Origin of the sequence: Actinosynnema sp. NPDC059797 (genome assembly GCF_042732085.1) — a bacterium.
Lineage (GTDB): Bacteria > Actinomycetota > Actinomycetes > Mycobacteriales > Pseudonocardiaceae > Actinosynnema.
In genome coordinates this window covers 1-55237 of sequence record NZ_JBHWIE010000005.1, presented here as the reverse complement: position 1 = coordinate 55237, position 55237 = coordinate 1, and the positions used below count along the sequence as shown (strand labels likewise).

At 71.4% G+C, this 55237-nt stretch carries 58 protein-coding genes and 4 tRNA genes; 39 read left to right on the top strand and 23 right to left on the bottom strand.

Features of this window, described 5'->3' with window-relative positions:
* Window positions 1-95: 95 nt before the first annotated feature.
* The gene (locus tag ACFV4N_RS03220; protein WP_499670850.1) at window positions 96-632 is read right to left on the bottom strand and encodes a CGNR zinc finger domain-containing protein; all 537 of its coding nucleotides are present in this window, start codon (window positions 630-632) and stop codon (window positions 96-98) included.
* Window positions 633-784: 152 nt separating this feature from the next.
* Here ACFV4N_RS03220 and ACFV4N_RS03215 point away from each other — a divergent pair, with 152 nt between their 5' ends.
* The 8 genes from ACFV4N_RS03215 (at window position 785) to ACFV4N_RS03180 (ending at window position 10854) form a co-directional block, all read left to right on the top strand.
* Window positions 785-1309, top strand: a complete 525-nt coding sequence (locus ACFV4N_RS03215) for a PadR family transcriptional regulator (protein ID WP_499670849.1) — start codon at window positions 785-787, stop codon at window positions 1307-1309.
* Window positions 1306-1983, top strand: a complete 678-nt coding sequence (locus ACFV4N_RS03210) for an ABC transporter ATP-binding protein (RefSeq protein WP_499670848.1) — start codon at window positions 1306-1308, stop codon at window positions 1981-1983. The genes ACFV4N_RS03215 and ACFV4N_RS03210 overlap by 4 nt, the downstream gene beginning before the upstream one ends.
* Window positions 1980-4283, top strand: coding sequence for an FtsX-like permease family protein (locus tag ACFV4N_RS03205; RefSeq protein ID WP_499670847.1), 2304 nt, complete (start codon window positions 1980-1982; stop codon window positions 4281-4283). The genes ACFV4N_RS03210 and ACFV4N_RS03205 overlap by 4 nt, the downstream gene beginning before the upstream one ends.
* A gap of 145 nt (window positions 4284-4428) precedes the next feature.
* Window positions 4429-6621 (top strand): FtsX-like permease family protein, encoded by a 2193-nt coding sequence (locus tag ACFV4N_RS03200; RefSeq protein WP_499670846.1) that lies wholly within the window; start codon window positions 4429-4431, stop codon window positions 6619-6621.
* Between the two features lie 87 nt (window positions 6622-6708).
* Entirely contained in the window at window positions 6709-7254 is a 546-nt protein-coding gene (locus ACFV4N_RS03195; protein ID WP_499670845.1) for an RNA polymerase sigma factor, read from the top strand.
* A complete protein-coding gene (locus ACFV4N_RS03190) occupies window positions 7251-7847 on the top strand; it encodes a hypothetical protein (protein ID WP_499670844.1) in 597 nt (198 codons plus the stop codon). Before ACFV4N_RS03195 ends, ACFV4N_RS03190 begins: the two co-directional genes overlap by 4 nt.
* Complete coding sequence (locus tag ACFV4N_RS03185) at window positions 7844-9439, top strand: CHAT domain-containing protein (RefSeq protein ID WP_499670843.1); 1596 nt, start codon at window positions 7844-7846, stop codon at window positions 9437-9439. Before ACFV4N_RS03190 ends, ACFV4N_RS03185 begins: the two co-directional genes overlap by 4 nt.
* Before the next feature lie 407 nt (window positions 9440-9846).
* A complete protein-coding gene (locus ACFV4N_RS03180; protein ID WP_499670842.1) occupies window positions 9847-10854 on the top strand; it encodes a hypothetical protein in 1008 nt (335 codons plus the stop codon).
* Window positions 10855-11538: 684 nt separating this feature from the next.
* On the opposite strand, the gene yczR is transcribed toward ACFV4N_RS03180, so the two are convergent.
* Window positions 11539-12990: a MocR-like transcription factor YczR gene (gene yczR, locus ACFV4N_RS03175; protein ID WP_499670841.1), complete on the bottom strand. Its 1452-nt coding sequence runs from the start codon at window positions 12988-12990 to the stop codon at window positions 11539-11541.
* 61 nt (window positions 12991-13051) lie between these two features.
* Here yczR and yczE point away from each other — a divergent pair, with 61 nt between their 5' ends.
* Window positions 13052-13681 carry a membrane protein YczE gene (gene yczE / locus ACFV4N_RS03170; RefSeq protein ID WP_499670840.1) on the top strand — a complete coding sequence of 210 codons (630 nt, stop codon included), beginning with the start codon at window positions 13052-13054 and terminating at the stop codon, window positions 13679-13681.
* Here the strand turns inward: yczE and ACFV4N_RS03165 are convergent.
* Both ACFV4N_RS03165 and ACFV4N_RS03160 read right to left on the bottom strand, forming a co-directional pair.
* Entirely contained in the window at window positions 13650-14183 is a 534-nt protein-coding gene (locus ACFV4N_RS03165; RefSeq protein ID WP_499670839.1) for a Clp protease N-terminal domain-containing protein, read from the bottom strand. The genes yczE and ACFV4N_RS03165 overlap by 32 nt on opposite strands.
* Window positions 14180-14392 carry a hypothetical protein gene (locus ACFV4N_RS03160; RefSeq protein WP_033428438.1) on the bottom strand — a complete coding sequence of 71 codons (213 nt, stop codon included), beginning with the start codon at window positions 14390-14392 and terminating at the stop codon, window positions 14180-14182. Before ACFV4N_RS03160 ends, ACFV4N_RS03165 begins: the two co-directional genes overlap by 4 nt.
* Before the next feature lie 66 nt (window positions 14393-14458).
* Between ACFV4N_RS03160 and ACFV4N_RS03155 the strand changes: the two genes are divergently transcribed.
* On the top strand, window positions 14459-15199 hold the full coding sequence (locus tag ACFV4N_RS03155; RefSeq protein ID WP_499670838.1) for a protein phosphatase 2C domain-containing protein: 741 nt from the start codon (window positions 14459-14461) through the stop codon (window positions 15197-15199).
* 53 nt (window positions 15200-15252) lie between these two features.
* Here the strand turns inward: ACFV4N_RS03155 and ACFV4N_RS03150 are convergent.
* From ACFV4N_RS03150 to ACFV4N_RS03135, 4 genes are all read right to left on the bottom strand, one after another.
* A tRNA-Phe gene (locus ACFV4N_RS03150) sits at window positions 15253-15329 on the bottom strand.
* Between the two features lie 34 nt (window positions 15330-15363).
* Window positions 15364-15437, bottom strand: a tRNA-Asp gene (locus tag ACFV4N_RS03145).
* 40 nt (window positions 15438-15477) lie between these two features.
* Window positions 15478-15550, bottom strand: a tRNA-Glu gene (locus ACFV4N_RS03140).
* Window positions 15551-15777: 227 nt separating this feature from the next.
* Window positions 15778-16023 (bottom strand): hypothetical protein, encoded by a 246-nt coding sequence (locus ACFV4N_RS03135; RefSeq protein WP_499670837.1) that lies wholly within the window; start codon window positions 16021-16023, stop codon window positions 15778-15780.
* 164 nt (window positions 16024-16187) lie between these two features.
* Here ACFV4N_RS03135 and ACFV4N_RS03130 point away from each other — a divergent pair, with 164 nt between their 5' ends.
* The 4 genes from ACFV4N_RS03130 (at window position 16188) to ACFV4N_RS03115 (ending at window position 19742) form a co-directional block, all read left to right on the top strand.
* Entirely contained in the window at window positions 16188-16778 is a 591-nt protein-coding gene (locus ACFV4N_RS03130) for a hypothetical protein (protein WP_499670836.1), read from the top strand.
* A 40-nt stretch (window positions 16779-16818) separates the two neighbouring features.
* Window positions 16819-17025, top strand: a complete 207-nt coding sequence (locus ACFV4N_RS03125) for a heavy-metal-associated domain-containing protein (protein WP_499670835.1) — start codon at window positions 16819-16821, stop codon at window positions 17023-17025.
* Window positions 17022-19238 (top strand): heavy metal translocating P-type ATPase, encoded by a 2217-nt coding sequence (locus tag ACFV4N_RS03120; RefSeq protein ID WP_499670834.1) that lies wholly within the window; start codon window positions 17022-17024, stop codon window positions 19236-19238. Before ACFV4N_RS03125 ends, ACFV4N_RS03120 begins: the two co-directional genes overlap by 4 nt.
* Window positions 19239-19505: 267 nt before the next feature.
* Window positions 19506-19742 carry a hypothetical protein gene (locus ACFV4N_RS03115; RefSeq protein WP_499670833.1) on the top strand — a complete coding sequence of 79 codons (237 nt, stop codon included), beginning with the start codon at window positions 19506-19508 and terminating at the stop codon, window positions 19740-19742.
* An 89-nt stretch (window positions 19743-19831) separates the two neighbouring features.
* Here the strand turns inward: ACFV4N_RS03115 and ACFV4N_RS03110 are convergent, their stop codons facing one another.
* From ACFV4N_RS03110 to ACFV4N_RS03100, 3 genes are all read right to left on the bottom strand, one after another.
* Window positions 19832-20035: a cold-shock protein gene (locus tag ACFV4N_RS03110; protein WP_499670832.1), complete on the bottom strand. Its 204-nt coding sequence runs from the start codon at window positions 20033-20035 to the stop codon at window positions 19832-19834.
* Between the two features lie 214 nt (window positions 20036-20249).
* On the bottom strand, window positions 20250-21077 hold the full coding sequence (locus ACFV4N_RS03105) for a glutamate ABC transporter substrate-binding protein (RefSeq protein ID WP_499670831.1): 828 nt from the start codon (window positions 21075-21077) through the stop codon (window positions 20250-20252).
* A gap of 161 nt (window positions 21078-21238) precedes the next feature.
* Window positions 21239-22075 (bottom strand): oxygenase MpaB family protein, encoded by an 837-nt coding sequence (locus tag ACFV4N_RS03100; protein ID WP_499670830.1) that lies wholly within the window; start codon window positions 22073-22075, stop codon window positions 21239-21241.
* 139 nt (window positions 22076-22214) lie between these two features.
* Here ACFV4N_RS03100 and ACFV4N_RS03095 point away from each other — a divergent pair, with 139 nt between their 5' ends.
* On the top strand, window positions 22215-22703 hold the full coding sequence (locus ACFV4N_RS03095) for a hypothetical protein (RefSeq protein ID WP_499670829.1): 489 nt from the start codon (window positions 22215-22217) through the stop codon (window positions 22701-22703).
* Window positions 22704-22909: 206 nt separating this feature from the next.
* On the opposite strand, the gene ACFV4N_RS03090 is transcribed toward ACFV4N_RS03095, so the two are convergent.
* The 4 genes from ACFV4N_RS03090 to ACFV4N_RS03075 all read right to left on the bottom strand — a co-directional run bounded on the left by ACFV4N_RS03090 (window position 22910) and on the right by ACFV4N_RS03075 (window position 30967).
* On the bottom strand, window positions 22910-27742 hold the full coding sequence (locus ACFV4N_RS03090; protein WP_499670828.1) for a DNA repair ATPase: 4833 nt from the start codon (window positions 27740-27742) through the stop codon (window positions 22910-22912).
* Entirely contained in the window at window positions 27739-29736 is a 1998-nt protein-coding gene (locus tag ACFV4N_RS03085; protein ID WP_499670827.1) for a flotillin family protein, read from the bottom strand. Before ACFV4N_RS03085 ends, ACFV4N_RS03090 begins: the two co-directional genes overlap by 4 nt.
* Window positions 29736-30314: a hypothetical protein gene (locus tag ACFV4N_RS03080; RefSeq protein WP_499670826.1), complete on the bottom strand. Its 579-nt coding sequence runs from the start codon at window positions 30312-30314 to the stop codon at window positions 29736-29738. The genes ACFV4N_RS03085 and ACFV4N_RS03080 overlap by 1 nt, the downstream gene beginning before the upstream one ends.
* Before the next feature lie 83 nt (window positions 30315-30397).
* A complete protein-coding gene (locus ACFV4N_RS03075; protein WP_499670825.1) occupies window positions 30398-30967 on the bottom strand; it encodes a TetR/AcrR family transcriptional regulator in 570 nt (189 codons plus the stop codon).
* Window positions 30968-31024: 57 nt separating this feature from the next.
* Here ACFV4N_RS03075 and ACFV4N_RS03070 point away from each other — a divergent pair, with 57 nt between their 5' ends.
* Window positions 31025-32056 (top strand): FAD-dependent monooxygenase, encoded by a 1032-nt coding sequence (locus ACFV4N_RS03070; protein ID WP_499670824.1) that lies wholly within the window; start codon window positions 31025-31027, stop codon window positions 32054-32056.
* Here the strand turns inward: ACFV4N_RS03070 and ACFV4N_RS03065 are convergent.
* The 3 genes from ACFV4N_RS03065 to ACFV4N_RS03055 all read right to left on the bottom strand — a co-directional run bounded on the left by ACFV4N_RS03065 (window position 32053) and on the right by ACFV4N_RS03055 (window position 36620).
* Window positions 32053-33015, bottom strand: a complete 963-nt coding sequence (locus tag ACFV4N_RS03065; RefSeq protein ID WP_499670823.1) for an exodeoxyribonuclease III — start codon at window positions 33013-33015, stop codon at window positions 32053-32055. The genes ACFV4N_RS03070 and ACFV4N_RS03065 overlap by 4 nt on opposite strands.
* A 146-nt stretch (window positions 33016-33161) precedes the next feature.
* Window positions 33162-33323 (bottom strand): hypothetical protein, encoded by a 162-nt coding sequence (locus ACFV4N_RS03060; RefSeq protein WP_499670822.1) that lies wholly within the window; start codon window positions 33321-33323, stop codon window positions 33162-33164.
* Between the two features lie 414 nt (window positions 33324-33737).
* Window positions 33738-36620 (bottom strand): DNA methyltransferase, encoded by a 2883-nt coding sequence (locus tag ACFV4N_RS03055; protein ID WP_499670821.1) that lies wholly within the window; start codon window positions 36618-36620, stop codon window positions 33738-33740.
* A gap of 759 nt (window positions 36621-37379) precedes the next feature.
* On the opposite strand from ACFV4N_RS03055, the gene ACFV4N_RS03050 reads away from it, so the two are divergent.
* Window positions 37380-38027, top strand: a complete 648-nt coding sequence (locus ACFV4N_RS03050) for an HAD family hydrolase (protein WP_499670820.1) — start codon at window positions 37380-37382, stop codon at window positions 38025-38027.
* 24 nt (window positions 38028-38051) lie between these two features.
* Here ACFV4N_RS03050 and ACFV4N_RS03045 read toward each other — a convergent pair whose 3' ends face one another.
* The gene (locus ACFV4N_RS03045; RefSeq protein WP_499670819.1) at window positions 38052-38855 is read right to left on the bottom strand and encodes a hypothetical protein; all 804 of its coding nucleotides are present in this window, start codon (window positions 38853-38855) and stop codon (window positions 38052-38054) included.
* Window positions 38801-39361 carry a helix-turn-helix domain-containing protein gene (locus ACFV4N_RS03040; protein WP_499670818.1) on the bottom strand — a complete coding sequence of 187 codons (561 nt, stop codon included), beginning with the start codon at window positions 39359-39361 and terminating at the stop codon, window positions 38801-38803. Before ACFV4N_RS03040 ends, ACFV4N_RS03045 begins: the two co-directional genes overlap by 55 nt.
* A gap of 319 nt (window positions 39362-39680) precedes the next feature.
* Here ACFV4N_RS03040 and ACFV4N_RS03035 point away from each other — a divergent pair, with 319 nt between their 5' ends.
* Window positions 39681-39980, top strand: a complete 300-nt coding sequence (locus ACFV4N_RS03035) for a hypothetical protein (protein WP_499670817.1) — start codon at window positions 39681-39683, stop codon at window positions 39978-39980.
* On the top strand, window positions 39977-40336 hold the full coding sequence (locus ACFV4N_RS03030; RefSeq protein ID WP_499670816.1) for a hypothetical protein: 360 nt from the start codon (window positions 39977-39979) through the stop codon (window positions 40334-40336). Before ACFV4N_RS03035 ends, ACFV4N_RS03030 begins: the two co-directional genes overlap by 4 nt.
* 123 nt (window positions 40337-40459) lie before the next feature.
* Here the strand turns inward: ACFV4N_RS03030 and ACFV4N_RS03025 are convergent, their stop codons facing one another.
* Window positions 40460-40858 (bottom strand): GntR family transcriptional regulator, encoded by a 399-nt coding sequence (locus ACFV4N_RS03025; protein WP_499670815.1) that lies wholly within the window; start codon window positions 40856-40858, stop codon window positions 40460-40462.
* A gap of 132 nt (window positions 40859-40990) precedes the next feature.
* On the opposite strand from ACFV4N_RS03025, the gene ACFV4N_RS03020 reads away from it, so the two are divergent.
* The 12 genes from ACFV4N_RS03020 (at window position 40991) to ACFV4N_RS02965 (ending at window position 48231) form a co-directional block, all read left to right on the top strand.
* On the top strand, window positions 40991-41383 hold the full coding sequence (locus ACFV4N_RS03020) for a hypothetical protein (RefSeq protein WP_499670814.1): 393 nt from the start codon (window positions 40991-40993) through the stop codon (window positions 41381-41383).
* Between the two features lie 92 nt (window positions 41384-41475).
* Window positions 41476-41664, top strand: a complete 189-nt coding sequence (locus ACFV4N_RS03015; RefSeq protein WP_499670813.1) for a hypothetical protein — start codon at window positions 41476-41478, stop codon at window positions 41662-41664.
* Window positions 41661-42047, top strand: a complete 387-nt coding sequence (locus ACFV4N_RS03010; RefSeq protein ID WP_499670812.1) for a hypothetical protein — start codon at window positions 41661-41663, stop codon at window positions 42045-42047. The genes ACFV4N_RS03015 and ACFV4N_RS03010 overlap by 4 nt, the downstream gene beginning before the upstream one ends.
* A complete protein-coding gene (locus ACFV4N_RS03005; protein ID WP_499670811.1) occupies window positions 42037-42294 on the top strand; it encodes a hypothetical protein in 258 nt (85 codons plus the stop codon). Before ACFV4N_RS03010 ends, ACFV4N_RS03005 begins: the two co-directional genes overlap by 11 nt.
* Window positions 42282-42515: a hypothetical protein gene (locus ACFV4N_RS03000; RefSeq protein ID WP_499670810.1), complete on the top strand. Its 234-nt coding sequence runs from the start codon at window positions 42282-42284 to the stop codon at window positions 42513-42515. Before ACFV4N_RS03005 ends, ACFV4N_RS03000 begins: the two co-directional genes overlap by 13 nt.
* 73 nt (window positions 42516-42588) lie before the next feature.
* A complete protein-coding gene (locus ACFV4N_RS02995; RefSeq protein ID WP_499670906.1) occupies window positions 42589-43971 on the top strand; it encodes an FtsK/SpoIIIE domain-containing protein in 1383 nt (460 codons plus the stop codon).
* 45 nt (window positions 43972-44016) lie between these two features.
* Window positions 44017-44469 carry a hypothetical protein gene (locus tag ACFV4N_RS02990; protein WP_499670809.1) on the top strand — a complete coding sequence of 151 codons (453 nt, stop codon included), beginning with the start codon at window positions 44017-44019 and terminating at the stop codon, window positions 44467-44469.
* Window positions 44470-44475: 6 nt separating this feature from the next.
* Entirely contained in the window at window positions 44476-44706 is a 231-nt protein-coding gene (locus ACFV4N_RS02985; protein ID WP_499670808.1) for a transcriptional regulator, read from the top strand.
* A 12-nt stretch (window positions 44707-44718) separates the two neighbouring features.
* On the top strand, window positions 44719-45486 hold the full coding sequence (locus tag ACFV4N_RS02980) for a hypothetical protein (RefSeq protein WP_499670807.1): 768 nt from the start codon (window positions 44719-44721) through the stop codon (window positions 45484-45486).
* A 23-nt stretch (window positions 45487-45509) separates the two neighbouring features.
* Window positions 45510-46856, top strand: coding sequence for a replication initiator (locus ACFV4N_RS02975; RefSeq protein WP_499670806.1), 1347 nt, complete (start codon window positions 45510-45512; stop codon window positions 46854-46856).
* On the top strand, window positions 46853-47032 hold the full coding sequence (locus ACFV4N_RS02970; RefSeq protein WP_499670805.1) for a helix-turn-helix domain-containing protein: 180 nt from the start codon (window positions 46853-46855) through the stop codon (window positions 47030-47032). Before ACFV4N_RS02975 ends, ACFV4N_RS02970 begins: the two co-directional genes overlap by 4 nt.
* Before the next feature lie 125 nt (window positions 47033-47157).
* Window positions 47158-48231 (top strand): tyrosine-type recombinase/integrase, encoded by a 1074-nt coding sequence (locus ACFV4N_RS02965; RefSeq protein ID WP_499670804.1) that lies wholly within the window; start codon window positions 47158-47160, stop codon window positions 48229-48231.
* Between the two features lie 40 nt (window positions 48232-48271).
* Here the strand turns inward: ACFV4N_RS02965 and ACFV4N_RS02960 are convergent.
* Both ACFV4N_RS02960 and ACFV4N_RS02955 read right to left on the bottom strand, forming a co-directional pair.
* Window positions 48272-48347 (bottom strand) — tRNA-Lys (locus ACFV4N_RS02960).
* 72 nt (window positions 48348-48419) lie between these two features.
* A complete protein-coding gene (locus ACFV4N_RS02955; RefSeq protein WP_499670803.1) occupies window positions 48420-48611 on the bottom strand; it encodes a hypothetical protein in 192 nt (63 codons plus the stop codon).
* 298 nt (window positions 48612-48909) lie between these two features.
* Here ACFV4N_RS02955 and ACFV4N_RS02950 point away from each other — a divergent pair, with 298 nt between their 5' ends.
* From ACFV4N_RS02950 to ACFV4N_RS02915, 8 genes are all read left to right on the top strand, one after another.
* Window positions 48910-49380 carry a superoxide dismutase gene (locus ACFV4N_RS02950; protein ID WP_499670802.1) on the top strand — a complete coding sequence of 157 codons (471 nt, stop codon included), beginning with the start codon at window positions 48910-48912 and terminating at the stop codon, window positions 49378-49380.
* A gap of 46 nt (window positions 49381-49426) precedes the next feature.
* Window positions 49427-49912 (top strand): GNAT family N-acetyltransferase, encoded by a 486-nt coding sequence (locus ACFV4N_RS02945; protein WP_499670801.1) that lies wholly within the window; start codon window positions 49427-49429, stop codon window positions 49910-49912.
* A 255-nt stretch (window positions 49913-50167) separates the two neighbouring features.
* Window positions 50168-50770 carry an O-acetyl-ADP-ribose deacetylase gene (locus ACFV4N_RS02940; RefSeq protein ID WP_499670800.1) on the top strand — a complete coding sequence of 201 codons (603 nt, stop codon included), beginning with the start codon at window positions 50168-50170 and terminating at the stop codon, window positions 50768-50770.
* Window positions 50771-51030: 260 nt separating this feature from the next.
* The gene (locus ACFV4N_RS02935; protein WP_499670799.1) at window positions 51031-51798 is read left to right on the top strand and encodes a DUF4937 domain-containing protein; all 768 of its coding nucleotides are present in this window, start codon (window positions 51031-51033) and stop codon (window positions 51796-51798) included.
* Between the two features lie 216 nt (window positions 51799-52014).
* Window positions 52015-53163: a tRNA dihydrouridine synthase DusB gene (dusB, locus tag ACFV4N_RS02930; protein WP_499670798.1), complete on the top strand. Its 1149-nt coding sequence runs from the start codon at window positions 52015-52017 to the stop codon at window positions 53161-53163.
* Window positions 53156-53614, top strand: a complete 459-nt coding sequence (locus ACFV4N_RS02925) for a hypothetical protein (protein WP_499670797.1) — start codon at window positions 53156-53158, stop codon at window positions 53612-53614. Before dusB ends, ACFV4N_RS02925 begins: the two co-directional genes overlap by 8 nt.
* Window positions 53615-53793: 179 nt before the next feature.
* The gene (locus ACFV4N_RS02920) at window positions 53794-54657 is read left to right on the top strand and encodes a GGDEF domain-containing protein (RefSeq protein ID WP_499670796.1); all 864 of its coding nucleotides are present in this window, start codon (window positions 53794-53796) and stop codon (window positions 54655-54657) included.
* Between the two features lie 210 nt (window positions 54658-54867).
* Window positions 54868-55237 (top strand): hypothetical protein (locus ACFV4N_RS02915; protein WP_499670795.1); only part of this gene is annotated, 370 nt, incomplete at its 3' end.

Genomic DNA, 55237 nt, shown 5'->3' with positions numbered 1-55237 from the left:
CATGCGCCCGGACCCCGCGTGTCATGCGCTCGGAACCGGCGTGTCGTGCGCCCGGACCTCGCGTGTCGTGCGTTCCGAACTCCCGAACCGGACGTTCAGCTCACGCTCAGGGCGCGGCGCTCCCGCCAGTTGCGCGCCTTCTCCCGGTTGCCGCACGTCTGCATCGAGCACCAGGTGCGCGAGCGGTTGCGCGAGCGGTCGAAGAACGCCCACCGGCAGTCGTCCGCCTGGCAGATCTTGAACCGCTCCCACGAGCCCAGCACCGCCAGCCGGGCCGCCGCGCCGAGCACCGCGCCGAGGGCGTCGGTGCCGGACATGGTCGGCACGCCGTGGCTGAGGTCGACCCGGACCAGGCCCGCGGCGGGGGTGGGGTCCGGTCCGTCGTGCCGTTCACCCAGCGAGGCCCGCAGCGAGTCGCGGGCCGCTCGGACCTCCGCCGGGTCGCCCGGCCTGCCTAGGCCGCGTTCGGTGACCCACGCGCGCCAGGCGGCGACGCTGTCCAGGACGTCGGTGCCGAGTTCGAGATCTCGGGTGTTCAGGAAAGCGAGCAGCAGCTCCACATCGTGTTCCGCATCGCCGGCTCGACCCTGCGGGAAAGCCGCGTGGTCCCAGCCGGCCGCCAGACCAGTCACCCCTCCACTGTAGGCGTCGGATGGTCACGATGTGGCGAAGTAACCGTCAAATGGTTTTGAGAGGTTAGTCCATCTGCCCTTTCGGGTGACATCGGCCATTCCACCGATCGGGGTATGAACCCTGTGTATACCTCGTGTGTATAGTCGGCCGCATGTCGATCGGACACACCCTGTTGGGCCTGTTGGAAAAGGGCCCCCGGCACGGGTACGACCTGAAGAAGGCCTACGACGAGCGCTTCGGCCAAGACCGGCCGCTGCACTACGGGCAGGTCTACACGACGCTGTCGCGCCTGCTCCGCAACGGCCTGGTCGAGGAGGCGGGCGTCGAGGCGGGCGACGGCCCGGAGCGCAAGCGGTACGCGATCACCGACGCGGGCGTGACGGACGTGGAGCGGTGGCTGACGACACCGGAGAAGCCGGAGCCGTACCTCCAGAACACCCTCTACACCAAGGTCGTGCTGGCCCTGCTGTCCGGCCGCAGCGCGGACGACGTGCTCGACGTCCAGCGCTCCGCGCACCTGCGCACGATGCGCGAGCTGACCAAGCGGAAGGCCGACGGCGACCTGGCCGACCAGCTGATCTGCGACCACGCCCTGTTCCACCTCGAAGCCGACCTGCGCTGGCTGGAGCTCACCGCCGCGCGCCTCGGCCGGCTCAAGACGGCGGTGACCCGATGAACCCCCTGCTCGAAGCGATCGACCTGCGCAAGTCGTTCGGCCCGACCCCGGCGCTCGACGGCGCGGGCCTGCGCGTGCACGCCGGCGAGGTCGTGGCCGTGATGGGCCCGTCGGGCTCGGGCAAGTCGACCCTGCTGCACTGCCTGGCGGGCATCCTCCAACCCGATTCGGGCACGGTGCGCTACCGCGACGTGGAGCTGAGCGCGCTGGGTGACGGCCCGCGCAGCGAGCTGCGGCGCACGGACTTCGGGTTCGTGTTCCAGTTCGGCCAGCTCGTGCCGGAGCTGAGCTGCCTGGAGAACGTCGCGCTGCCGCTGCGCCTGGGCTCGGTGAAGCGGCGCGAGGCCGAGTCGCGCGCCCGGGAGTGGCTGGAGCGGCTGGAGGTCTCGGACGTGGCGGACAAGCGCCCCGGCGAGACCTCCGGCGGCCAGGGCCAGCGCGTCGCGGTGGCGCGGGCGCTGGTGACGGGCCCGCGGGTGGTGTTCGCCGACGAGCCGACGGGCGCGCTCGACTCGCTCAACGGCGAGCGGGTGATGCAGCTGCTGGTTACCGCCGCCAAGGAGAGCAACGCGGCCGTGGTGCTGGTGACGCACGAGGCGCGGGTGGCCGCGTACTCCGACCGCGAGGTCGTGGTGCGCGACGGCAAGTCCCGCGAGATGGAGCCGGCCCGGTGACGAGGTGGTTCTCCGACCTGGCGCTCGGCGTCCGGCTCGCCCTCGGCGGCGGGCGCACGTCGTGGGTCAGGCTCGCGCTGACCGGCGCGGGCATCGGCATCGGCGTCGCCGTGCTGCTGGCGGCGTCGTCGCTGACGACGGTGCTGTCCGAGCGCGAGGCCCGTTCGGCCGAGTCCGCGGCGATCATCGCCAAGTCGCCGCCGAGCGGCCAGGACGTGCTGTACCGGGCGTTCTGGAACACCGAGTACCGGGGCGAGACGATCAGCGGCTACTTCGGGCGGGCCACGGGGCCGGGCGCGCCGGTGCCACCGGGCGTGCCGGGGGTGCCCGGCGACGGCGAGGTCTTCCTGTCGCCCGCCCTGGCGGAGCTGCTGGCGTCGCCGGAGGGCGAGCTGCTGCGCGAGCGGTTCCCGCAGGACGTGGTCGGCACGATCGACCGGGCCGGCCTGACCGCGCCGCACGACCTCGTGTTCTTCGCGGGCGACGCGTCGGTGACCGCCGAGCGCGGTGACGCGGTCGTCAGGTTCGGCGGCGAGCTGGAGGAACGCGACCTGGACCCGATCCTGTCGCTGCTGATCGCGGTCGGCGTGGTGGCGCTGCTGTTCCCGGTGCTGGTGTTCGTGGGCATCAGCACGCGGCTCGCGGCCTCGCAGCGGGACCGCAGGCTGGCGGCGCTGCGGCTGGTCGGCGCGGGCGCGCACCGCGTGCGGCGGATCGCGGCGGGCGAGTCGCTGCTCGGCGCGTTCGCCGGGTTGGCCGTGGGCACGGCGCTGTTCCTGTTCGCCCGCCGGTTCGTGGAGGACGTCCAGCTCCTGGGCATGAGCGTGTTCATCGAGGACCTGACGCCGGCGCCGGTGCCGGCGGTGACGATCGCCGTGCTGGTGCCGGTGCTGGCCGTGGTGACCTCGATCATCGCCATGCGCCGCACGGTGATCGAGCCGCTGGGCGTGGTGCGCCAGGCGAAGCCGGTGCGGCGGGTGCTGTGGTGGCGGCTGGTGCCGGCCCTCGTCGGCGTGGGCGCGCTGGTCACCCAGTTCGGCACGGTGGGCGGCACGAGCACCGGCGCGTCCACGCCGACCCTGGTCGTCGGCATCACGATGCTGCTGCTGGCCATCCCGCTGGTGCTGCCGTGGGTGGTCGAGCGGTCGGTCGGCCGCCTGCGCGGCGGCGCGCCGTCGTGGCAGCTGGCCGTCCGCAGGCTCCAGCTGGAGAGCGGCACGGCCGCCCGCGTGGTCGGCGGCGTGGCCGTGGTGCTGGCCGGCGGCATCGCCCTCCAGTCGGTGATGGCGAGCGCGGAGACCAGCGTGGTCGACCGCCCGCTGCCCGAGGTCGACCGGAGCCGGGTCGACATCAGCATGGGCGACGCCTCGCCGGAGCTGACCGGGCAGGCCGTGGCGCTGCTGGAGCGGTCGGTGGGCGTGGAGCGGGTCCACGCGATGCGGAGCCTGTCGTTCCTCCGCGCCGAGGACGAGTACGGCTCGGTGGCCATCGGCTCCTGCGAGGTGCTGCGCGCCCACGCCCGGCTGCCGTCCTGCCGGGACGGGGACGCGTTCGTCGTGGCCTCCGAGAGGATGCCGGAGGTGGGCTTCGACACACCGCTGGAGCCGGGCCAGCGGGTGACCGTCGCGTTCGACTCGGAACGCCTCGGGCCCGGTCCCGAGTGGACGATCCCGGAGTTCACCCGGGTCGATCCGACGTCGGAGGAGCAGGGCCGCTACGGCCTGATGGTGACGCCGGCGGTGGCGCGGGACCTGCCCCTGGAGCACGCGCGCGCCAGCGTGATGGTGCTGGTCGACCCGGCGCGGCCGGACATCGTCGAGCACGTCCGCAACGCCGTCGCCCCGTTGACCTGGCGCGCCTACACCACGTACTTCGGCGACGCCGACATCCCGCAGCGGGTGAAGGAGTTCCAGAGCATCCGGCAGGCCCTGCTGGCGGGCTCGCTGATCACCCTGCTCCTGGCCGGCGCGAGCCTGCTGGTGCTGGCGCTGGAGCAGGTGCGGGAACGCCGGCGGCCCCTGGCGGTGCTGGCCGCGAGCGGTGTGCCGAAGGGCGCCCTGGCGCGGTCGCTGCTGTGGCAGAACGCCGTGCCGCTGCTGCTCGCCCTGGGTGTCGGGATCGTGGTGGGCGGCACCATGGCGATCCTGCTGCTGAAGATCGTCACGCAGCCGGTCGTGCTGGACTGGGCGGGCATCGGGGTGCTCAGCGGCACCGCGGCGCTGATGGTCGTCGTGGTGACGCTGCTGTCGCTGCCGTCGCTGCACCGGGCGACCGGCGCCCTGGGCCTGCGGTCGGAGTGAGCCCCGGACCGGCGCCGTCGTCCCCTTCGGGCAACGGCGCCCTCGGAGGCCACGCGGCGGCGTCCCGCGGCGTCTTAGAAGACGTGATCACTTTCCTCGGCGACATCGCGGGAACCGGCGGCCGGAGCACGCGGGGTGCGCTCCGATGAGGTGGGTCGCCGACCTGGTGCTGGGCGTCCGGCTGGCCGTCGGGGGCAGCCGGACGTCGTGGGCCAGGTTGGCGCTCACCGCCACCGGCGTCGGGCTCGGCGTGACCGTGCTGCTCCTGGCCGCCTCGATCGGGCCCGCCCGCGAGGCCAAGTCCGAACGGGTGCGGGCCGCCGCGGTCACCTCGGTCGAGGGCCGGGCGGCCGCGTTGAAGGTCCGCCGCGTCGAGGTCCCGTGGCAGGGGCGCGTGATCAGCGGGGTCGAGCTGGCCGCCACCGCGCCCGACGCGCCCGCCCCGCCCGGGGTCGGCCGCGTCCCGGGTCCGGGCGAGCTGGTCGTCTCGCCGGAGCTGTTCGAGCTGATGCGCACCGACGACGCGGTCCGCGCCCGCTTCCCGGAGAGCGTGATCGGCGTGATCGCCGACGCGGGCCTGCCCAGGCCGAAGTCGCTGCTCTTCTACGCCGGCCTGCCGACGGCCCACCTCGACGACGCCGACGACGCCACCGGGTTCGGCGGCGAGGTGCCGCGCACGACGCTGCTGCCCGCCTACCGCCTGCTGGTGCTCGCCGCGATCGGCGCCCTGCTGGTGCCGCTCGGCATCTTCGTCCTGGTCGCCACCCGCCTGGGCGCGACCGGCCGCGCGCGGCGCCTGGCCGCGATCCGCCTGGTCGGCGCGTCCCACCGGCAACTGCGGTGGATCGCCGGCGGCGAGACGCTGACCGGGGCGGTGCTGGGGCTGTTCGTCGGCGTGGCGCTGTTCTTCGCCGCCCGGCCGCTGGCCCGGTTCATCGAGGTCGAGGGCGTCGGCTTCTTCCCCACCGACCTGCTGCCCGACCCGCTGCTCGGGGCGCTGATCGCGCTGGGCGTGCCGGTGGTCGCGGTCGTGTCGGCCCTGCTCGCCCTGCGCGCCGAGGAACTGGGGCCGCTGGGCCTGGTCCGCGCGGTCGAGGTGCCCGCCCGGCGGGCGTGGTGGCGGTTCGCGCTGGTCGGCGCGGGCGCCGCGGTGCTCGTGGTGCTCTCGGCGGTCGGCGACTTCTGGGCGGTGATGACCGACTCGCGGCTGGCCGTGGGCATGGGCCTGGGCATCGCGCTGGTCCTCGCGGGCACCGGCGCGGTGCTGCCGTGGCTGGTCGGGCAGGTCGCCCACCGCCTGCAACCGGAGGGCGTCGCGCCCCTGCTCGCCCTGCGCGCGCTGCGGTTCGACGCCGCGACGACCCGCGTGCTGTCCGGTGTCGTGGTGGTGCTGACCGGTTCGCTGACGCTCCAGGTGCTGCTCGGCGTGGCCGCGCAGGTCACCGCCGCCCCTCCCGTGGACGACCCCGACCGCTGGGTGCTCGACCTGTCCCAGCACACGCCGGTCCGCTCGCTGGAGGAGTCGATCGCCCTGGTCGGCGGGGTGGAGCGGGTCGACGAGGTCCGCCGGTACCGGGCGCGCGAGATGCCCGCCACCTCCCTGATCAGCTCCGACTGCGCCGAGCTGGTCGAACTCCTCCGGGTCGACGACTGCGCGCCCGGCTCGGCCTACCTGGTCGGCGGCCGGGGTCCCGCGCCCGGCGCCGCGCTGACCGTCGAGGGCAGGCGGTGGGTCGTCCCGCAGCACCGGCGGATCGAGGTCGAAGACCTGCCGTGGGGCCTGTACGTCGCGGGTGCCGCCGACCCCGTGCTGGCGGCGATCCCGCCGAGCGAGCTGGTCGTGCACGGCGCGCCGGACGAGTCGTTCGGCGACCGCCTGCTGGCCGCCACCGGGCGGGTCGACCGGGCCGTCACGCTGCGCACCCCGTTCGAGGCGGGCCAGGTCGAGCTGTTCACGTCGCTGCGCGGCGGCGTGATCGGCGGGTCGGCGCTGCTCGTCCTGCTGGCCGTGGTGGGGCTCGCGGCGGCGGCCGTCGACCAGGTCCTGGAACGCGCCCGGCCGACGGCCGTGCTGGCGGCGAACGGCGTGCCGCACCGGGTGCTCGCGGTGTCCGCGCTGTGGCAGTCCGCCGTGCCGACGGCGCTCGGCGTCGGCCTGGCCGTGCCCGTCGGCGTCGGCACGGCGTGGCTGGTGGTGCCGGCCACGTCGTTCCGCGTCGAGTGGACCGAGATCGCCACGCCGATCGCCTCGGCGGCGGTCGTCGTGCTGGTGATGTCGGTGTGCGCGCTGCCCGCGCTGCGCTCGGCGATCCGCCCGACCGCCCTGCGAACCGAGTAGCGACGCACCACGACGATCACCGGTTCCGATGACCACCCCATCGAGCGGTAGGAGTATCCCCAGGTCAGAACCACCGCCTTGGCTAGCGTGCAAGATCGAACCAACACCGAACTGCTCGCTCTCGCCCACGCCGGCGACCAGACCGCCTGGCGGGAGATCGTCCGCAGGCACGTGCGCCTGGTCTGGGCGGTGCCCCGCTCGCACCGCCTGGGCCGGGAGGACGCGGCCGACGTCTGCCAGACCACGTGGCTCGCGCTGGCCGAGAACCTGACCCGCATCCGGCACCCGGAGCGGCTGGGCGCGTGGCTCGTGACCACGGCCCGGAACCAGTCGCTGGCCGTGCTGCGCCTGCGCGGCCGCGAAGCGCCCGCCGAGCTGTGGCCACCGCCCGACCGCGCGCCGACGCCCGAGGACGCCGCGCTCGCCGACGAGGACGCCGCGCGGCTCTGGCGGGCGTACGCGACGCTCGACGACCGGTGCCGGGAGATCCTGCGGCTGGCCGCGTTCGCGCCGGAGCTGTCGTTCACGCAGGTCGCGGAGGCGGTCGGGCTGCCGGTCAACAGCCTCGGCCCCACCCGCTCCCGGTGCCTGGCCGCGTTGCGCCGGCGCATCGCCGTCGAGGTGGCCCGATGACCGCCGACCGCCTGCTGCTCGACACCCTCGCCCACCTGGTCGACCACCTCGACCCCGCGCCCGGCGACCTGACCGCGCGGGCCTCCGGGGCGCTCGCCGGACGCGTCGAGGCGACCCCGCTGCGCCTGCTCACCGACTCGGCCCTCGGGACGCCGCCCGGCGCGCGCGGTCGGTGCGCCACCCGCACGCTGCGCTTCGTCGGCCTCGACCTGCAACTCGACCCCACCACCGACGGCCTGCACGCCACCGGCCTCGCCGGCGCTGTCCTCCGCACCTCCGGCCCTTCGCACACCACCCCCGCTCGACTTGGCCACCTCGCCACCGACCCTTTCGCCACCGACCCGCGCACCTCTTCCCCCGCCACCGACCCGCGCACCTCTCCCCCCGCCCTCGCCTCTCCCGCCACCTCTCCCCTCACCCTCGACCCACCCGTCACCAACGCGCTGGCCGTGGTGCGGTGGCCGGGCGGCGAGGCGAGGGCGGCGGTCGACCCGGCGGGCTGGTTCCACCTGGACGGCGTGCCGTTCGGACCGGTCAGGTTCCTGCTGCTCGGGTCGGCGGCGCGCCACGCCACCCCGTGGTTCGTCGCATGACGCCCGAGCGCGCGCACGCCCTGCTCAGCCGAGCGGAGGCGCTGCTCGGCACCGGCCTGGTGCGGGAGGCGAACGCCGTGCTCCGGGCCGCCGTGGCCGCGCGCCTGCCGGACGCCGTGCTGCTCGCGGCGCGCTGCGCGTTGCGCGAGGACGACGTGATCGCGGCACGTGCCCTGGCGGCCGAAGCGGAGGCGTTGTTCCACGCCGAAGGCCGGCCGTCCTGGGCGCCGGTCGCGCGGTCGCTGGCCCTGCGCGCCGGCGCACCGGGTCCGGCGAGCGCCGTCGCGGCGGCGTGCGACGAGCGGGGCCACCACGACGACGCCGCCGAGCTGCGGCTGGCCCTCGCGCCCGAGGAGGCCGCCGCGCGCAGGCACCGGGGCACCGCGCGGTCCAGGGCCGTCGGCTGGCTCGCCCGCGCCCGCCTGGCCACCTCGCGCCGCGACGCGGTCGCCGCGTGCCGCGCGGGCCTCGCCCTCACCGACGCCGACACCCGCGGAGACCTGGTGGACATCGCCCTCGACCACGCCCTGACCAGCCGGGACGCCCGAGCGGTGCTGCGCTGGGGTGAACGACGACGCGCCGCGCCGCCCCCGCCGACGCCCGAGGTCGGCGAGGTGCGCGCCGAGCTGCGGCTGGCGCGCGTGCAGGGCGAGCACGACCGGATCGCCTACCTGGAGCGGGAGGTGCGCAGGCTGTCGTTCGCGGCGGGCGCCACCCGCGACCCGGTCGTGCCGCTGTCGGACGTGGTCGGCGCGCTGGGCGACCGGGCGCTGCTGATGTTCATCAGCCACCGCGGCCGGCTGGTCGCCGTGTCCGTGGCGGGCGGTCGGGTCAGGCTCCACGACTGCGGCGACGCCCGAACCGCGGCTCGACACGTTCGAGCGATTTCCCTCGCCACCACATCACCCGCAGTGGCCGGTCCTCCCGGGACCGGATCCGCCGCGCCGCACGCCGTGGCCGCGCTGGACGGGCTGCTGCGGCCGGCCGGCGACCGGGGGCTGGTGATCGTGCCGAGCCCGGAGCTGGCGCGGGTGCCGTGGGCGGCGCTGCCGTCCGCCCGGGGCCGGGCGGTGTCCGTGGCGCCGTCGGCGGGCTGTTGGCTCAGGGCCGCTTCACGACCGTTGGCGCTGGGCAGGAGGTTGTGGGTGGCGGGACCCGAGCTCCGGCACGCGTGGCGCGAGGTGGAGGTTTTGCAGCAATTGCACGGTGGGTGGTTCCGCTCCACCGTCGACGACGCGCTGACGGCAATGGCGCACGTGGATGTCGCCCACATCGCCGCGCACGGGGTGCGCCAGGATGAGCTGTTTTCCTATTTGCAACTTGACGATGGACCTTTGCACGGACACGACCTGGACAGCCTGACCGAAGTTCCCCCGATAGTGGTGCTGTCCGCGTGCGAGTCCGGTTTGGCGCGGATCCTCCTCCGGCGCGGCGCGCGCGTGGTCGTGGAAAGCGTGCGCTCCGTTCCGGACGACCGGGTGGTCGATCTCATGATCGATCTGCACGCCGGCCTGAAACACCCAGCGCAAGCGCTTGCGGACGCCCAGTCGCGGCACGGCGACCTCGGTTTCGTCTGCGTGGGGGCGGGGTGAGCGACCGGATGCGAGCGACCGTCGAGTACACCGGGAGTCCCGGCATATATTCACCTGAACAGCTTAATCATTTGGTGGGTAGCGCAGACCGCTGCACGCGGTTCGCCGACCATCGGCCCCGCCGACGTCGATCGAGTTCAGGCACTGAAAAGCGCAGAACTCCGTCCACACAGGACCGGGAAACGACCCGGGCCGCCCGACCTGAGAAACCTTCACCCGATGCGGTGGGGGCGACGGACGGTGTTCACTCAGGGGTGCGACAACACGGACAGCCGCACGGCACCGCCCTTCCGAGTGGGTTCGGCCGGAGAAAGTTCGAAAATGCGGTGACCAGTGATAGACATAGCGGAACGTAGACCTCGAACGGTCCGTCCCGTTCGCCGTAACCGGAACGGTGGTGATCTCCAGTGGCAGTCCCCGACGCGGTGCGCCGCAGCGGATCGCTGCTGCTGCGGACCCTCGCCGTCGGCGGGTTGGCGACGGCGGCCTGGCTGGTGGGCGCCGGCGCGGCGTCGGCGGAGGACCACCCAGCCGACGCGGCGGACCTCTCGTTCCCGACCTCGCCCCCCGCGACCTCCCCGTCCCACGCGGACGCCGCCAGCCCGGACCTCCTGTCCACGTCGGACCTCCTGTCCACGGTGGACCTCCTGTCCACGGCGGACTTCTCGTTCCCGGCGGACCTGGCGTCCGCGGCGGGCGTCGCGTCGACGGCGGGCGCGGTGTTCGACGAGCAGCAGGCCGTTGACCTGCTCTTCGCGGCGGTGCCCGCGCGCGAGTCGGCGGAGATCTTCGCGATCCCGCCGCTCGCGTTCGGCCCGCGACCGGTCGAGGAGGTCGCGGGGGTGAACCAGGTCCTCGCGAACGAGGCGTTCTTCGCGGGCGACGCCTTCACCGACGAGGACCTGTCGTACTCGGGCGGCTCCGCCCACTCCGGCTACAGCCACTCGGGCTCGGCGACGAACACGATGCCCGCACCGCTGTACGAGGCGAAGGTGGCCGCGAAAGCAGCGGCGCGAGCGGCAGCGGCCACCCCCGCCCCACCGGTCCAGGCGCCATCCCCGGCCCCCGCCCCCAACCCGGAACCGGCCCCGGCCCCGGCCCCGGTGGCGGCGGCGGCAACCCTCCCAACCCTCACCGCCCCGGACACCCGGCCCACCACCGAGAACGCCGAGGTGACCTGGGAAGCGCCGGAGCACAACGCCCCCGCGCCGTCCCCGAAGCAGGCCCCCGCGCCCAGCGCGCCGACGGCCTCCTCCACCAGCGCCGACAACGGCGGCGGCCACCGCGGCGGCCCCGTGGCCTCCCTCACCGGCCAGTCCGACGTGGCGCGGACGACCGCCTGGTCGGTCGAACGCCGCGACGACGGGCGGTCACCAGGCAGCGTGCCGGGCCTGCCCAGCACATCACCCGACTGAGTTCCACGGGACCCGTGTGCCCAGAGCACACCCAGCCGCAGTCACCAGGCACTGAACGCAGCCGTTCCCGGGCGCCGACGCGCCCGAACACACCCAAGGCTTCCCGTTCCTGCCGACCGCGCCCCGGCAGGAACGGGTATGGATCCCGTCGTAGCGCTGCCCCCGCAGCGACGGGATCGCACGGGAGCCTGCGGTGGGGGACGCCACTCCCTGGAGCGTCTCCCACCGCAGGTCCACAACAACCACCGTCGGGTTCCGGCCCATCGAGGGGCTGCGCCGGAACCCGACGGAGGCGGTTGGATCACACGATGGAGTGATCAACGCCAAAAGATGTACGAAAACACCCCCCTCGCGCATCGGTTAGCCATGAGGAACCGCGCGACCACACCCCACACACCCCGCAACCCACACCCCGACCACCACCCGCCCCACCACATCAGCCACCCACCACCCGGCCACCGAACCAACCGGACGGCCGAGCAGGGAACAGGCAGGTGGATGAGTGGACGCAGCAACCAGCGGGCAACGGCCAGCGGCCAGCGGCCAGCGGCCAACGGGCAACGGCCAGCGAGCAACCGGCAACGGGCAACGGCCAGCGGCAGCGGCAGCGGCGGAGAGCGCTGGGGCTGAGAGCGCTGGGGCGAGAAGCCGGAGCAGGGGTCGAGAGGTGGGAACGGACCCCGGTCAGGCGACCGGGATGGCGACGTCCTCCTCGATCGACACCCCCGTGCCGTTGACCGACGCCGCCACCAGGCCGAGCCGGCGGACGGCGTCGCGCAGGACGTCCGGCGGCTGGACGTAGGGCAGTCGCAGCCAGCGCTCGAAGCCGCCGTGAGGGCCGAAGCGGGCGCCGGGGGCCAGGCGGAGGCCGTGGTTCTGGGCCACCACCGCGATGCGGGTGCTGATCGGCGCGTCGAGTTCGCACCACACGCTCAGGCCGCCCGCCGGGCGGGTGAAGCGCCAGGTCGGGCAGTGCTCGCGCAGGCCGGCCATGAGGACGTCGCGCTGGGACGCCAGTTGGGCGCGGCGCTCGCGGAGCGCCGGGTCCGGGTCGGCGAGGAGGTCGGCCAGGACCAGCTGGTCGACCACCGCGGAACCGAGGTCCAGGGCCGTCCGGGTGGAGACCAGCCGGTGGACCACCTCGGGGGACGCGCGGATCCAGCCGATGCGCAGGCCGCCCCAGTGGGACTTGCTCGCCGAGCCCAGGGTGATGACCAGGTCGTCGGCCAGGGCGGCCATCGGGGGCGGGCCGTCCAGGGGGTCGCCGTCCAGGTCCAGTTCCACGACGGTCTCGTCGACCACCAGCGGGGTCCTGGCACGGCGGGCGATGTCGGCCAGTTCGACGCGGCCGGCGGCGTCCAGGCGGTGCGCGGTGGGGTTGTGGAAGTCGACCACCACGTACGCCATCCGCGGCGCGGCCTGGCGCAGGGCCGCGGCCATGCCGGGGAGGTCCCAGCCGGTGTCGGTCATGGCGACCGGGACCGGGATGGCCGAGACCGCCTTGATCGCGTCGAGGGCGTTGGGGTAGCTCGGCTGCTCGACCAGCACGCGGTCGCCGGGGCCGGTCAGCAGGCGGAGGGTCATGGCCAGCGCGTGCTGCGCCCCGCTGGTGATCACGATCTGGTCGGGTGACGTGGGCACGCCCCGCATCTCGTAGCGGGCGGCGATGCGCGCGCGCAGGTCGGGGTGCCCGTGCTCGTAGTAGCCGTGGTCGGCGAGTTGCTCGGGGAGGCGGCGGCGGACGTTGTCGAAGGCGGTCAGCACGCCGGGCAGCGCGGGGGGTGCGGCGCGCGCGAAGTCGATCATGCTGTGCCCCACGAGCGGGGTGTCGGGGGTGATGCCCAGCGTGCCCGTCGGCAGGCTGATCCACGTCCCGGCGCCGCGGCGGCTGGCGACCAGGCCTTCCGAGCGGAGCTGGTCGAGGGCCGCGGTGATCATGGTGCGGCTGACCGGGAGGGCTTCGGCGAGTTCGCGCTCGGCGGGCAGCCGGGTGCCGGCGGGCAGCCTGCCGTCGAGCACGAGCAGGCGGATGGCGGCGGCGAGGTCGGCGGAGCCCTGGCGCGCTCCCCGGCGACGCCACTCACCCAGCAAGCGGGCCAATCGAAAACCGGAGATGCGTCCACCTGGCACGGTCATGAGGCCAATTATCGAGCATTGGCTCTGGATTACAAGGCCAATCGCAACCGAGGATGGCCACATGCTTGCCGCGCTCAACCCCGTGCCCGTCACCGTCTCGCCGCTCCGGCGCGTCCCCCAGCTCATCGTCGGGCTCTGGCTCTACGGCGCGAGCATGGCCCTCCAGCTCCGCGCGACCCTCGGCCTGGAGCCGTGGGGCGTGCTGCACGAGGGCCTGACCGAGCTGACCGGCCTGTCCTTCGGCACGATCACCAGCCTGGTGGGCGCGCTCGTCCTGCTCTGCTGGATCCCGTTGAGGCAGCGCCCGGGCGTCGGCACGGTCGCCAACGTCTTCGTCATCGGCCTCGCGGTGGACGTGACCCTGGCCTTCCTGCCGGGTCCGGCGGGCCTGGTCCCGCGCGTCCTGTTCCTTGTGGCGGGCGTGGCCCTGAACGCCCTGGCCTCGGCCACCTACATCGGCGCCCGGCTGGGCCCCGGTCCGCGCGACGGCCTGACCACCGGCTTCTGCGCGCGGACCGGGACCTCGTTGCGCCTGGTGCGCACGGTCGTCGAGGTGACCGTGCTGGCGGTGGGCTGGTTGCTGGGCGGCACGATCGGCGTCGGCACCGTCCTCTACGCCGTGGCGATCGGTCCGCTGACCCAGGCCGCCCTCCCGCTGGTCACCTGGGTGGGTTCGAGACCCGCTTCCTGAGCTCGGCGTAGCTCACCCCGTGTGTCCCGAGGACCTCGGCCACCAGCCCGCGCTGGGCCAGCAGCGCCAGCAGCACGTGCTCCTGCCGGAGCGTGCTGTGGCCGAGGTCACGGGCTTCGAGCAGGCTGCGTTCCAGCGTCTTCTTGGCGTCGGCGGTGAACGGCAGGTGGTTGCCGAAGAACCGCCGCTTGCGCTTGGGCGCCGCGGCGAGCGCGCCTTCGCCGTGCGCGCGTTCGACCGATGCCACGATCTGGTCGACGTCGATACCGAGGCGGCGCAGGGCTTCGGCGTCGGCGTCGCTGAGGCCGCCCTTGCGGCGGGCCGCGGCGAACGCGTCGACCACCTCGTCGCGGGACAGGTCGAAGTCCGCCAGCACGGGCGCGCCGAGCAGCGCCAGCGCCAGGTGTTCGGGCCCGATCCCGGGCGCGTCCAGGCGTTCGGCCTCCACGACGGCGTCGTGCACCGCCTGGCGGGCTTCCCTGGTGAACCGTTCGCCGATCATCGTCCTCCCCCGTGCTTCTTGTGGACGGCCTGCCGGGTGACCCCCAGTTCGGCCGCGATCTCCTGCCAGGACCAGCCGCGGGCGCGGGCGTTGCGGACCTGGACCGCTTCGAGCGTTTCGAGCAGTCGGCGCAGTGCGCTGACCGCGCGCAGCCCCACCCTCGGGTCTTGGTCGCCCGCTGCCGAGGCGAGTTCGGTTGCCTCCGTCATGCCGTCAACCTTGGTTGACAAGACCCGCTTTGTCAACCCAGGTTGACGAGCTAGGCTCGGTCACCGATGCCGGAGATCACCACCGCCGAACGCGCCGGGGTCGGCCTGGACGGCCTGCCCCGCCCCACCGAGGACCGGGTCGTCGTCCTCCCCGACGCCGTGGCGCTGCTCGACGGCGCCACCTCCCCGACCCCCCGCGAGCGCGACGGCGGCTGGCACTCCCGGCACCTCGCCGCGGAGCTGGCCGCCGAACTGGCCGCGCACCCGGCCGACCTGGCGGACGCCCTCGCGCGGGCGATCGAACGCCTCGCGCGCGTCCACGGCCTCACCCCCGGCGACTCGCCGTCCAGCACGGTCGCGATCCTGCGGTGGACCGACACGTCCGTGGACGCGCTGGTGCTGGCGGACAGCCCGGTCGTGGTGTTCACCGACCGCGGGTTCGACGTGCTCGCCGACACCCGGCTGCGCGACCTGCGCGGGAAGGTCGACCGGATCACCGACTGGCGCAACCGCGAGCACGGCTGGTGGGTCGCCGAGGCCGACCCGGCGGCCGCGCACCGGGCGGTGCGGCGGAGCTGGCCGCGGCACGGGGTGCGCGCCGCCCTCGTGGCGACCGACGGCGTCTCGTGCGGGGTCGACGACTACGACCTGTTCACCTGGCCGGACGTGGTGGAGATCACGCGGGAAAAAGGCGCGGAAGCCGTCCTGGACGCCATTCGCGCGGCCGAGGCGGGTGATCCGAATCGCACCGCGTGGCGGCGTCCGAAAGTGCACGACGACCAAGCCCTCGCGGTCGTCGCATTCTAGGACGACAAATGAAGAAAGCCCCTCGCGGATCTGCGAGGGGCTTTCTTCGAGCGTGGTGGCCAGGGGCGGGGTCGAACCGCCGACCTACCGCTTTTCAGGCGGTCGCTCGTACCAACTGAGCTACCTGGCCAGGTAGCGGCCCGGCCGATAGCCGAACTGCTTTGCGACCCAGACGGGACTTGAACCCGCGACCTTCGCCGTGACAGGGCGACGCGCTAACCAACTGCGCCACTGGGCCTTGCTGTACTGCGTTGTCTTGCCGGTCTTACTGTACTACGTGCCCCCAACGGGATTCGAACCCGCGCTACCGCCTTGAAAGGGCGGGGTCCTAGGCCGCTAGACGATGGGGACCAGTTCCTCCAGCAGCCCTTGGGCCACCTTCTTCCCAGGCCCTCCACGCTGTCCGGTGGAAGCATCGTAAGCATAGGGCACGGAGGTCCATACTTCCAAAACGGGGGGTCACTTCTGCGTTGACCTGCGCGAATTCACCCGCGAGGCACCGCGGAAACCCCCGCGCGCCGCGGCGGCCCGGCCGTCGCCCGCGCGATCGCGGGCTCCGACCGGGCCGACCGGGCGTCCTAGCGCTGAACGGGCGGCGGACCCCCGTCCTCACCCGGTGACAGCCCGAGCATGTCGAGCAGCAACCGGCAGTCCTCGGCACTGGTGGCACCCCGCGCGACCGACAGCCGCGCCCGGTGCACCTGGTCGTCCGAGATCCGCGACGGTTCACCGGTCCGCTGGGCGGGCACCCCACCGCCGCCCGGCCTGGACATGGTGTCGTCCTGGTTCCACAGGAACTGACGAACTTCTAGGGACCCGCTCATGACGCCTCCCCGACTTGAGGTTGGCGCGAGGCTAAGCGAGCCTCCCGAACCGCCGCAGCCCCCCGCAGAGTGATTCCACTACGACGCAGCGTCACTTTCCGTGTAGGCCACTTGGTGTCAAGCGCCGCGTGATGTGCTTGACGCGAACGAGGAGGGTGAATCCCATGACCGAACCGGTACCGGAGCGGGCGTTGGCGGATGCAGCAGCGGGGACACCGCCGGCCGCAGGCGGGCGCGCGGCGGAACAGCGGCCCGCCGAACAGCCGAGCGCCGCGCCCGTGCCCGACGCCGCCGGACCGCCGCCGGGCACGACCGGCGCCCGGCAGGCCGCGCCCGTCGAGCAGCCCCCGACGGACCTCGCGGACCCCGCGGCACCGGCGGACCCGGCCGGCGCCGACGCGGACCCGGCAGGCGCCGACGCGAACCCGGCAGGCGCGAACCCGACAGCCGCAGACCCGGCGGGCGCGAACCCGACAGGTGCAGACCCGACAGCCGCGGACCCGACAGCCGCCGACGCAACGGGTCGAGCGGGCGAAGGGGGCGACGCCCCGCCGTCCGCCCAGGCCGCCGGCGACCCCCAGGACCTGCTCGGCACCCTCTCCCTGGCCTCCATCGAGGCGGACATCGACCGCCTGATGACGGAGAAGATGAGCGAGCTGGACGGCATGCTCGCGGGCCTGGAGGAACTGGTGCAGCGCCTCGAGGGGGAGATCACGCAACTGGAGCCCCCGGGCGACGACACTCCTACCCCCTAGGGGTATCCTCACGGTACAAGCCGAGAGGAATGAGGGGCACATGTCCGTCACCAACACCTACACCGTCACCGGCATGACCTGCGGGCACTGCGTCAGCTCGGTGACCGAGGAGCTGACCGGGGTCGAGGGCGTCACCGGCGTGGACGTGCGGCTCGACAGCGGCGCGGTCACCGTGACCAGCACGCGCGAGCTGTCCCGCGACGAGGTCGAGGCCGCCGTCGCCGAGGCCGGGTACCAGCTGGCGTGACCACCACGGAGACCGGGCGCCGCGTCGAGCTGGACATCACGGGCATGACGTGCGCCTCGTGCGCGAACCGGGTCGAGCGCAAGCTCAACAAGCTGGACGGGGTCACCGCCTCGGTCAACTACGCGACCGAGAGGGCGAGCGTCGAGTACCCGGCCGGCGTGGAGGTGGAGGACCTGGTCTCCGCGGTGCGGGCCGCCGGGTACGGGGCGAGCGCGCCGCGGCCCGAGCCCGAGCCCGGGCACCGGGAGGACGACCAGGCCGCGGACCTGCGCCTGCGGGTCGGCGTGGCCGCGTCCCTCGGTGCGCCGGTCGTGGTGCTGGCGATGGTCCCGGCCTGGCAGTTCCCGGCCTGGCAGTGGTTCTCGCTGGCGCTGGCGAGCGTGGTCGTGTGGGTGTGCGGGTGGCCGTTCCACCGGGCCGCCGCGGTGAACGCCCGGCACGGCGCGAGCAGCATGGACACGCTGGTGTCGATGGGCGTGGTCGTCGCCTACCTGTGGTCGGTGTACGCGCTGGTGTTCGGCGGGGCGGGCGAGCTGGGGATGCGGCACGGGTTCAGCCTGGTGCCGCGCCCGTCCTCGACGGGTGACATCTACCTGGAGGTGGCGGTCGGCGTCACCGTGTTCCTGCTGCTCGGCCGGTGGCTGGAGGCGCGGGCCAAGCGGCGGGCGGGCGCGGCGCTCAGGGCGCTGCTGACGCTGGGCGCGAAGGACGTGGCCGTCCTGGAGGGCGGCGCGGAGCGGCGGGTGCCGGTCTCGGCGCTGCGGGTGGGGCAGCGGTTCGTGGTGCGCCCCGGCGAGCGGATCGCCACGGACGGCGCGGTGGTCGAGGGCTCGTCGGCGGTGGACCGGTCCGCGGTGACCGGCGAGTCGACGCCGGAGGAGGTCGGCCCCGGCGACCAGGTGGTCGGCGGCACGGTGAACGCGGGCGGCAGGCTGGTGGTCGAGGCCACGCGGGTCGGCCGGGACACGCAGCTGGCGCGGATGGCCGCGCTGGTGGAGCGGGCGCAGTCGGGCAAGGCCGAGGCGCAGCGGCTGGCGGACCGGGTGTCGGCGGTGTTCGTGCCGGTGGTGCTGGGCATCGCGCTGCTGACCCTGGCCGGGTGGCTGCTGGCGGGCCGGCCGGTGGAGTTCGCGGTCACCGCGGCGGTGTCGGTGCTGGTGATCGCGTGCCCGTGCGCGCTGGGCCTGGCCACGCCGACGGCGCTGCTGGTCGGCACGGGCCGGGGCGCGCAGCTGGGCATCCTGGTCAAGGGGCCGGAGGTGCTGGAGTCGACCCGCCGGGTGGACACGGTGGTGCTGGACAAGACCGGCACGGTCACCACCGGCAGGCTGGACCTGGTCGACGCGGCGCCGGCGGCGGGCGCGACCCGGGCGGAGCTGCTCCGCGTCGCGGGCGCGGTCGAGCACCCCTCGGAGCACCCGGTCGCCGCCGCCGTGGTCCGCGCGGCGGGCGCCGAGGTGGGCGAGCTGCCCGCGGTGACCGGCTTCGCCAACCACGAGGGCGTCGGTGTCACCGCCGTGCTGGACGGGCGCGTGGTGACCGCGGGCCGGCCCGAGCGCGTGGAGCTGCCCGACGACCTGGCGGCGACGGTGCGGGAGTGGCGGGGGCTGGGCCGCACGGTGGTCGCCGTCGCGGTCGACGGCCGGCCGCTGGGCCTGCTGGCGGTCACCGATCGGGTGAAGCCGACCAGTGCCGAGGCGGTGCGCGGGCTGCGCGCGCTGGGCCTGGAGCCGGTCCTGGTGACCGGCGACCACGAGGTGGTGGCCCGCGCGGTGGCCGCGGAGGTCGGCGTGGACGAGGTCGTCGCGGGCGTCCTGCCGGCGGACAAGGTGGACGTGGTCGAGCGGCTGCAGGCGTCGGGGCGCGTGGTCGCGGTGATCGGCGACGGCGTGAACGACGCGCCGGCGCTGGCTCGGGCCGACCTGGGGCTGGCGGTGGGCACCGGCACGGACGCGGCGATCGAGGCGGGCGACCTGACGCTGGTGCGCGGCGACCTGAGGGTGGCGGTGGACGCCATCCGGCTGGCCCGCCGGACCCTGCGCACCGTGAAGGGAAATCTTTTCTGGGCGTTCGCCTACAACGTTGCGGGTTTGCCGCTCGCGGCGCTCGGATTGCTCAACCCCATGCTCGCGGGCGCGGCGATGGCCTTCTCGAGCCTGTTCGTGGTCACCAACAGCCTGCGCCTGCGCGGGTTCAAGGCATCGGTCAGCTGAAATTTCGGCCCAACCCACTCCCCAGTCGCACGTGCGCGTGCAACAATCCGTTTTGCTGACACACCCCCGGTCAGCGCCTGTGGAGATCCCCTCCGGCCCCCGCGTTCCTCCCCCTGGCGCGGGGGCCTCTCCATGCACACATCTGTGACCCACGCCACAGTTCGCGCCCCTCCGCAATCCAACCGTTATCGTGGCGCCGTGCCTCTTGGATCCCTTGGACGCAAGTCGGGCCGTCACCGCCCGCCGCAGCGCGAACAGGACGAGCTCGTGCCGGACGAGGAGCTCCAGACCTACCTCGCGGCGCTGGCCCCCGAAACCGCCGACCCGGAGACCACCGCCGGGACCAGCTTCGGCAACGCGCAGGTCTACCAGCTCCGCCTCCAGCTGATGGCGAACGAGCAGCTGAAGGAACTGGCCGCCGAGCGGCAGACCTCCCCGCAGGCGCTGGCCACCGAGTGGGTCATGCAGCGGCTGGAGTGGGAAGCCCGCCAGCGCGGCTACTAGACCGCCCACCACGCGGGGACCGCACCCGCGCCACGACGACACGGGCCCCCGACCGTCACCGGTCGGGGGCCCGCGCCACGCTGGGAAGATCAGACCTTGCGCACGTTCTGGGCTTGCGGGCCCTTGGTGCCCTGGCCGATCTCGAACTCGACCCGCTGGTTCTCCTCCAGGGTCCGGAAGCCCGCGCCCTGGATCTCCGAGTAGTGGACGAAGACGTCGGGTCCGCCGTTCTCCTGGGCGATGAAGCCGAAGCCCTTCTCGGCGTTGAACCACTTGACCGTGCCCAGTGCCATGTACCTGCCTCCATCGCAGGGATGCTTGGGGCTGCACCGTGCAGCCCCGGCCGTCCCGGGCGCTTCCCCCGCTACCCGTAGCGGGGGGCGGCACGCCCGCGTGTCGTTCCGCGAGCGTGAGACACGAACACAGAAACCACGGCCTGCACCACCGAGCGTATCGGTAGGCCATGCCCCAGCACTACCACCAGGATGGCGGAGGTCAACCGAAGGGTTACTTCTCGGTCACCTGGGGTGGCTCCGGCAGCTCCAGCTCCGACTGGCCGATGTTGCGCTCCAGGGCGGCCCGCCACTCGCCGGAACCGATCATCTCCTCGATGGCCGCGTTGACCGCCGCCCGGCCCTCCAGGTCCTCCTTGGCCAGGCCGACGCCGTACCGCTCGGTGGTGAACGTGTCGCCGACGACCTTGAGCAGCTCCGGGTTCTCGGCCACGTAGCCTGCGAGGATCACCTCGTCGGTGGTGACCGCGTCCACGTTGCCGGCGAGCAGCGCGGTGACGCAGTCGGAGTACTGGCCGTACTCGACCAGCTCCACGTCCTGCGCGAACTCGTCCTTCACCTTCTGCGCCGACGTCGAGCCGGACACCGAGCACAGCTTCTTGCCGTTGAGCGTCTCCGGGCCGGTGATGTCGGTGTCGGTGAAGCGGACCAGCACGCCCTGGCCGGTCTGGAAGTACGGACCCGCGAAGGTCACCTGCTCCTTGCGCTTGTCGGTGATCGAGTAGGTGGCCACGACGAAGTCCACCTGGCCCTCGGCGAGCAGGCGCTCCCGGTCGGCCGAACGCGCCTCCCGCCAGGTGATGCCGGACTCCTCCACGCCGAGCCGGTTCGCGATGTACTTGGCGACGTCGACGTCGAAGCCGACGTACTTGCCGTCGAGGCGGCGCTGGGCCAGGCCGGGCTGGTCGAACCGGATCCCGACGGTGAGGGTGCCGTCCTCGGCCTTGCCCGCCAGGGTGTTCTCGCTCGGGCCGCCGCAGGCGGCGCCGAGGGCCAGGGCCGCCGCCAGCGCGGTCGCGGGCAGCAGTCGTCGGAACAGCATCAGCTGCGTACCTCTCGGGTGGTCGGGGACGCTCGCGCGCGGCGCGGGTCGTCGCACCGGCACGTGCCAATGCTAAGCAAACCGATTGAGACGGCTTATGCGACGAAGGTCGCAGTGGTCCGAACCACCACGTCTTTCGACGTCGGGGCCATGTGTGATCCCTATGACGGCAGCAGCGCGCGACTCGGCGCGGCGGCGCGGCCGAGGCGGCGGACGGCCGCGTTCACGTGGCCCTCGGGCACGCTCCACCGGATCGGGGCGGGCACCAGCAGGGCGGTGGCGCGGATCGCGCGCAGCAGCGAGGTCGCGACCTGCTCGGGGTACGGGCGGTGGCCGTGCAGCGCGACGGCCCACGGCGGCAGCAACGAGTACGCGAGCCGGCCCAGCAGCGGCTCGTAGGCGCCGAGGCCGAGGCGCAGCGGGCCGGTGAGCGGCGGGCGCAGCAGGAACCGGTGCACGACCTCGGAGTCCTCGGTGCGCCGCAACCGGGGCAGCACGTCCGCGAAGTAGTCGGCCATCGCGCGGGCGCTGCCGGGCACCTCGTCCTCGTGCAGGCCGACCAGGGCGGCGGCGCGGCGCTGCTCGTCGTAGTAGCGGTCGACCTGGGCGTCGGTGAGCCGGTAGCCGGCGCGGCGCACGACCGTGGCGAAGGAGTGCACCTCCGCGCAGTGCACCCACAGCAGCAGTTCCGGGTCGTCCACGCGGAACGCGCGGCCCGAGGCGTCGGTGGCGCGCAGGGCGCGGTGCACCCCGCGGACCCGGGCCGCCGCCGCGCGGACCTGCTCGGTCGAGCCGTAGCTGACCGTGCCGACGAAGCTCGCGGTGCGGCGCAGGCGGCCGAGCGGGTCGCGCCGGAAGTCGGAGTTCTGCACCACGCCGGCGACCGCCCGGGGGTGCAGGGACTGGAGGTGGAGGCTCGCGATGCCGGCCACCCACATCGCGGGGTCGGCGTGGAGCTGCCAGGTCACGGTGCCGGGGCCCAGGAGTCCGACGTCCATGCGCCCGATCGTGGCACGGACGGTGGTCGCGGGTCCACGTCCGGGTCATCTTCACGTGCCCGAACGGGCTGCGGCGTAACGACTTCGGGCGCGCGGGCGATTCCACGTGACACCGTGGAGCGTGGGGTCGGGTGCTGGGATGAGCAGTGGCAGACGGGTCGCCTTCGCCGGCGCCGCGCTCGTGCTGGCGACCGGTGCGGTGACGGTCATGGTGCTGTCGCTCGAACCCCGACCGGTGGACGTGCGGCGGGTCGACCTCAGCCCGGTCCACCCCGAGGTGCTCAGCGCCACCTACACCACGACCGTGGCGGCGCAGCGCACCTCCACCGCCGTCGAGGTGATCGCGCCGCCCGCCCCGCGCCCGGCGCCCCCGATCCAGGCGACCACCACCACCACCACCACCACCACCCCGTCACCACCCCCGTCACACCCACCGGCCCCACCGCGCGGCCGCCCCGACTGCGGCCACCGGCCCTCCCCGAACCGGGCCTGCGCCCCCGCCCCGGCCCCGGACCACCTCCGGCGCTACTGCGAGTGGCTGCGCGACCGCGGCCTCCTCGACGTCGCGGCCCCCGGCCACCACCACCCCCCGAACCACGACCCCCACCTCTGCCGCCCCCACCCCTGACCCCGCGAGTCGTACGCCCAGACCCCGCGAGTCGTACCCCCGTGACCGGCGAGTCGTACGCCCAGCACGCGCGAGTCGTACGCCCGGAACCCGCGAGTCGTACGCCCAAGACCCCCGAGTGGCACGTTCGCGTCCGTCACGAGCGCTGAACTCGGGGGTCCCGGACGTACGACACGGTGGGCCTGGACGTACGACTCGCGCCGGGGTCAGGGGGTTCGGTGGGACAGGGCCTCGGTCAGGCGGTCGGTGAGGTGGGCGATCGCGTTCACGGTGCGCGTGGTCGGGTCGTCCTCGGCGGTGCCCAGGGACAGGGTGCGCCGGTAGGCGGCCTTGACCTCCGCCCAGCGGGCGGCCCGCTCCGGGGTCAGGGCGCCGCGCAGCTCGGCCAGCTTCAGCAGGTTGGCCTCCGCCGCGCCGGCCAGGGTCTGGGCCTCGGCCAGGTAGTGGTCGTCGATCAGCGCCGACAGCTCGGCGTCGTTCATCACCGGCACGATCTTCTCGGCCAGCTTGTTCATGTCCCGGTAGGAGCCCTGGAGCAGGAACGGCGGCTCGGTGCGCGAGTCGTCGGACCGCGCCGCCGACGCGATGTACGCCCGGTTGACCGCCAGCACGACCTCCTGCGCCCGCACCAGCTTCCGCAGCACCGACAGCACCTGCTCCAGCTCCACCGGCCGGTACGGGTGCGCCAGCCGGTCGGCCCGCACGTCCTCGCCCCGCGCCAGGCGGACCAGCAGCTCCACGTCGCCCCGGTCGCGCGTCGACAGCGGCGCCAGCACCGGGTTCGACGTGAGCGCGTTCTCCACGTAGCTCAGCGCGAACAGGTCCTCGCGGCCCGACAGCACGTCGCCCAAGTTCCACGCGTCCGCCCGGTTGGCCAGCATGTCCGGCACCCGGAACCGCTGCCCCGACCCGGTGTACGGGTTGCCCGCCATGCACACCGCGAACCGCTTGCCCCGCAGGTCGTACGTCCGCGTGCGCCCCTCCCACACGCCCTCCATCCGCCGCTGCGCGTCGCACAGCGAGATGAACTTCTGCAGCAGCTCCGGCGACGTGTGCTGGATGTCGTCCAGGTACAGCAGCACGTTGTTGCCCGCCTCCAGCGCGAAGGAGATCTTCTCGACCTCCTGCCGCGCGGTGGCGTTCGGCGCGTCCGCCGGGTCGACCGACGTCACCCCGTGCCCCAGCGCCGGGCCGTTGACCTTGACGAACAGCAGCCCCAGCCGGTTGGCCACGTACTCCATCAGCGTCGTCTTGCCGTAGCCGGGCGGTGAGGTCAGCAGCAGCAGGCCCATCTGGTCGACGCGCTTGCCCCCGCCCGACGCGCCGAGCTGCTTGGCCAGGTTGTCGCCGATCAGCGGCAGGTACACCTCGTCGATCAGCCGGTTGCGCACGAACGCGCCCATGACCCGCGGCCGGTACTCGTCCAGCCGCAGCCGGTCCCGCTCGGCGGCCACCACCGAGTCGCGCAGCCGCTGGTACTCCCGGAACGCGGGCACGCGCCGCTCCCGGAACTCGCGCGTCCGGGCCAGCAGCTCGTCCAACCGGAACTCCAGCGACCGGTCCACGACCCGCGGGTGCGTGCCGAGCAGCCCCTCCACGGTGGTGGTGAGCTGGGCGGACGACGGGTGGCGCGGCAGGTCCCGGCACAGCTCCAGCGCCACCGCCTCGGGCAGGTCCGGGTCCTCCCGGCCGCCGAGGAACGCCTCGTACCAGCCCTCCACCAGCCGCCGCCGCACCGCGGGGTCCGGCAGCGCGCGCAGGTCCTCGTCGAAGTCGGCCTCGCGGCCGGCCAGCGCCCGGTGGAACGCCTCCACCAGCGCCCGCGCGCCCGCGCTCGCGGCGAACCCGGGCTGCGAGCCGCACAGCTCCTCGAACAGGTACTCGCCCGCCACCGGGTGGCCCGCCGCCGCGGACAGCTCCGCGCACAGCTCGTCGATGGCCGCGGTGTGCCCGAACACCGCCCGCGCCCGGCCCAGCGACGCGGCCCGCCGCCGCACCTGCGCCCGGCGCCCCTCGTCCGCCGCGGCCCAGAACAGCTGCGCCGCCGCCCGCGCGGCCGACGGGTACCGCAGCACGCCCGCACCGGCGTGCAGGCGCAGCACCGCGTCCAGCACCAGCGCGGCGTCGTGGTCGTGCACGCCCCGCTCGTACCCCTCGTCCAGCCGCGACTCGGCGACCCGCCGCACCAGGTCGGCCAGCCGGCCGCCGGCCGCCGCCGCGCGCAGCTCGTCCAGCGGGTGCCCGGCCAGGACCGACGCCGCCAGGTGCTCCGCCCGGTACACCTCGTCGGTCTCGGACACCAGCGGCTGGTCCCAGAACGGCCGCGTCGCGGCGAACGCCGGGTCGCGCACGGGGGCGCGGTAGTCCGTGCCGGTGATCGCGAACACCGGTTCGCCGTCCCGGGGCACCAGCGTGAGGTCCAGGGGGCGCGGGTTCACCGCGAACCGGTGCCCGCCCAGCCGGATCGCGTCGCCGTCGAACAGCTCCCGCCGGTCCCGCAGCGCCCGCCCGGCCTCCTGCCGCGCGGCCAGCACCCGGCCGTCCAGCTCCTCGGCCCGCACCTGCTCGCCCAGCGCGCGCAGCTCGTCCGCCACCGACCGGACCCGCGCCACCATCGGGTCGCTCGCGAAGTAGGTGTTGACCTCGTCCAGCGACCCCAGCGACGCCACCCGCCCGGCCACGCTCGCCAGGACCCGCTCCGCGGCGGCGAACAGCCGGTCGGCGCGCCGGGTCCGCTCGTCCAGCAGCGCCTGCCGGCGCGCGGAGAACGCCTCGTGCACGTCCCCGCGCTTGCCGGCGAGCCGCGCCAGGAAGTCGTCGAACTCGCCGAACCTCGACTCCAGGTCCTCCAGCCGCAGCAGCAGCCTGCCCAGCTGCTCGTCGCACGCCTCCGGGGTGTCCGCGACCGCCAGCGCCCCGGTCACGGCCTGCCCCAGCAGCGCGAACTCCGCGGCGAACTCGGCGCGCCCCTCGGTGGCCAGCAGGTCGCGCCGACGCCCGTCCGCCACCGCCCGCGCCCGGTTCAGCCCGGCCAGCACCTCGCCGATGCGCTCCAGCACCGAGGTGCGCACGGTGGCGTCCGCGACGTCCAGGGAGCCGACGACCTCGGTCAGCACCTCCAGGCCCCGCTGCCGCTCGGCCAGCTCCTCGACGAGCGGCCCGGCGCCGGCCGCCGTGGTGATCGCGCCCGCGCGGGCGGCCAGCTCCTCCACCTCGGCGTGGTGCTCGGCGAACGCGTCGTCGCGGCGCAGGTGCTCGACCGCCCGCCGCGCCGTCGAGGCCAGCTCGGCGTCCACCACGCCGACCAGCTCGTCGATGCGCGCCAGGTCCGCGTACCGGACCTCCTTCAGCGTGACCAGTCGGCCCTGGGCGCCGCGCAGCTCGGCCAGCCGCCGCACCCACGCGTCGGCGCCGGCGGGCGCCTCGCCGCGGCTGCGGCGCACCAGCGACGCCACCCGCTCCCCCGCCTCGGCCACGGCCTCGGCGGCCTGCTCGGTCAGCGCCCGCACGGCCTCGAACTCGTCGAGCACCCGCTCCGCGGTGGCGCGCACCTCCACCAGCGGCTCGCGCAGGTCGCCCAGCTCGGGGTCGCCCAGCCAGTGGTAGGCGTCGAGCACCCGCGCGCACGAGGCGATCAGGTCCTCGAACACCGGCGCGGACGGCCCCATCTCGTCGACCAGCCTGCTCACCGACAGGCAGTCGGAGACGCCGCGCACCAGGTCCGCGTTGCCGACGCGCTCCAGCGGCCCGGTGCCGACCGGCTGCGCGGCGGCGTAGGCGTCCGACAGGTACGGCGTCTGCCACACCTGCATCGGGTGCACGCGCGTCGGCTCGTCGGAGGAGGCCCGGAAGACCACCAGCGTGCCGTCGTCGAACAGCGAGAACCCGTGGCACGGCAGCGGGTTCGCCACCTGCTTGCGGATGACGTTGTAGGGCAGCAGCAGCGAGCGGCCCTCGCGGCGGGCGTGGAAGACGTACAGCACGTCCTCGCCGTTGGGCGAGCGGACGACCCGTTCGAACTCCAGCTCGTCCACGTCCGTGTCGAACGTCCTGCCGACGCCCGTGGCCAGGTGGTAGCCGCCGGGGAAGATCAGGCCCTGGTCCTCGGGCAGCCGGTGGCACGCCTGGCCGATGCCGTCCAGCCGGGTCACGGTCTTGGTGCGGGTGTTGAACACCAGGTGCCGCCACGCCGCCTCGTTGTACGGGCGGATGCGCATCAGGACCAGCGGTCCCACGCGCGCGTGGTGCACGTCGGCGTCCGCCAGCGACTGCAGCGGCTCGTCCACCGGCTCGGTGTAGACGCCCTCGCCGGTCTCGGTGTTGTTCTCCACCTTGATGGTGAGGTCGCCGCCGACGGTCTCGACGAACACCTCGCCGCCGATCGAGATGTGCGGGTGGCGGCCGAGGACGTGGTCCTCGCGCGTGGTCGGCGTCCACTCGAAGTCGTGCGACGGCGGGAACACGTGGTCGCGCTCGCCCCGGTTGTCCAGGTACTCGACGGAGCCGTCCAGGCCGACGCGCCAGCGCAGCACCCTGGTGTCCGAGGTGCGGGCGCCGGTCTGGAACACCGCCAGCAGCCTGTCCCCGACGCGGCGGAGCTGGAGCAGCCGCGTGTCCCGGTAGTACCGGTACAGCTCGGCGAAGTCGCGCCGGAACCGCGGGTCGTCGAGCAGGCCGGGCAGCTCGTCGGGGCTCGCGTCGGTGAAGCGGAACCCGTCGCCGTCGCGCGTGAAGCGGTGCAGCGAGAACACGTCGTCGACCGAGGTCTCCGGCTTCAGGCCGATGAACACGTTGTAGCCGAAGAGCATGAGCCCGGCCACTTGGCACCCTCGCCCGTCGGCGACAGAGACGGAGACGACGTCGCGCGGCACGCAGTTGTGCTCGGTGCGGATGCGCTCGGTGCCCAGCAGCGCCAGCTCGGCGCTGCCGAACACCTCCAGCCGGCGGGCGTTGAGCGCCTCGGCCCGGCGGGCGAGCCCGGCGGCCTGCTCGGCCAGCCGGGCCCGCAGCACCTCGTAGGTGCCCGCTTCGAGGGTCACGACAGCGAGGCGACCGGCCGCTCGGCCACGCCGAGGCGCTGCGCGGCGGCCAGCAGCTCGCGCAGCTTGCCCTCGTCCGGACCACCCGAGTTGATCAGCTTGAGCAGCAGCGCGGACACGGTCAGGTTCTTCACGTCACCCGTGCTCAGCGAGCCGAGCAGCCTGCCGATGTCGTCGGTGAAGCTCGCCGTGCCGTCCAGCCACGGCGCGGCCAGGCGCTGCGCCACGTCCGAGTGCCCGACGAACCCGTCGAGCTGCTTGCCCGCGGTGATCGCGCCGACGAGCCGGTCGAAGAACATGCCGTCGCCGCCGACGATGTCGATGTCGGCCTTCTCCAGGCCCGCGGCCAGCACCACCGCCTGCGCCTCGGCGACCTGCCGCTGCACGTCGATGCCCGCCAGCCGGACCTCCTTCTCGGTCTCCAGGCGCAGCCGGTACTCCTCGTGCCCGCGGGTGACCTCGTCCAGCGCGGCCATGGCGTTCGCCTTGTCCGCCAGGCCCTCCGCCTCGCCCTTGAGCTTCTCGCGGATCGCCTCCGCGACCACCAGGGCCTTCTCCCGCTCCACCACGGCCTCGGCGCGGCCGACCTTCTCGATCGCCTCGGCGTCGCGCTCGCGCACCTGCACGTCGGCCAGGCCGCCCGCCGCCGCCTCGGCCTGCCTGCCCTCGGCGAGCCTGATCATGGCCCGGGTGTCCAGCTCGGCGGCCTGCTGGCGCGCCTCGGCGAGCAGCAGCTCCTCGCGGGCCTTGAACTTCGCGGCCTCCTCGGCGGCCTCGGCCGCCTTGATGTCCTTGACCAGGTTCTCCTGCGCCTCGGCCTCGGCCCGGATGACCAGCGACTGCCGCTCCCGCTCGGCCTCCTCGACCGCGCGCAGCCGCTTGATGTTCTCCTCCTGCTCGGCCACGGTCTTCTCGACCGCGATCCGCTCGCGCACCACCTCGGCGATGGCCCGCTTCTCGTGCTCGACCTCCTTGTCGGCCGAGATCCGGGTCAGCTCCGTCTCCCGCTCCCGGCCGATGACCTCGAGCTGGCGGTCCTTCTCGATGCGCTCGGTCTCGATGGCGATGACGCGCTCGCGGTTCTTCTCCGCCACGGCGATCTCGCGGGCCTTGTTCTCGTGCTGGATGCCCAGCTGCTCCTCGGTGCGGATGTGGGCGGCGTTGGCCTTGAGCCGCTCCTCGGCCTGCACCTTGGAGATCTCGGCCTCCTCGCGGGCGCGCATGGTCTCGACCTCGCGCTTCTGCTTGATCTCCGCGTCGGCCTGGCGGCGCTCCAGCTCCAGGATCGCCTCGCGCGCCTCGACGTTCTGGCGCGTGATCTCCTTCTCCTCGCCCCGCTGGTACTCGTTGGTGCGCACGTGCTCGATCGCGGTCAGCTCGGTGATCTTGCGGATGCCCTGCGCGTCCAGGATGTTCGACGGGTTGAGCTGGCCCATCGGGGTCTGCTCCAGGTAGTCGATCGCCGCGTCCTCCAGGCTGTAGCCGTTGAGGTCGGTGCCGATGACCTGGATGATCCGGTCCCGGAACTCGTCGCGCTTGGTGTAGAGGTCGACGAAGTCGAGCTGCTTGCCGACGGTCTTGAGCGCCTCGGAGAACTTGGCGTTGAACAGCTCCTGGAGCGTGGTCGCCTCGCTGGCGCGGGCGGTGCCGATGGCCTGGGCGACCTTGATGACGTCCTCGACGGTCTTGTTGACCCGCACGAAGAACGTGATGCGGATGTCGGCGCGGATGTTGTCCCGGCAGATCAGGCCCTCCTGGCCGGCGCGCCTGATCTCGATGGTCTTCACCGAGATGTCCATGATCTCGGCGCGGTGCAGCACGGGCAGGACCACGGCGCCGGTGAACGTCACGTCCACCTTGCGCACCTTGGAGATGATGAGCGCCTTGCCCTGCTCGACCTTCCGGAACAGGCGGCTGACCAGCATCAGCAGCGCGACGACGACGACCAGGATGACGGCCACGAGAATGCCGAACCCGGTGGTGATGACGTCCATCAGTACTCCCCCCGCGGGTGTGTCGGTGTGCGCCCGTCCCACAGGGGCGCGATCCAGAAGAACTCGCCGTCGGCGTCGTAGTCGAAGATCAGCGCGGCCGCGCCCGCGGGCAGCGGGTCGTCGCCCGCCTGCCGCACCTGGACGACGGCCGACGAGCCGTCCGCGGCGGTCACCTCGGCCTGGCCGAAGGTCCGCGTGACCCGGCTGGTGCGCACCACGCAGGGCCGGCCGACGAAGTCCAGGCGCGACGCGGGCGGGTCGGTCGGGAACAGCCGCTTGAGCAGCGGCATCAGCAGGCGCGCGCCCACCGAGCCCACGACCAGCGCCCCGCCGAGCACCGCGAACCCCGGCCCGGTGGCCGGTTCCAGCAGCACGGCGCCCGCGAGGCACGCGAACCAGGAGAAGGCGACCAGCAGCGACAGGCCGACCGTCGCGGGGACGCCCCCGATGTCCAGCTCGACCCAGTCCGCCTCGGCCGCGCCGAACGCGACCAGCACCCAGTAGGCGACGACCACCACGAGCAGCACGCTGAGGATGGCGGTCGGGAACGCGAGCGCGGTCGTGAAGAACTCCCCCATGCACCCCCCTTGCCGCGACTTTATCCACGTCACGGCCGAGGCGAAGGGGAAATCACGAAACGCGTTCGCGTCGCCCCGCTGCGTCAGGTGATCGGGTCCGGGCGCGGTCCGCCGGCGAGGATCCCGCGCAGCACCGCGCGGATCGCCCGTTCGGGGTCGAAGCCGGGGTTCGGGTTGGCGAGCTGGTTCGACAGCAGGCCGTCGACCGCGGCGAGCAGCACGGCCAGGTCCGCGGGCGGGTCCGGGCAGCCCAGGGCCTCGACCAGGGGCAGCGCCCAGGACGCGATCTCGCGCTGCGCCCGGTCGACGTGCCCGCGCAGCTCCGGGCGCTGGGCGACCTCGACGAACAGCGCGTGGCGGGCCAGCGTGGTCGTCCGCTCGGCGGCCAGTTCGGCGACGAGCCCGCCCACGGCCCGCGCGAACGACTCCGGCGTGCCGACGTCGCGGGCCAGCGCGCCCCAGATCTCGGTCTCCCGCTCCAGCAGCCGGCCGAGCACGGCGGCCACCAGGGCGTCGCGGGTGCGGAAGTGGTTGGACGTGGAGCCCTGCGGGAGGCCCGCCTCGGCGTCCACGGCCCGGTGGGTCAGCTGCCGCGTCCCGCCCGTGCCGAGCACCCGGATCGCGGCGTCGAGCACCTGTCGCTGCCTGGTCATCGCTCCGGACACTACACCCGTAGTGTTGATCACTACAGCTGTAGTACGGTGGCGGGCATGAGGAGCGCGGCGGTGATCGGCGGCGGGGTCGGCGGCTTGGCGGCGGCCATCGGGTTGCGGCGGGCCGGGTGGCGCGTCGTCGTGCACGAGCGGGCGGAGGAGCTGCCCGCGACCGGCACCGGCCTGGGCATCTGGCCCGCCGCGCTGGGCGCGCTCGACCGGCTCGGCGTGGGCGACGCCGCCCGCCGGGTCGGTCGGCGGCAACCGGACGGGGTGGTGCGCAGGCCCGACGGCGCGGTCCTCGGCACGCTGGCGGCCGGCGGCGTGCGGCTGATCACCAGGCCCGCGCTGCTGCGCGTGCTGGCCGACGCCCTGCCGCCGGGCGCGATCCGCTTCGGCACGACCGCCGACCTGGGCTCCTGCGACGGGCACGACCTGGTGGTCGGCGCGGACGGCGTGCACAGCCGGGTGCGCGACGCCCTGTTCGACGCGAAGGTGCTGAAGTCCGGCGCGATCGGCTGGCGCGGCACCGTCGACGTGCCGGTCGGGGCCGGCGGCGAGACGTGGGGCCGCGGCGTGAAGTTCGGCCTGACCCCGCGGGCCGACGGCCGCACCAACTGGTACGCGATGACACCGCCGTCGGTCGACCTGTCGGCGTTCGAGGGCTGGCACGACCCGATCCCGCGGGTGCTCGCCGAAGCGCGCGACGTGCTGCGGCACGACCTGCTGCGCCTGGCGCCGCTGCCGTCCTACGTCAGCGGCCGGGTGGCGCTCCTGGGCGACGCGGCGCACGCCATGACGCCCGACCTGGGCCAGGGCGCGTGCCAGGCCATCATCGACGGCCTCGTGCTGGCCGAGTGCCTGACCGACCCGTCCGTGCCGGTCGAGGAGGGCCTGCGCGAGTACGACCGGAGGCGCCGCCGCACCACGCGGCGCCTGGCGGCCCTGTCGTCGGGGCTCAACGCCCTGGCCCGGGTGCGCAGGCTCACCGGCGTGCGCGACGCGGTGCTGCGCCTCGCACTGGCCCTCGCGCCGAAGCGCGAACCGTCCTGGAGCGAGGACCTGGAGCCGGACGAGCTCGCCGGCTAGCGGGGCACCCGCACCGACTTGCCGCCGCGCCGGACCGAGGGGGGCGGCACGACCGGCCCGACGTCGCCGTCCGGCGCCTCGTCGAGGTCGACGAGCACGGGCGCGTGGTCGCTGGGCCCCACGGCCTTGGGCTCGGCCGCCTTGTCCTCCTTGGCCTCCTTGGCCTCCGCGACTTCGGACTCGGCCTTGGCCCCGGCGGTCTTGGCCCCGGCCACCCCCGCGCTCTTGCGCGCCTGCCGGTCCACCCAGGCGGCCTTCGCCCGCGCCGCCACCGCCTCGGAGGCCAGGATCAGGTCGATGCGCATGCCCAGGTCGCGCTGGAACATGGCGGCGCGGTAGTCCCAGTAGGTGAAGATCCGCTCGGTGGGCCACCGGTCCCGCACCACGTCCCGGAGGCCGAGGGCGTGGAACTCGGCCAGGGCCGCGCGCTCGGGCTCCGTGACGTGCGTGTGGCCCTCGAACGAGGCCGGGTCGTACACGTCGGCGTCGGCGGGGGCGATGTTCACGTCCCCGCACACCATGACGTCCCCGGGGCCGCCCGCCACCACGTCCCGCAGCGCCTTCAGCCACTCCAGCTTGTAGTGGTAGTGGTCGGAGCCGACCTCGCGCCCGTTGGGCACGTAGACGGAGTGCACCCGCACCCCACCGCACGTGGCGGCCACCGCGCGAGCCTCCTGGTCGGGGAACCCGGGCCCGTCCGCGAGCCCCTTGACCACGTCGTCCAGCCCGACCCGGGAGAGGATCGCCACGCCGTTCCACCGGGGCTGCCCGTGCACCGCGGCCTCGTACCCCCTGACGGCCAACTCGGCGCCCAGCAACTCGTCGAAAGCCGCGTCGGCGAGCTTCAACTCCTGCAGGCACACCACATCGGGCCGCCGCTCGTCCAGCCAGGGCAACAACCGCGCCACCCGCTGCTTGACCGAGTTCACGTTCCAGGTAGCCACGCGCACCAGGCCCACGTTAGCCGCGCGCGGCCGCTCCCGCCGGACCGGCAGGCCCCCGCCCGGACGCCACCCTGGCCACCCGCTCGCAGGGCCTCCCGGAAAGCCGCGTCCCTCCCCAACCAGCCCAGGACCTCCGACCCCACCCCGGCCTCGCCGTCCACCTACTCGCGCAGGACGTCCGCACACCCGGCGTGCCGACTCGTCCCGGTCAGCACGTGCACCAGGAAGTCGAACGACACCACGTCGGGCCGGGGCCACCAGGGCTCCGAGAACGACCGGCGGGTGGCCGACGCGCTTCGAAGGGTCTTCGGTGAGTCGACCAATGGACAAGATCAGTGAGGACGGCGAGAGTTGATCCGCCCCTCCGGTCCACCGCGTCAGGGCTGCTGCCGGTCGGAGAGTCCGGGACGTCAAGTGCGGCAAAGGTGTAGCGGCGATCTTGAGACACTGCAGCCCCAGGTCTGTGACCTGGGGCTTTGGTGGGCCGCCAGGGGCTCGAACCCTGAACCCGCGGGTCGTGGATCTTGTGCCGTTGTTGAGTGGTGATACCCGTGGTCACCCGCCATCACCTGCGTCCTTCTCAAAAGCGAACATCCATCGTAGACAGATTGAGCCGATCATCTGCCATCGTTTTCCGGGGGTAAGTCAGGGCTTCGATCTTGTTTTTTACAACCCGAACCCTGTACCCGTAGCCCGCCTCGCCCTCATCGAACCGCAGTCACCTCTGCCTTGTCAGCTTAAGAATCCAATCGCCTCAGCGCCTCGGGCGGAAGCAGACGGTGTTCTGATACTTGGGACTCACGCCAGTGATGCCCACCCGGCTCACGAACCCCAACTGTATTAGATGCGAGGTCTTGGTTGATTGCCAGAATTTGAGCAAGCGAACTCTCCTGCGAGGAAAATCCGTAAGCTTGGAGCACGAGACGGTCAAGTTCCTCATGAAGGTCTCGAAGCCAATTCTTCCCAGGCGTTCGCAAAGAATCGTATTGATCACCCAACATTACGCCACGAGCCACCATGGCGGCGCGCCTACTAACGATTTCCGCAGAAACCTCTGCCACTGCCTTTACGGTTTCAACGCTTGGACTTTGCGGCCACGGAAAGGAATCGAACACGGTGGTTGACGTGTACCTGGGATCACCCTTGAACGTGGAGCATCGAGCACGAGTCCAGTCATGGTGAACGCTCGAAGAAAGGACGCCCAAAGAATAGTCATCGTCCATCGCAAATACAGTCAATGCGTCACCTGGATGAATTGCCGAGTCCACAAATTCGAAGACTGCGAGACGATTCAATGAGGCCACCCTCGAAGTGGCGATGTAGCGTTTTCTCGTCGATATCTCCCGCAGCAAATCTTCACGCCTGTAGGCCAATTTCCACCATCGAGCCAAAAAGTTTGCGTGATGCTTGTTTACTTTTGCCTTTGGGTTCTCATTCAAAATTTTAGCGTTACGAGCGGACTCTTTACTGGCAGCCTCTTCCCGTTTTGGCAGAACGCTTGCTCGAAGGTACTTCATGATTGCCGGAATATCGGCATTCGCAGACATGACGTCATCGATCGCAACGTCGATTACATACCTATCGACCGCAGACTTCCAGAGCAGTTCATCCCCTCCTAGAAATGGATGAATATGCCCGGAGTCGAGGCCTAGTTTTACGGCCTGAGCCTCGCCGATGACGAACCCATCACCGCGAGTGACCCCAGGTGTCTGCCCTTGGAAGCAACGTTGCGGCCTTTGATTTGCTAGGAGAGGCTGCGCTCCTCGCACGTCCACGGTTGGCGACAGGCTAGTTGGAATAGTATCGACCTCAAGCCTTAGATCACCATCATTTAGCCACAAAACTTTCGGTGTAACATCAGCATCTTTAATCCAATTTACGATGGATACGAAGACTTTCGCATCTCCCGCCCATGGCTGAGTCGACACTGCATCATAAATGACCCCTCCATTATCTACGATATAATCAAGAGACGCTTTCCTCGAATGAACCTGCCGAATACTGTTCGTTGCAACGAACCCAGCCCTACCTCCGCTTGGCAACCGGTCATGCGCGAGCGGGAACCAGTAGGTAACGAAGTCTGATACTCCACTGACATTCGGATGCCTTTCGGCTAGCTTATGACAATAATCAGCCCCTAGTTCGCCAACCATAAAACGGCGCCCAAGAAATGGCGGGTTTCCAATGATTGCATCTGCCTTTGGCCATGGACTGAAGAGAGCGTCGGTTGCCCGGATGGTGTCACTCAAGTTATCCAAAGGGAGAACATGACGGTCGTCGCCCAACTCGTCGGCAGAAAGCTTCTTCGCGAGCATCATTGTCACTTTAGCCAACTCGACGGCAAATGGATTGACGTCAATGCCAAAAAAGTGATCCGGAGTTACATATGACAACGTACCCTGAAGCGCCAGAACCGGATTACGTCGCATTTCTGAGACGGCAATCAGCGCTTCATGTTCGAGGCGGCGCATTTCTCGATAGGCGACGTAGAGGAAGTTTCCGGAGCCGCATGCGGGATCGAGCACTCTAAAAGTGAACATGTCGGCAAGGACCTTGTTCATTGCCTCAATACCACCACTACCGCGAGTACGAGCCTCCGCGATACGTTCCCGCCAGGGAGTTACGATCGTAGGGCCGACAACCTTCGCAATATCTGCTTGACTGGTAAAGTGCGCACCAGACGCGTGTCGTTCATCTTTATCCATCGACTGTTCAAACAAGGTCCCAAAAATCTCTGGACGCACAGCGGACCAGTCGGTATTAGCTGCCTGCCTAAGTCGCTGAAGTTCATCTTTGCTGATGTCGAAAGGATTTATATCTGCGAACAAACCTCCATTGAAGTAAGGCGTTCCCCGGTACCTTCCTCCAGCCGTGAATCCTGCGGTATTCATCTCCCGAAAGAGATTGAAAAGTAGATCATATGCTGTATCCGTCGGCTTTTTTGTCGCCAAACTATCATCAAGGGCCGCAGTAAAGAAGTGCGCTGGAAGTAGGCCGATGTCCTCTGCAAACATCGCCATTACTGACTGCAGCACGAATCTTTGGGCAACCTCTCGCCTGACTCCTCGTTGGTGCATCTCTCCGAATACACCAGCTACAGCTGCCGCAGCCTCACGAGTGACTGCAACTAGATCATTACCGAATGACGGCTTTTTCTCTTCGGGCAGCAGAAAGGCAAGCGACTCCCAGCGGCTCGCCAACTGATCAAGCGATACTTGCTCGACCGGCGCATCCATCTGCGAGTCAAAATCATAGACCCAAAACTCATCGAAGTTGCACAGCACAACGTAGCGAGGCCTGTTGGGAACCGCATTGACCCAGTAGTCAAAGGCTTGCCGGTAGTGTCGCTTGAGGTCAGAGCCAGATTTCTTCATCTCAACAAGACACCGCGGCTTCCACATAAGGTCAGCAAAAGCAGTGCCCTTGACATCGTTCTTTTTGATTCGCTCTTCGAGAGTTGCACCAGCTTCTTTGATGCCCGCATGGCCAAACGCGCGAAACAAGCGATCAAGAAATATCTGCGCCTCACCCTTCTCGTCACCTTTCAGGTGATTCAAACGCCAGGCGTAGAATTCGTCGATGTTCCGTCGTAGCTGGGGACCTTGAGGGTTCGGCTGCACGGACGCCACTCTACGACTTCCGCACAGACGTGAGCAACATGGCACTGTCTGGAGATCTGCTGGAGTTGTGGTCTATCGATTAGCTTCAACAGACACAGTCAAGCACTGCACCGCTGGCCATATGGCGAGCCAATATGAGCACCTGCCTGCACTTACATGGACCTACGTATGTAATGCATCGTGATCGATGATCTCAGCGTTACACGAGTGGTTAAGACCTTCTACGATGACCCGTTCGCGACATTACAAAGCAGGGGCTTCGTGTCATCCCGCCGACCTGGCTCGTCCCAACCATACGTGTCAAGGGGGCACCTGCCGTCACGACCGGCACATTGGGCCGGGACTGCCCCCTTGACACGTGTGGTTGCCCTCGGGGAGGTCAGTGGGATGACACGTTGCCCCGGCCCACGCTGGTAGCCGAGCTGGCGGTGCCACTCCGGTCATCCTGCTGGCCTGCCGCGCGGCGAGCGCTTCTTTTGATCCTTACGGTCACCTTCGGGGGTCGCTGGCCGTTCTTCGCCGATGTCGGGGCCGGCGCCCTTCCTCGCGTGGCACGCCCGCGGGCCGCCAGGCCCGCTTGGGCGTGCCGCACTACAGGGGCGCGCCGGTCCTTCGGCGTCGGTTGGGCACCAACGGCCAGCGGCCCCCGGAGGGGGCCGCCTTGATGAAGAAAAGAAATTCTGAACACCGAGGTCGTACGGGGTCTCCACGTGCCGGGGGCCTGTCGCGCGCTGAGTGCTGATGGCGTAGGAGTAGGGCATGGTGACGGCGGTGGTGTTCGACGTTGGCGAGACGTTGCTGGATGACTCTCGGGAGTGGGGTGCGTGGGCCGACTGGATCGGCGTGTCCCGGCATACCTTCTCCACGGTGTTGGGTGCGGTCACGGCGGCGGGGAGGGACAACGCCGAGACGTTCCAGTACTTCCGGCCCGGCTTCGACGTTGCCCGTGAGCGGCGGTTGCGGGAGGAGGCGGGGGTGGGTGAGCGCATTGACGAGGGCGACTTGTACCCGGATGTGCGGACCGGGCTGGCGCGGCTTCGTGAGCTGGGGCTATGGGTCGGTGTCGCGGGCAACCAGACCGTTCGCACCGCCGAGCTGCTGCGTGAGTTGGAGCTCCCGGTGGACGGATTGGCGACCTCCGGTGAGTGGGAGGTGGCCAAACCTGCTCCGGACTTCTTCGAACGGGTCGTGGCCATGACGCCCGCGGCGAGCGCCGCAGACGTGCTCTACGTCGGTGACCACCGGGACAATGACGTCGTCCCGGCGAAGACTGCTGGACTGCGCACGGCGTTGATCCGGCGTGGCCCATGGGGCTACCTGTGGGCTGACGATCCGCTGGTCCGTCGTGATGCCGATTGGGTGATCGACTCCTTGCACGACCTGCCCGCGCTGTTGTCGACCTCTTGAGCCGTCTACGGATACGACGCTGCTTCAGCGAGCGCCCGCCCATGCGGCGAGGTCGAGCAGGCCGGAGCTGAGTGAGGGGTGGGTGCGCAGCAGTACCGACAGGGCTTGGCGTACCTGTGGGTGGGCGCGGGTGTGTTCGGGTGCTGCTTGGCGGGCGCTCTGCAAGCACAGGTAGGCGTCTTCGTGGTGGCCGAGGTCGAGTTGGGCTCGGGCGAGGTCGATGTAGTAGTGCGAGCGGCGTTCGGCGGGTAGCTCCTGTGGTGGTCGCCAGGTGGCGGCTCGTTGGATGCCTGTCGGGTCGCGGAGTTCGGCGGCTACGGCCAGCTCGTGGATGCGCAGGGAGGCGGGGCCGAACGCGGTGCCGTGGTAGACGCCTTCCGGAGTGGTTTGGACGGCGTAGCGGGCGGTGAGCAGGTGGTCGGCTGCGATGTCGGCCTTGCCCGCTCGTGCGGCGACGACCGCGGCGCGCATGTGGAGTGCGCCGAACGCCGCTGCGGTCGGGGCCTGCTTCAGGGCTCGGGTGGGGATCTGGTCGGCGGCCAGGTCCAGGGCGCGGGCGGCGGTGTGGAGGTCGCCGCTGGCGAAGAACGTCTCCGTGCGCACGTAGGCCACCGCTGCGGGCAACAGCGGGTCCTCGGAGTCCTGGGCCGTGGTGCGCATGAGGTCGATCAGGCGGGCAGACAGGTCGAAGTAGCGGAACTTGTAGGCCACCCCGTCGGCGGCGCGCAGGGCCAAGGTCAGCAGGGTCGCGGCCTGGCGGCGGTCGTCTGCGGTCAGGAGCTGGCGGGCGCGGGCCAGTTCGCCCAGCAGGCCGGGTAGGTGGCGCACGAGTTCCCGTAGCGCGCTTCAAGGCGGTGCTCGTTCATCAGGGCCACGGCGGTGCGCAGTTCGGCAAGGCTTCTCGTGGGGCCGTCCTCGGGCAGGTCGAGGATGTCGAGTGCTCGGCGTAGTCGCGGAATGGCCACCTGGACGATGTCCAGCTCTTGCGAGCCGAAGGCCGCTGGGGCCTGGTCGACCGGCGCCCAGGTTGGCCGGGGCGAGTAGACGGGGGCCGGGTCGGTGGTGCGGTTCGCGTAGAGGTCGTGGACGTCGTGAACTTCCCGCACGCCGCCGCTGAACCACCGCAGGTGCCGGGGCACGTGGAGGGCGTCGCACCAGCGTTCGAGGCGTTCGAGGTCGGTGATCGGGCGGCGGGTGCGCTCGACTTCGCTGACCCGCCCTTGGGTCAGGTCGAGCCACGCCGCGAGGGTGGTCTGTGAGACCGTGGGGCTCTGGGCTTGGCGGTAGGCGCGAAAGACGCGGCCGATGTGGCGGGACTCGAACGCCTCGCGCAAGTCGGGACGTGCCCAGAACTCGGGCGGCAGCTCCGGGGCGCGGAGTGTAGAGGCCGCGGCGCACTTTCCACACTGGGTGCCCCGGTTGTCACTGGCGAGCCAGGTGTCACACGTGCGGCAGAGCCGCCGAGACGTGGTCACTCCTCCGCTCACCCCCTGCCCGTGCTGCGTCTACTTCGGAGTGTAACTCGCCGGTCACGGCGCTGACCTGCGGATAGTGGCGATGCCATTAATGCCAATAGCTATTCGTATGGGACCGAACTTCCTTACGCGTGAATCTGGTCCGGCAAGGGACCAGCTGTACACGGAGGTGAGTTCGATGGGGCTGTACGTGCTTCTCCAGCCGGAGGAGGACACGGGCGCGGTGCTGGTGGAACGGGCACAGGGGCACCCGTCTTTGGTGGTCTCGTCCGGTGACGCGCGGTTGACGGTGCAGATCGCGGGTCGTGAGGACGGTGCGCGGTTGGCGATCGACTTCGCCCGGCGGCTCGCGGCGGAGGCGACGGCGTTCGCGGACCGGTGCGAGGCGTTGACCAGGCTCGCGCCCGTGGACTTCGAAGCGTTGACGGCGATCGTCGGCACCACGCCGGACGAGGTGGCCGAGGCGGTGAACCGATGAACGACATCGACTTCGAAGGGTTGCCGCCGGTGTGTGATGAGGCGCTGTTCCGGGCGGTGGGTGACTTCCTGGCCGAGCAGGGTGCGCCGCGGTTGTTCGCGGTGGTGCAGGAACACGGCGAGCGCGTCAACGGCCGGGTCGTCGCCTACGGGATGGCGTTCGAGGACCGGGTCCTGATGGCGGCCAACGGCGAGAAGCTCCTGTTCACCATGGCCAGCGTCGAAAGCGCCGTGCGCTTCTACCACCACGAGGACCACGGTCTCCGCGCCCGCGCGGTGTGGCTGAGCATGCTCGACCACGTCCAAGAGGAGGGTGAGCAGACACGCACGCTCGAAGCGTTGCAGGTCGCGGCGTAACGGACGACGTAAGCAGGACGGTCGAGATCGGGGGCGTGATGTCGGGGGAAGGTGGTGAGGTGGGCGGCGACGCGGCAGAGCTGCGCGGCATGTTCGCCCACCTGCTGACGCGGTTGGATGACCTCAGCGGTCGTTTGAGTCGGGTCGAGGAGCATCTTTCGCGGCACCGAACACCTCGGTCTCAACAGCCGTCAAGCGCTGACTGAGGTCGTCCAACGCGCTGTTGATCCGTTCGAACATCTGCCGAAGCTCATGCGGGGTGGGGATGCCCTCCCCCGCATGGGCTTCCGGCTTTCTGACGACGATCGTCCCCTCGCCCTGGCGAGAGATGACCAGTCCTTCGTTGCGCAGCACGTCAAGCGCCTTCTGCAACGTCATCACAGCGCGGCCGTACTTGGTTTGCAGCTCGGTGAGCGAGTCGAGCTTGTCTCCGACCTGGACCTCGTCGGAAGCGATGTGGCGGCGCAAGTCGTCCGCGATCTGCTGATAGGCCGGTCTGGGGTCCGTCGGGTCGAGGGCCATGCACAAACTGTAGCGGCAGAGCTAGCAGTGCTGGAAGTCACTCGAATGGCCTAGTGTCTCTACCAACTCTACTAGCTATGTTGGTAGTCATGACGGGCGATGACGGATCGCCTCTGACCAAGGAGATTCAGCGTGGCGCTTCAGGACCTGCCGGTCGTGCTCGACGGTTACCGGCTGATGATCACCGAGGCCCCGGCCGCGAAGGTGCGGGAGGCGGAGGACGGCACGGTGTCGCCGGTGGTGGACCGGGTGTCGGGTGAGGTGCAGTACGTGGTGACCCTGTTCGCCAAGCCGGTGGCGGTGGAGGGTCGGCGTGCGGGCAAGGGTGAGGAGATCCGCGTGAACCTGCCCGGTGACCCCGGTGAGGGGTTCGAGGAGGGGATGTACGTGGAGCTGGTCGGCGCGGTGGTGAACACCTACGAGATCCCGGACCGGACCGACCCGCGCAAGATCGCCTCGGCGGGCTTGTGGTTCAAGGCGGCGGGGTTGAAGCCGGTGGCGCGTCCGGTGCGCAGCGCGGCCTGACCGCCGGACCGGTTCGGATTTTCTTCTAGCGAGTTTTTCAAGCCGTTTTCGCGGGCTGCTTGTTCTTTGTCAATTCCACAGTGGGTAGAGCCATGCCTGAATCCGGCGCGCTTGTGTGGCGTGCCGGGGTTTTCGGTGATCCCGGAGTTTTCAGTGACTCCGGGGTTGCCGTGGGCTCCGATGTGGAGGTGGCAGTGGACATAAGGACTTTCCTGGTTGAGACGGTGCGAGCCGGCAACGATGCGCTGCTCGCGTTCCTTTGCCTCACGGAGAGGAGGTGAGCGCGGCTGGTGGGTCGTTCGTGGAATATCCGGTCAGGTTGATCCTTCCTCGTCCCGGCGCGGTCGAGTTGCAACAGGCCATGACGGTGCTGGAGCGAATCTGTTCGGATGTGGACGGCTATGCGCTGTCGGTGCGGTCCCTCCGGGTTTTTCGGACGGTCGGCACTGAGGAGATGAAGCCGGTACCGGCCTGGGAAGCGAGGGCGGTGCACCGGCTGGGCAACGCGGGGTTGGTGTTCGTGTTCTCGCGTCGGTTGTTGCTGCGTTCGGGTGCGGTGCGGGCGTGGGTGAACCTGCTGTTCGCCACCCCGACCGGTTTCGAGGTCATGGAGTTCTGGCGGGACCTGAAGCGGCTCGCCGGAAGGGAGGCAGGTGACGGGTAGCGGCAAGGCCGAGGAGCGGTATGCCCAGTTGGTCAATGCGATTGATTTCGTGACCGAGCAGTTCGAGCCGTTGGACAAGCTGATCGCGCGGATGCGGGAGAACCCGGCTCCTCCTGGGTCGTGGCGGGTGACACCGCCGGATGAGTTGCGGAAGCTGCTGGTCCAGGTGCGGCGGAATCTGACGGTGTTGAAGGACCGGGCGGCCCGGTATGAGACGGAGTTGAAGACCCGGGAGTGGAAGGTGTGATGTCACAGCAATTGACCATGACGTTGGAATGCCTGGACAAGGCCATGCGGCAACTGCGCCGGGCGACCGTGGACATCCCGTTTCGGCGGGAAGGTTTCAAGGACGACCACAACGCGTTTGTGCGGTCGGTGGCGGTGTTGCGGACCGCGTTGTCCCATTCCCGCTCGCAGCTCGAACCGGCGTCGGTGCGGCGGCGTCGGCGCGGTAAGCCGCGCTCGTAGTTCTGTTCGTTGTCGGGCGGCGGCCGGGCACCTCGGGGTGGTCGGCCGCCGCCGCATTCACAGGGAGGTGCCGATGAGTGTGTTGTCGTCGGGTGGTTCCCGGCGTTCGGTCGGGTGGGAGTTCCGTACCGCGCGGTGGTTGGTTCGCCACCCCGGCGCGGTGGTCGGCCCCGGCGGACTCGGGGCGTCGATGGTGGAGGTTGGGCCTGAGGTGACCGGCGGTGTCCTCGGCGGCCTGGCCGTGGGCACGGCGGCCTGGTACCGGGCGCATCCGGACACCTTCGATGTCTGGGCGGCGCCGGTGTTGCGGGCGTGGCGGCGCAGGTGGACCGGTGCCTATGCCGGTCGGCGCTGGGTGAACCTGATGGGCTCGTGCGGGTTGACCACGCTGCACCACCGGACCGGCGAAGTCCTGGTGCCGCGCGTGCTGCGGGTGCGCTCGTGGTCACCGTCGATCGACGTGGTGCGGGTGCGGCTGGTGCCGGGTCAGGCGCTGCGGGCCTTCGCCAAGGTGCTGCCGGAGCTGGCGGCGACGCTCAAGGCCGAGCGGGTCGCGGTCGAGCAGGCCCAGCCCGGTGAGGTTGCGCTGATCGTGCAGTGGCGCGAGCCGTTCACCTCGGTCATCCCCGCCCCCGCGATGCCGGAGTCCTCCGGCGCCGTCGACCTGCGGTCGCTGTGCCTGGGTGAGACGGAGCTGGGCCGAGAGTGGCGTGAGCCGTTGATCGGCACCCATCACCTGACGGCAGGGGCGACGGGTTCGGGCAAGAACTCGGTGGTGATGGCGAAGCTGCGGGCGGTCGCGCCGATGATTCGGGACGGACTGGTCCGGCCGTGGGTGTGTGACCCGAAGCTATTCGAGTTCGTCGCGCTCAAACCGATCCTGGAGGGCCGCTACGCGGACAATCCGGAGGACTGCGCGGAGTTGATCGCCCGGTTTGTGACGAACATGGAGCGCAAGCAGAAGCGCTTGCAGCGCCTGGGGAAGCGCTCGGTTCCGGTGTCGCGCGAGCATCCGGTGGACTGGCTGATCCTGGACGAAGTCGGGTTCCTGATGGCCTACCAGTCCGACTACGCCCACGAGATCACCAACGCCTGTGCCGTCATCTCCAGCATGGGCCGGGCGACCAACGACGTGTTGGACGTCTACGTGCAGGAGCCGTCCAAGGACGTGCTGCCGATCCGGGACCTGATCCCACACCGGGTGTGCCTGCGCGTCACCTCGGAGCGGCACCCGGACATGGTCCTGGGCGAGGGCGCCCGCGAGCGCGGCGCGATTGCCGACGAGATCGGCGCGGAGGAGTCCACCGCCGGAATCGGCTACCGGGTCGACCCGCGTTCCCGCACCCCGCGCCGAGTGCGTGCCGCCTACACCAGCGACCGCGACATCACCGAACTGGTCGAGTTCGTCAAGGCCGGTCCGGCCGACCCTGGCGCGAGCCTGCGCGTCGTCGCCTGACCTCCTCTCTCTTCTCGCTTCCTGTCTCACTTCTGGAGCTTTGCCATGCCCAATTCGTTGGACCGCATCATCCGCACTATCCGCTCGCTCATGCGCTCCTCCGGGCTGCCCCGGCCGGACCGGCTGGTCGTCTCCACCCGGTCCGGCTCGGTGCACGCCGAGTTCACCACCGGCCCCGCCCCCGACCGGCTCGCCGCGCTGCTGCTGTGGGTCACCCGCCTGGACGGCGTCACCCTGACCTGGACCCTGCGCCCGGACCGGGTGCTGACCGTGGCGGCCACCGCCCGCAACCGCGCCGGACTGGTCTTCGGCCTGACCGCCTCGACCCACGTCACCGACCTCGGCGCGACCCCGGCAGGCGAGGCCGCGGTAAGCCTCGGGCCGTTCCGCCTGGTCCCGCTGGTGGTCGAGCCGGTCACCTTCGAAGAGGTCGCCCGCCTGGTCCACCTCGGCCGCGCGCTCGCCGCACGCCGAGACCGCACGGCGCGGGCCGCGTGACCCGCCATGGCCAAGACGATCCGACTGCGCGTCGACCAGTTCCGCAAGGCCGCCCGACTGGCCGGCTACCGCTCGGGCTACGCCCTGGCCAACGCCATGGAAGTCGAACGCTCCACCCTCCACCGGGTCCTCAACGGCACCCTGCACCCCGGCCCCGCCTTCATCGGCGGCGCACTCACCGCACTGGCCCCGATGCAGTTCGAAGACCTCTTCGACATCGTCCCCGTCCGCCTGTGAGAGGGGGCTCCGTTGTCCGAACGCAACACCGACAACCAGCGCGAGACCCGGGCTGTGCGGCGGCTGCGCGCACGCCTGGCCGAGTCCCACCAACTGCACAACCTGACCTCCGACCCACTGTTGCACGCGGTACGCCTGGAACGCTTCCGCGTCTCGGTCACCCGCTCCATGTGGTTCTTCCTCGCCCTCGGGCTCGGCTTCACCACCACCGGGGTGCACGAGTTCCTGGCCGGACACCTCGCGCCGGTCGACGGGCTGTGGTGGGGCGCGTGGCTGGTCGAACCCGCCCTGGCGGGCATCCTCGTCACCCTGCTGCGCTGGGAAGCCGAAATGCTCTCCCAGGGCCTGGCCGTCGACGCCGCCCCCGTCATCTGGCTCAAACGACTCCTGCTTGGCGCGACCCTGATCACCAACGTCTGGTCAGCCCTGCGCCCGCCATCGGGGCGGGTCGAGTACGGCGTGGTCTTCCTCCACCTCGTCGTACCCCTGGTCGTCTTCCTCATCGCGGAAGTCATGCCGGTCATCCAGCACCGCTGCAACACCGCCCGCGACCGCGTCACGGCCGCTGTGGCTCCCGTTCCGGCGGCGGCGCCCTCGACGGCTCCTAACACGCCGCGCACAGCGCTCAAGCTCCCGGCCCACCTCCAAGCCGTGCTCGGCACCAAAGCCGCCGAAGTGCGACAGCAGGGCCGCGCCATCACCCCGGCCGACGTACAAGCCGCCGTCAACGTCCCCGACGCCTTCGCCGCCCAGCTCGCCGACCAGCTCAACGCCGCCTGACCACCCGACCGAAAGGAGGCCACTTGGTCCTCACGCTCGAAGACCGCATCACCGACCGGGTCCAACGGCCCGACTACCGGGACTGGCGCGACAAAGTCACCGCCATCGGCGGATGCGCCGCCCCCATCCGCCTCACCGGAGCCTGGCAACTCCACAACCTCGACTCCACGCGGGTCCTGGCCCATCTCGGCGGGGACGTGATGGTCCCCTGCGGCAACCGCCGTGCCTCGGTCTGCCCGGCCTGCTCCGACCGGTACGCCGCCGACGCCTTCCACCTCATGCGCGCCGGCCTCTCCGGCGGCAGCAAAGGCGTCCCCGAGACCGTGGCCGATAGGCCGCGCGTGTTCGCCACCCTGACCGCCCCGTCCTTCGGCACGGTCCACAACCGACCCACCACCCGCAATGGCAAGGCCCGGCCGTGCACCGGGTGCGGGCAGTTCCACCACCCCGACGACCCACGCATCGGCACCCCTGTCGACCCGGACGGCTATGACTACGTGGGCGCAGTGCTCTGGCAGGCCCACGCCGGCAAGCTCTGGCACCGCTTCACCATCACCCTGCGCCGCCACCTGGCCCGAGCCGCCGGCCTGACCGTACGGGCCTTCGCCGACCACGCGCGCCTCTCCTACGCCAAGGTCGCCGAGTACCAGCGGCGCGGCCTGGTCCACTTCCACGCCGTCATCCGACTCGACGGACCCCACGGCCCCCACGACCCCGCGCCCGACTGGGCCACCGCCGAACTGCTCGACCAGGCAGTTCACGCCGCCGCCCGCGCGGTACTGATCGAGACCCACCGGCCGGACGGAACCGTACTTCCCCTGGTCTGGGGTGAGCAGGTCGACGTCCGCCCCATCCGGGCCGCCTCGGCGCACGAGGTCGAGGACGACAACGGGGCGATCAGTGACGGCAAACTCGCCGCCTACGTCGCCAAATACGCCACCAAAGGCACCGGCGCACGCGACACCCCCGACCGGCCCATCCGCTCACAGCTCGACATCGACCACCTGCGGATCTCCGACCACCACCGACGCATGATCCAAACCGCCTGGAACCTCGGAGACCTGCACTTCTACGCCGAACTGAACCTGCGCAAGTGGGCCCACATGCTCGGCTTCCGAGGCCACTTCCTCACCAAGTCCAAGCACTACTCCACCACCTTCAAACGCATCCGCGAGGACCGACGCGCCTACCGCGCCGCCGAAGTCCTCGACCACCTCGGCCTCGACGCCGAATCGGTGGTCGTCGTCAACGACTGGGCCTATGCGGGCTCCGGCTACGCCAACGACGCCGAACGCGAACTGGCCTCCGGCATAGCCGAACGCCTCCGCGCCCAACGCCAACGCAAGTACACAGAGGAGGTAGCAGCGTGAACGAGATCTGGGACATCGAGCAGGTATCGAACTACCTCCGCGTTCCGGTCAACACCATCTACCAGTGGCGGACCAGGAAGTACGGGCCACCGGCCCGACGGGTCGGCAAGCACCTGCGCTTCAACTCGGAGGACGTCAAAGCCTGGTTCGAGGCCCTGCCCACGGAGGCGGCCTGATGGGCAGAAGACCGCTTCCGCTGGGCACCTACGGAAAGATCAGGGTTGAGCACCTCGGCCCCAAGCGTCATCGTGCCCGGTGCCTGTACCGCGACTTTAACGGCAAAACCTATGAGGTTGAGCGCGTGGGCACCAGCCGCGCCGACGCGGAGAACAACCTCAAAGCCGCCATTCGGGATTGGGTGTCGCCCGTGACCGGTGCGACCATCACCGCGAGCAGCAAGTTCCGCGAGGTAGCGGCCCTGTGGCTCGCTGAGGTTGAACGCGACGCGGAACGGGAGTTCCGTTCCTGGGGCACCGTCGACACCTACCGGAACCGACTTGAAGGGCTCGTGCTCCCCGCGGTCGGGGACCTGCGCATGAACGAGGTCTCCACGCCGCTCCTGGACGCCCTGTGCAAGAAGGTCCGGGACAACTCCAGCGCCAGCTCGGCCAAGACCGTCAGGGCCGTCCTGAGCGGCGTCTGCACCTACGCCGTGCAACACGGCGCGCTCGACTCCAACCCGGCTCGGGAGATCACCCGACTGGAGAGCAAGCGGGCGAAGAACCGGCCGCAGCAGTCCCGCGCGCTGACCGCTGCCGAGGTGCTCGACCTGCTCCAGAAGCTCGACCAGGACGAACGGGCCGTGCGGGACGACCTCCCCGACCTGATCAGGTTCTTCCTGGCCACCGGGGAACGGACCGGGGAGGCCCTGGGCGCGCACTGGCCGGACTTCGACCACGAGGCGCGGGAGCTGGCGATGGTCGGGAACGTCATCCGGGCGCGTGGCCGTGGCCGGATCGTGAACCGCGGGAAGACGGAGAACTCCGAGCGGCCCATCCCGCTCCCGGACTGGTGCGTGACCATGCTGGCCGAACGCCGGTCCAAGGCGGTGGACCTCGACGGGCCGATCTTCCCCAGCTCGACGGGCACGATCCGTGAGGCCACCAACGTCCGCAACCGGGCCTGGAAGCCGTTCATCGCCCGAGCGGGCTACGAGTGGGTGACGTTCCGGACGTTCCGCCGAACGGTCGCCACGCTGCTCGACGAGGCGGGCCTGACCGCCCGGCAGATCGCTGACATCCTCGGCCACTCCCGACCGTCGATGACCCAGGACGTCTACATGGGCAGGCGCTCACCGGGCCGTGCCGGGGCGGACGCGCTCACGGCTGTGATCAGCGAAGTTCCGCGCAATTCCGGGGGTAAGTCGGGGGTCTGATCTTGGCACGCTGAAGCCCCAAGTCTGTGACCTGGGGCTTTGGTGGGCCGCCAGGGGCTCGAACCCTGAACCCGCGGATTAAAAGTCCGCTGCTCTGCCAGTTGAGCTAGCGGCCCGCGGTCAAGGCTAGTGGACGGTGGCGGGTTCGTTCGACGGTGGTTGGGGAGTGGCGCGTGCCACACCCGGTGTCAGGGTGGTGGCAGGAACTCGGGCTCAAGCGTCAGGGCCGCGTCCGCGACGTGCTCGGACGGTGGTTCCGCGCGGTGCTGCCCGGGGTCGAGGTGGAGGGGGTGGTCGTCGGCTCGCCGCTGGATCCGGACCGGCTGGGCGACCGGCGCGTCCTGTTCCGCGTCACGCCGGACGTCGCCTCCGACACGCACCCCGCGCTCGCCACCGTCTCGGCTCCTGGCCCGACCTGGTCTTCGCCGGTCTGCACCGCCACATCGGCCCGCGGGTCCGCTCGTCGCCACGTTCGAGGGCCGCAAGGCGGATGGTCGCGGTCCCTGCCGGTCGCGGAACTGGACCTTGGCGGCGGCTTCGGTGTCCCGTACACGTCCGACGAGCCCGACTTCGACCTCGCCGGCGACCTGCTCGCCGTCCCCGTCGAGGGTGTGCTGAAGTCCACCGGAACGAGTGATCATGCTGGAACGCCGCCCCATCGCGGGCTAAGCAGTTCCCATGCACCTCGCCCTGGCACTCGCCCTCGCCGGCTCGCTGCTGACCGCCTCCGGCGACCTGATCAGCTACGACCCGCGCGTGCCGGACGGCGCCCACGCCACCGTGCTGTCCACGCCGACCGACGGCGGGACCTACGTGCTGCTCCACGTGAGCGGCCTCCTGCCCAATCGCGACTACGGCGCGCACGCCCACACGAACCCCTGCGGACCCTCGCCCGCCGACGCCGGGCCGCACTACCAGCACGTGCAGGGCGGGGCGACCGACCCGGCGTTCGCCAACCCGCGCAACGAGATCTGGCTCGACTTCACCACCGACGCGTGGGGCCGGGGCGTGGCGTACTCGCGCCTGGACTGGCAGTTCGGCGAGCGGCGCCCGGGTTCCGTGGTGCTGCACGAGGAGCACACGCACACCGAACCGGGGCACGCGGGCACCGCCGGCGCGCGGCTGGGCTGCCTGACCGTGCCGTTCTGACCTGCGACGATCAAGAATTGTCGTACCCCGCCGGCATGGTGTCCCCATGACCGCGAACACCCGCATCGAGCCGTGGTCCGAGGGGGACCTCGGGTTGCTGCGGCGGCTCAACGCACCGGAGATGACCACGCACCTCGGCGGCCCTGAGTCCGAGGCGCGACTGGTCGACCGGCACCGGCGCTACCTCGCGCCCGGTGACGGCCGGATGTTCCGCGTGGAGGTCGACGGGGCGCCGGCGGGCAGCGTCGGGTACTGGGCGCGGTCGTGGCAGGGGGAACCGGTGTGGGAGGTCGGGTGGGGCGTCCTGCCGGAGTTCCAGGGGCGAGGGGTGGCTCGGGCGGCGGCGCTGGCCGCGGTGGGGCTCGCGCGGGCGGAGGGGACGCGGCGCTGGGCACGGGCGTTCCCGTCGGTGGACCACCCGGCGTCCAACGCGGTGTGCCGCCGGGCCGGGTTCACCTTCCTGGGCGAGGTGGACTTCGAGTACCCGCCCGGTCGGCCGATGCGGTGCAACGACTGGGGGGTGGAGCTGTGATCGAACGATGAGCGGGCGAGGTCCCGCAGGCTCGGCACCACAGGGGCCGGCAACCACAGGGGCCGGCAACCACAGGGGCCGGCAACCACAGGGGCAGCACCACAAGGCTCAGCGCGACAGGGTCCGGCATCGCAGGATCCGCCGACACGGCAGGGGTCCGGCGCCGCGGGTGAGGCGTTCTCCCGGACGTTCCCCGGGTTTCGCCGTGGGTGAAGCGGGGGTGGCAGGCCGTGTCCCCGGTGTGACTATCGGTCCGTGACGCGCATCGGACCGGTGGTACGCATCGAGGTCGTGGTCGGGGACATCACCGCATCCCGGGTGGACGCGGTGGTGACCGCCGCCAACGAATCGCTGCTGGGCGGTGGCGGGGTGGACGGTGCGATCCACCGCGCGGCCGGTCCGCGGCTGGCCGAGGCCGGTTCGGCGATGGCGCCGTGCCTGCCCGGTGATGCCAGGGCGACGCCGGCGTTCGGCCTGGCGCCGGTCCGGCACGTGATCCACTCGGTCGGACCGGTCTGGGAAGGCGGCGGTCACGGCGAGGACGAGGTCCTGGCCTCGTGCTACCGCCGGTGCCTGGAGGTGGCGGACGAGGTGGGTGCGCGCAGCATCGCGTTCCCCGCGATCGCCACGGGCGTCTACGGCTTCCCGGCGGATCGGGCGGCCCGGATCGCCGTGGCCACGCTGCGGTCGACCCCGACGTCGGTCGTCGAGCGGATCGAGCTGGTGGCCTTCGACGAGGACGCCGCAACGCCGCTCGAACGCGCCCTCGCCGAGCACGCCCCCACTGGACCCACCACCACTGGACCCACCACCACTGAAAACGCCGCCACCGGACACGCCGCCACCGGGCAGCCCTGACCGCTGGTCCGACCCGGCACCACCGGGTTCGGTGCCACCGGGCTCCGTGCCGCGCGACTCCGCACCGACGGCCGGCGGCGCTCAGGGCAGCGGCGCTCAGGGCAGCGGCGCTCAGGGCAGCGGCGCTCAGGGCAGCGGCGCTCAGGGCAGCGGCGCTCAGGGCTGGTGAGTGTTCGGGCTGGTGAGTGTTCGGGTGGCAGTGCGGTACGTGGCCGCCTCCTCCGACCGCCGATGTCGGTTGACCTCGACCTTTGTCGAGGTTGGACGATCGGGGGCACGAGGGGGTGCCGGTGCTGGCGAAGTGGATCACTTGTGACGTGCCGTCCGGTTCGCGGGTCGCGTTCGCCGCGGCGCAGCGGGGGTGGTCGGTCATCGCCGACGAGCCCGGGCTGGTCTGCCAGGTGGGCGGGTGGGACTCGCGGACGGGGCGGGCGCACGTGTTGGCGCTGTGGGTCGACCGGGCCGGCCACCGGGCGTTCCTCCGCGACCGGCACGACTCGGTGGCGTCGGGCGGAGGTTGTCGCGACGTCGAGGTGGTGCTCGGTGACGTGCTCTTCGCCATGCCGGGGGCCACGCCGGGGGTCGTGCCGGCAGGGCTGACGGGTGGGGATGTGTCGCTGCTCACGTCCGGGCCGGGGGTTGTGGCGGCTGGGGCGGGGGTGGGTGATGGGGTCCCATCCGGCTCGGGGGGCGCGTTGGGCGTGGCTCGGGCCATGGGCGCCGGTGGTGTGCTGCGGGTTGCCGACTGCCGCTTGGCCGAGGGTGCCGAGGAGCACTTCGTGGACGTCCAGCGCCGGGTGTGGGCGCCTGCGATGAACGCCGCCGGGATGCTCGGCGGGGTCTTCGTCCGTCTGGGAGCCGGTCGGTACCTCGTCGTCACGTCCTGGCCCGATGTCGAGGTGCACCGCCGCTACTCGGAGCGGGTCCCGCGGTTGCGTGAACTGGCCGGCGCGGTCACGGATCTCACCGGTTCGACCGGCCACGTCGTCCCGCTGGAGCCGACTTGGCGGGTCGTGGGGAACCGCTGATCGACAACCCCGACGGTCCACCCCGACGGTCCACCGCGACGGTCAACCCGGCGGCCGAGCCCGGCGGCCGATGCCGGCGGTGAAGGCCGGTGAGCGGCAGTCGGCGGTGGCCGGGAGCTTCCCGGACACCTCGGCGCCGGGCGGTCGAGGGGGTCGGGGGCGGGGATTCGCCGTGTGGCACCCGCCACTGCCCGCGCTGGGCGACAATGGACGGCGATGTCCACCGCGCCCCTCGCCACCAAGCCCCTGGAGATCGGCCAGTACCTGGTCGATCCCGCCGTCGTGCTCGCGCCGATGGCGGGGATCACCAACGTCGCCTTCCGGCAGCTGTGCCGGGAGTTCGGCAGCCCCACCTCGCTCTACGTGTGCGAGATGATCACGGCGCGGGCCGTTGTCGAGCGCGACTCCAAGACCATGCAGATGATCACCTTCGACGAGGGTGAGCGGCCGCGGTCGATGCAGCTCTACGGCGTCGACCCGAAGTCGATGAGCGAGGCCGCGAAGATCATCGTCGACGAGGACCGCGCCGACCACATCGACATGAACTTCGGCTGCCCCGTCCCCAAGGTCACCCGCAAGGGCGGCGGGGCGGCGCTCCCCTACAAGCGGCAGCTGTTCCGGCAGATCGTGCGCGCCGCGGTGCGGGCCGCCGAACCCGCCGGGGTGCCGGTGACGGTCAAGTTCCGCATCGGCATCGACGAGGACCACCTCACCTACCTGGACGCGGGCCGCATCGCCGAGGACGAGGGCGCGCGCGCCGTCGCCCTGCACGCGCGCACCGCGGCCCAGCGGTACTCCGGCCAGGCCGACTGGTCCGCCATCGCGCGGCTCAAGGAGGCCGTCACGAGCATCCCGGTGCTCGGCAACGGCGACATCTTCAGCGCCCGCGACGCCCTGCGCATGGTCGCCGAGACGGGCTGCGACGGCGTGGTCGTCGGGCGCGGCTGCCTCGGCAGGCCGTGGCTGTTCGGCGAGCTCCAGGCGGCGTTCCGGGGCGAGCCGATCCCGCCGGGGCCGCGGCTGGGCGAGGTCGGCGAGATCCTGCGCCGGCACGGCCGGCTGCTCGCGGGCTTCCTCGGCGAGGACAAGGGCGTCCGCGACCTGCGCAAGCACATGGCCTGGTACCTGAAGGGCTTCCCGGTCGGCGCGGAGCTGCGGCGCTCGCTCGCCATGGTCTCCACCCTCACCGAGCTGGACGACCTGGTCGGCAGGCTCGACCCGGACCTGGAGTTCCCGGACAGCGCCGACGAGCCGCGCGGCCGCCAGGGCTCGCCGGCCAGGGTGGTGCTGCCCGAGGGCTGGTTGGACGACCCCGAGGACGCCACGGTGCCCGTCGGCGCCGACGAGCTGCACTCGGGTGGCTGACGTGGTCGTGCGCGGCGTGCTGGCCGCGGTGTGCGCGTTCGCGCTGACCGCCTGCGGGTCGCAGGTCGCCGGCGCGCCGCGCCCCCTCCAGGTCACCGACGTGGAGCGCGACCTGGTCACGGGCTACTTCAACGACCTCAACGACGCGGGCGCGCAGGGCGGCTCCGAGCAGCGCGACCTGCTGCGGGAGACCCAGCACCCGGACTTCGTCGACGAGGGGTGCGAGCTGCCGGCGGGTACCCTCAAGGTGCAGCCCACCATGTCCACGCTGCGCCTGGACCCGACGTGGACGCCGCCCGGCGAGGACGAGCACCCCCGGGGTGTCGTGCTGGTGGTGGCGGTGACGCTGACCGTGCTGCAGGACGGCGCCGAGGTCGGCAGCCAGATCGGCTCCCAGCACGTCGTGCTGCTCAACGGCAAGGTGTACGGCTTCGCGCCCTGCGTCAATTGAGGCGATCCGCGCTCGGTGAACACGCTGAGCGAACAAGATGGCACCTCTATCACGCAAAGTCACCACTTCGGAGCAGTGCACGGTCAACCAGTAGAGGGAAATCCCTCTATGACGCGTCCCGCCCGCTCAAGCGCCGCGTCGTATCAGACGACACCTTGGCAAGTAGGGAGGTGAGCACGATGACCGCACTGCGACCAGAGGTCGCCGAGTTCGACCGCGACGGGCGACACGAGCCGGACGCCGCGGTGGCCGAGAACGACGGACCGGGCCTGGTCCAGTTGCACGAGTCCATCGCGACGCTGCTCGCTTCCCGCGGCCAGTGGCGGCAGGCGTACCAGCACCTGCGCTCGGCGTTCGACCTGGTCTGCGCCGACCAGGACGACCAGCCGCAGGTCCCCGAGCAGTTGCGCCGGGAGGTCGACCGGCTGCGCCGGGAGCACGCCGAGGCGCGCGAGCAGAGCCTGCGCGACAGCCTCACCGACAGCTACAACCGCCGCTACCTCGACGAGCGCCTGGTGGACATCGTCGCCACCCGCGGTTCGATGGCGGCCGGGTTGGCGATCGCGCTGATCGACCTGGACTGGTTCAAGCAGGTCAATGACACGTTCGGGCACTTGTTGGGCGACCGCGTGCTGCAACGCGTGGTCGAGCTGCTCCAGGAGGACCTGCCGGAGGGCGGTTTCTGCGCCCGCTACGGCGGCGAGGAGTTCGTCCTCGTGCTGCCGGACACGTCGGCGGCGGCCGCGGTGGAGATCGCCGAGTCGGCGCGGCTGCGTGTCGAGCGTCACTCCTGGGCTTCGCTGGCCCCCGGTCTGCGGGTGACGGTCAGCATCGGGTTGGCTTACGAACCGCCCGCCGGCGACTCCTCGACTCGCCCGCCGGTCGCCCCCGAGCAACAACTGCTGCGCGCCGACAGCCTGCTCTACACGGCCAAGCAGTCAGGACGCAACGCGGTCGCCTACCGGGAGAACGGCAGGGTCCGCCTGGCGGGTGCCGCTTCCGGGCGACGCGGGGTGGCCGAACCCCGGGTCGCCGGTTACTGATACCAGACGGTCGCTCACCCTTTCAGGCGTAGTCTGCTGCGCGTAACCGAGTACTGACGACCCCTGTATCACCGGGAGTGGTCGTCAGGACTGGCGGTCATCCGTAGTATCGCCAAGGCAAGTGACACGCCGTTGGTGCAACCACTGTGTCCTTGCTGTCGTCAACTCGTGATGACGACCCACTAGTGACCGACGCTGAAGGGAGACCGGGTGCCCGACGAGCCCCGCCGTGGCGGCACCGGACCCGGAGGTGACCAGGCCCCGCAGGACGACCAGCCGACCGGCCGTCGACGCAGGTCGCTGGACGACGGCGGACTGAGCGTGTCCGACCTGTTGGAGCAGCACAGCCGCACGGACCTGCCGCGCCCCGTCCCCCCCGCCGCCGGCCGACGTTCGACGCCCGAACCCGAGGAGCCCCGCGGACCGCTGAACGGCCGGTCCGCGGAGAGCACCGGGCGACGGGCCGCGCCGGAGGCGCCGAGCGGGCCGGACTACTTCGCCCCCGAGGACACCGGAACCCGCCGCACGCCCGCCTACGGCGCGCCGGCGGCGGACCCCTGGCGCGCCACCGCGCCGCCTC

What these genes read in the sequence shown, in the direction of transcription:
- ACFV4N_RS03215 (WP_499670849.1), top strand. Translation starts at nt 785, where the DNA reads ATGTCGATCGGACACACCCTGTTGGGCCTGTTGGAAAAGGGCCCCCGG.
- ACFV4N_RS03210 (WP_499670848.1), top strand. Translation starts at nt 1,306, where the DNA reads ATGAACCCCCTGCTCGAAGCGATCGACCTGCGCAAGTCGTTCGGCCCG.
- ACFV4N_RS03200 (WP_499670846.1), top strand. Translation starts at nt 4,429, where the DNA reads ATGAGGTGGGTCGCCGACCTGGTGCTGGGCGTCCGGCTGGCCGTCGGG.
- ACFV4N_RS03190 (WP_499670844.1), top strand. Translation starts at nt 7,251, where the DNA reads ATGACCGCCGACCGCCTGCTGCTCGACACCCTCGCCCACCTGGTCGAC.
- ACFV4N_RS03185 (WP_499670843.1), top strand. Translation starts at nt 7,844, where the DNA reads ATGACGCCCGAGCGCGCGCACGCCCTGCTCAGCCGAGCGGAGGCGCTG.
- yczR (WP_499670841.1), bottom strand. Translation starts at nt 12,990, where the DNA reads ATGACCGTGCCAGGTGGACGCATCTCCGGTTTTCGATTGGCCCGCTTG.
- yczE (WP_499670840.1), top strand. Translation starts at nt 13,052, where the DNA reads ATGCTTGCCGCGCTCAACCCCGTGCCCGTCACCGTCTCGCCGCTCCGG.
- ACFV4N_RS03165 (WP_499670839.1), bottom strand. Translation starts at nt 14,183, where the DNA reads ATGATCGGCGAACGGTTCACCAGGGAAGCCCGCCAGGCGGTGCACGAC.
- ACFV4N_RS03160 (WP_033428438.1), bottom strand. Translation starts at nt 14,392, where the DNA reads ATGACGGAGGCAACCGAACTCGCCTCGGCAGCGGGCGACCAAGACCCG.
- ACFV4N_RS03155 (WP_499670838.1), top strand. Translation starts at nt 14,459, where the DNA reads ATGCCGGAGATCACCACCGCCGAACGCGCCGGGGTCGGCCTGGACGGC.
- ACFV4N_RS03135 (WP_499670837.1), bottom strand. Translation starts at nt 16,023, where the DNA reads ATGAGCGGGTCCCTAGAAGTTCGTCAGTTCCTGTGGAACCAGGACGAC.
- ACFV4N_RS03130 (WP_499670836.1), top strand. Translation starts at nt 16,188, where the DNA reads ATGACCGAACCGGTACCGGAGCGGGCGTTGGCGGATGCAGCAGCGGGG.
- ACFV4N_RS03125 (WP_499670835.1), top strand. Translation starts at nt 16,819, where the DNA reads ATGTCCGTCACCAACACCTACACCGTCACCGGCATGACCTGCGGGCAC.
- ACFV4N_RS03110 (WP_499670832.1), bottom strand. Translation starts at nt 20,035, where the DNA reads ATGGCACTGGGCACGGTCAAGTGGTTCAACGCCGAGAAGGGCTTCGGC.
- ACFV4N_RS03105 (WP_499670831.1), bottom strand. Translation starts at nt 21,077, where the DNA reads ATGCTGTTCCGACGACTGCTGCCCGCGACCGCGCTGGCGGCGGCCCTG.
- ACFV4N_RS03100 (WP_499670830.1), bottom strand. Translation starts at nt 22,075, where the DNA reads ATGGACGTCGGACTCCTGGGCCCCGGCACCGTGACCTGGCAGCTCCAC.
- ACFV4N_RS03095 (WP_499670829.1), top strand. Translation starts at nt 22,215, where the DNA reads ATGAGCAGTGGCAGACGGGTCGCCTTCGCCGGCGCCGCGCTCGTGCTG.
- ACFV4N_RS03085 (WP_499670827.1), bottom strand. Translation starts at nt 29,736, where the DNA reads ATGGACGTCATCACCACCGGGTTCGGCATTCTCGTGGCCGTCATCCTG.
- ACFV4N_RS03080 (WP_499670826.1), bottom strand. Translation starts at nt 30,314, where the DNA reads ATGGGGGAGTTCTTCACGACCGCGCTCGCGTTCCCGACCGCCATCCTC.
- ACFV4N_RS03075 (WP_499670825.1), bottom strand. Translation starts at nt 30,967, where the DNA reads ATGACCAGGCAGCGACAGGTGCTCGACGCCGCGATCCGGGTGCTCGGC.
- ACFV4N_RS03070 (WP_499670824.1), top strand. Translation starts at nt 31,025, where the DNA reads ATGAGGAGCGCGGCGGTGATCGGCGGCGGGGTCGGCGGCTTGGCGGCG.
- ACFV4N_RS03050 (WP_499670820.1), top strand. Translation starts at nt 37,380, where the DNA reads ATGGTGACGGCGGTGGTGTTCGACGTTGGCGAGACGTTGCTGGATGAC.
- ACFV4N_RS03035 (WP_499670817.1), top strand. Translation starts at nt 39,681, where the DNA reads ATGGGGCTGTACGTGCTTCTCCAGCCGGAGGAGGACACGGGCGCGGTG.
- ACFV4N_RS03030 (WP_499670816.1), top strand. Translation starts at nt 39,977, where the DNA reads ATGAACGACATCGACTTCGAAGGGTTGCCGCCGGTGTGTGATGAGGCG.
- ACFV4N_RS03025 (WP_499670815.1), bottom strand. Translation starts at nt 40,858, where the DNA reads ATGGCCCTCGACCCGACGGACCCCAGACCGGCCTATCAGCAGATCGCG.
- ACFV4N_RS03015 (WP_499670813.1), top strand. Translation starts at nt 41,476, where the DNA reads ATGCCTGAATCCGGCGCGCTTGTGTGGCGTGCCGGGGTTTTCGGTGAT.
- ACFV4N_RS02995 (WP_499670906.1), top strand. Translation starts at nt 42,589, where the DNA reads ATGAGTGTGTTGTCGTCGGGTGGTTCCCGGCGTTCGGTCGGGTGGGAG.
- ACFV4N_RS02990 (WP_499670809.1), top strand. Translation starts at nt 44,017, where the DNA reads ATGCCCAATTCGTTGGACCGCATCATCCGCACTATCCGCTCGCTCATG.
- ACFV4N_RS02985 (WP_499670808.1), top strand. Translation starts at nt 44,476, where the DNA reads ATGGCCAAGACGATCCGACTGCGCGTCGACCAGTTCCGCAAGGCCGCC.
- ACFV4N_RS02950 (WP_499670802.1), top strand. Translation starts at nt 48,910, where the DNA reads ATGCACCTCGCCCTGGCACTCGCCCTCGCCGGCTCGCTGCTGACCGCC.
- ACFV4N_RS02945 (WP_499670801.1), top strand. Translation starts at nt 49,427, where the DNA reads ATGACCGCGAACACCCGCATCGAGCCGTGGTCCGAGGGGGACCTCGGG.
- dusB (WP_499670798.1), top strand. Translation starts at nt 52,015, where the DNA reads ATGTCCACCGCGCCCCTCGCCACCAAGCCCCTGGAGATCGGCCAGTAC.
- ACFV4N_RS02920 (WP_499670796.1), top strand. Translation starts at nt 53,794, where the DNA reads ATGACCGCACTGCGACCAGAGGTCGCCGAGTTCGACCGCGACGGGCGA.